This is a genomic window from Heyndrickxia coagulans 36D1 (assembly GCF_000169195.2).
Taxonomy (GTDB): Bacteria; Bacillota; Bacilli; order Bacillales; family Bacillaceae_C; genus Weizmannia; species Weizmannia faecalis.
Genome location: NC_016023.1, coordinates 3,453,412 through 3,511,082, shown reverse-complemented (window position 1 = coordinate 3,511,082; position 57,671 = coordinate 3,453,412). Strand labels below are relative to the sequence as shown.

The window sequence follows — 57,671 nt, the reverse complement described above, 5'->3', positions numbered from 1 at the left end:
GAAAGAATGATCGATCTGGAATACGAGCTGTTTACGGAAATCCGGGCACATGTAAAAGAATTTATTCCCAGGCTGCAGCGCCTCGCAAAAGCGGTCAGCACGATTGATGTGCTGCAAAGCTTTGCCGTCGTAAGCGAAAAACGCCACTACACAAAGCCGGTATTCCGGGAAGACGGCGTGCTGAAGATTACGGAAGGGCGCCATCCGGTCGTGGAAAAAGTACTCGATTCGCAAAGCTATGTGCCAAACGACTGCCTGATGGATGAAAACCGAGAGATTCTGCTGATTACCGGGCCGAACATGTCCGGGAAAAGCACGTATATGCGGCAAATTGCGCTGACGGTAATCCTTGCGCAAATTGGCTGCTTTGTGCCGGCGCGCGAGGCGGAGCTGCCGGTTTTTGACCGGATTTTTACACGGATTGGCGCAGCCGATGATCTCATTTCCGGCCAGAGTACGTTCATGGTCGAAATGCTTGAAGCGAAAAACGCGATTGCAAACGCAACGGAACGAAGCCTGATTTTATTTGATGAAATCGGGCGCGGAACGTCTACATATGACGGGATGGCACTCGCCCAGGCGATGATCGAATACATCCATGATGAAATCGGGGCCAAAACGCTTTTTTCTACCCATTATCACGAGCTGACGGCGCTTTCTACAGAACTGGGTAAGCTGCAAAACGTCCATGTCAGCGCCATGGAGCAAAACGGCAAAGTGGTTTTCCTCCATAAAATCAAAGAAGGCCCTGCAGATAAAAGTTACGGGATCCATGTGGCAAAGCTGGCCGGCCTGCCGGAACAAGTGATTTGCCGCGCCGAAAAAATTCTCCATGCGCTTGAAAACCAGGATAACGGCGAAACGCAGATGAACCCCCCGGAGGCGGCTGCTGCCACAGAGCCCGCGCAACTGTCCTTTTTTGAAGAGCCGGAAACGCCGCGTCAGAAAACGGTTGAAGCAAAGGAAAGAAAGGTGCTCAAGCAAATTAGGGAACTCGATTTGCTTGAGATGACGCCGCTTGCGGCCATGAATGCACTCTATGAGATTCAGAAAAAATTAAAAAAATAGGTGGTGTTGTCCGCGATGGGAAAAATTGCACAACTGGACGAGTTGCTTTCTAACAGGATTGCAGCCGGTGAAGTGGTCGAACGGCCGGCATCTGTCGTGAAGGAACTGGCTGAAAATGCCATCGACGCGGAAAGCACAGTTATCGAAATTGATGTCTGGGAAGCCGGTATGGAAAAAATCCGTATGATTGATAATGGAACCGGCATCGAGCCTGACGATGTTGAGCTTGCTTTCTCACGCCACGCCACAAGCAAAATCAAAAACGAACATGATCTGTTCCGGATTCGTTCGCTCGGTTTTCGCGGCGAAGCGCTCCCGAGCATTGCTGCTGTTTCCCGTGTTGAAATCGTCACCTCAACCGGAAACGGGCCCGGGACAAAAGCGGTCATTGAAGGCGGGAAATGGGTGGCCCGCGAACAGGCACCGAGCCGGAGAGGAACGGAAATTACGGTCACCGATTTATTTTTTAACACGCCTGCGCGGTTAAAATATATGAAGTCGATCCATACCGAGCTCGGCAATATTACCGATGTGGTGAACCGCCTCGCGCTCAGCCACCCCGAGGTGTCTTTCCGCCTCCGCCACGGCGGAAAGATGCTGCTTCAGACAAGCGGGAACGGCGATGTGCGTCAGGTGCTTGCCGCCATTTACGGCGTGAACATTGCCAAAAAAATGATTCCGGTACAAAGTCAAACACTTGATTTTGAAATCAACGGGTTTATCGCTTTGCCGGAAATTACGCGGGCTTCACGCAATTATATTTCCACGATGGTAAACGGCCGGTTTATCAAAAATTATGCGCTTGTAAAGGCCATATTAGAAGGTTATCATACACTGCTCCCGATCGGCCGCTACCCGATTGTGTTGATGTCGCTAAAAATGGATCCGGTTTTAGTCGATGCGAATGTTCACCCGGCCAAGCTTGAAGTGCGGTTCAGCAAAGAAAAGGAGCTGTGCCGGGCGATTACGGGCGCGATTAAAGCTGCTTTCAAAAAGCAGGAATTGATTCCGTCCGGCATGGTGCGGCAAGCAGAAAAACCAAAACAGGAACAGGTGTCGTTCCAGCTTGACCATTTGCCGGGAAAAACGGAACCGGAAACTCCGAAAGCTTTCTCCGCGCCTGTTGCGCCGCACCCATCGCCCCGGCCGGAGGAAACGGAAATGGGGCAGCACGATAAAAGCCCGGATGCAGAACCCCATCTCAGCGTGGAACAGCCGGCAGCAGATTTCCCGGCATTTTCAGGGGAAAATCTGGATTCTGTTTTTCCAGATGAAATCCATGAACCGGCGCGCGATGGATTTGATGTTGAAGAGGCAAGAGGGCAGGACGCGGCACAGCAGCCGGCATCCCGCATCCCGCCGATGTATCCGATCGGCCAGATGCACGGCACGTATATTTTTGCCCAAAATGAAAACGGCTTGTATATCATTGATCAGCACGCCGCCCAGGAGCGGGTCAAGTATGAATTTTTCCGCGAAAAAGTCGGCGAAGTGAAAAAAGAAGTGCAGGAAATGCTTGTGCCGCTGACTTTAGAATACGCAACGGACGAAGCCATTAAAATTCAGGAGAACCTCGATGCGCTGAAAGAGGTCGGCGTTTTCCTTGAACCATTCGGGCACAACAGCTTCATTGTCCGTTCCCATCCGACATGGTTTCCGAAAAATGAGGAAAAAGAGGTCATTGAGGAAATGATCGAGCATGTCCTTTCTATAAAAAAAGTCGATATTAAAAAATTGCGTGAAAAAGCGGCGATTATGATGAGCTGCAGAGGGTCCATCAAGGCGAACCGGCATTTGCGCAATGACGAAATCCAGGCACTGCTCGATGCGCTCCGAATGGCATCCGACCCGTTTACATGCCCGCACGGCCGTCCAATCATCATCCATTATTCGGTGTACGAACTCGAAAAAATGTTTAAACGGGTCATGTAACTCCCGGATCGCGAAACCCCTTGATGATCAAGGGGTTTCAATCTTTTTAACGGGTGTTTGACCACAATTTGACCACATTTCAAACATGTTTGAGATCGTTGTATTGTTCAACCTTTTACTAGCGTATCGATACCATCTTCCACTAAAGGCCCATCAGCCCGTTAACGATAAGTGCTTTGGATAATACGAGAGGGGGTGAAGTTTTTTGTTCTGATTCTTGACTTTTGTCATTCATTGTGATGACGCCTTGTTTAGAATCGCTGTTCACGCCATATAGGTTCCGTCTTTGATTCTAAGAAAAAGCCTAGAGGGCCTTTTCCTATCTTTCACAAGCGATACTATCATGGTCCCTGTCTTTTGTTTTATTTTTGTCATACAATGCTTTTGAAACGTATGGCTTATAGTGTGTCTTTCCACCTTTGTTTTTTGCGCTTTTACTTCTTGCAACGCCGCCTTTGTAATCTTTATTCAAGGCTTTACAGTTGGCATAAGTCTTTGCCTTTGCCGCATCAACATCATGAGAAGCAGCAAACGATACTCCGAAAATTAGGCCGGAAGCAACTGCGACTGAAATGATTTTTCTCACTATAATTCTCCTCCAAGTTCACTTAAATGATTTTATATAGTCACCAATGAAAAAGATGTTATAACTTCCATATATACCTAATTCTTGTAGTGGACGGAACAACTTCGGTATGAGCAATTGGATACCATCGTGTTAAAGAATATAGAATACATATCTATCAAATAGACTGAGGTTTCCATGCATTCATCCGATTTTCATCTGCAAATGACTTTACAGACGGGCAATTTCCTTGACCTATCCGATTTGGTCATTGATTTTTACTTTGCTTCATCATATTAATTTCGAGTTCTGCGTCTGCAACTTTTCTATTTACAAAAATGACACCATTCCGAAGATCTTTGATTTCCTCTTTGACGCCTGCAATCTCACCGTGGAGATGGTGGACATCCATTGATAGGGCATCAATTTTTGTTGCAGTTGTTTCTTCTGAACGGTCGCGTATGGCTCTGACAATTTGTCCCAGTTCTTTTTGGCCTGATCCCATAACTTCCAATCTTTGTTTCATTTCTTTTTGACCCGATTCTAGGACTTCAAACTTATTGTTCAGCTCTTTTTGGCCCGATTCCAAGACTTCAAACTTATTGTTCAGTTCTTTTTGGCCGGATTCTAAGGCTTCAAACTTTTGGTTCAGCTCTTTTTGACCCGATTCCAGTGAGCTTAGCTTCTTAAGGATAAGTTCCAGCTTCTGATCCATTATCAATCTCCTTTCAAATGGTTTTGATGAGCTTCTTCTTCGGGGTGAATTTCTATCACCATCCATTATATATTGCATTTTTAATCCAATCCATAGGAATTCATCTCTGTCCTGAAAATATGCGCCGGCTGATTCTCATCTTCCGCTGGCATTCAATACGGCATCGGCATCTTATTTGTTTTGCAAGGCGCAGATTGCTTTCAATCACGGGCCGTACAAGTCCTTTTGTTTCCTCGTCGATTGCAAGCGCCACGCCGGAGGCCACTTTTCCAGGATGCAACGGCTGACGGGCCACCATCACGACGACGTGCAGAAAAGCAGCGACTGGTCTTTGTTTTAAGGTATTGGGCGGATGGAAGGAATTAATCATGGAAAGAGCCGTCTTTGCTTTGTGCGAGCATTACCAGCTGGTATTCATAAATCAGTTTGTCCAATAATTGGCTTTGGCGGATTGTTTCCGGGTGGTTCATGCCGTTTTGTTTGGCACACTGCATCAATTGTTCGCGGAGGATGAAAATATTGCGGGACAGATGGGCAGAGGCAAGTATGAGATACTGATTCGTTTTTTCCATGCAAACATCCCTTTCGGAGAAAAATAAGAAGATTAGAAAAACAGTTTTGAAGAAAAGGCAGCATGAGCGTGTTTTGGAGGCGGTTGTGCTTAAGATGGTTTTTTTGCGGAGCTGGCAGGCATATCGTTTGAATCAGGGTCAATGGCATGCCTGAGCAAAACGATATCTTCATATATGCTTTTTTTCACAGCCTCATACGGGCATTTGTGGTATTCATCTAAAAGCCGCCCTAATTCAATGATGAAAATGATGCGTTCGTCATTTTTAACCATACGAAAAAACCTGCCTTACATAGATCATAATGATTATCCTTATTATATAGTATAAATGGACCGGATGTGAAGCAGGACTTTAGCCCTATACACACTTTTTTAAATATTTTTTCGTAAGTGAATTTTCAAGGATGAATAAAATCCCGAAAAAAGGGAAACTGTATAGATGTTCTGTTTGCTGTTTTATGGTACGATAGAGACGGAAAAATCCGGGGATTTAAAGAATGCTGCAATCTCCGGCATAAAAGGTAGGGTACGAATGGCAAAACAAAAACTGATCGTACTGATCGGCCCGACAGCATCAGGAAAAACGGCACTTAGCATCCGCCTCGCGAAAAAATTCAATGCTGAAATCATCAGCGGCGATTCGATGCAAGTATACAGAGGCATGGATATCGGCACAGCAAAAATTACGCAGGCTGAAATGGAAGGGATTCCCCATCACCTGATCGACATTAAAAATCCGGATGAGTCTTTTTCGGTTGCTGAATTCCAGCAACTGGTACGAGAAAAAATAAGCGATATTGCTTCCCGCGGCAAGTTGCCCATGATCGTCGGCGGCACAGGGCTTTACATACAATCTGTCTTATACGATTACCGTTTTTCGGACATTGCCGGAGATCCGGCATACCGCGCGGAACTTGAAAAGATTGCAAGGCGGGAAGGGCCCGGCCTGCTTTATAAATTACTGGAAAAAACCGATCCGGAAAGTGCCGCAAAGATTCATCCACATAATGTCAGAAGGGTGATCCGGGCGTTGGAAGTATGCCATTTTTCCGGTAGGACGATGCAAGACTACAAGAAACAGCAACAGGATGAACCGCTTTATTGTGCGGCGCTCATTGGGCTTGTGATGGAGAGGGAGAAGCTGTATCAACGCATTAACGAACGGGTCGATCAAATGATGGAACGCGGTTTAATCGAGGAAGTGAGAAAGTTGTATGACAAAAATTTGCGCGGTGTCCAGTCCATCCAGGCGATCGGCTACAAAGAGCTTTACGATTACTTTGACGGGCGCATGACCCTTGACGAGGCTGTTTCCCGCTTAAAACAAAATACAAGGCGTTTTGCCAAAAGACAGCTTACCTGGTTCCGCAATAAGATGGAAATTGAGTGGTTTGACATGACAAAAGAGGAAGAAAAGGAAAAAAAATTTGAAGAAATTTCCGCTTTCATAGCAGGAAAGCTACAATTAAAATCGAATAGTTTATAATATAGAGTATAGCCAGGAACACGCGTGACTTCAGTCATGAGATGCTCCGGGCACCGAACCGCAGAAACTGCGGGGGCTGCCTGCTAAAATCACCGGAGATCCACCGGCGTTTGCAGGAATCTCGCGGCTTTAGTCATGAGCAGGTTAAAATAGAGAGAAAGAGGAGGATTCGCAATGAACAAAGCCATCAATATTCAGGACCAGTACTTAAACCAATTGCGGAAAGACGGTACGGTTGTCACAGTCTTTTTGATGAACGGCTTTCAGCTTCGCGGCCAGGTAAAAGGCTTTGATAACTTCACCGTGCTGATTGAAACAGACGGCAAACAGCAACTCGTTTTCAAACATGCGATTTCAACGTTCCAGCCGCAAAAAAATGTTCAAATCAATTTCGAGGAAAATTAAAACAAAATGTCCGGCAGCTTGCCGGGCATTTTAAATATGTGTACTGTTATCCGCTTCTGAAACATAAACTGATACAGATCATTATTTCTCGGGAAAGCGCAAAAACCGACAATTTCCCCCGCCATTTTGGATGGTGCTGATTTTCGACCGGTGCGGATTTGAAAAACAACCGGTTTTCTTATGCCGGACAACAAGTTTTTGTACGTGGGCATTTGTCACACTCCCGGCCCAATCCGCGTATATTGTCTGTAGAATGCGAGGTGGCGGTGATGGATCAACCGATTCGTATGAAAAATAACGGCCAGATCAATATTGTCCTCCATGCGGGCCAAAGGGAGGCCGTTATTCCCCAGCCGAAAATAGAAACCGGCAAAAAAGATTTATCAGCAGAACATGAAATTTTAAAAGAAATTGAAGATGAACTTGGCACGCTCGTCGGAATGGAAGAAATCAAAAAAATGGTTAAAGAAGTTTATGCCTGGATCTATATTAACAAGAAAAGGGAAGCCGCCGGGTTAAAAACGGGAAAGCAGGCCCTTCATATGATGTTTAAAGGCAATCCCGGAACCGGCAAAACAACTGTCGCCCGATTGATCGGGAAATTGTTCCATAAAATGAATGTATTGTCAAAAGGCCACTTGATTGAGGCGGAAAGGGCCGATCTGGTTGGCGAATACATCGGCCATACGGCGCAAAAGACAAGAGATTTGATTAAAAAAGCGATCGGCGGCATTTTATTTATTGATGAAGCGTACTCTCTCGGCCGCGGCGGCGAGAAAGATTTCGGGAAAGAAGCAATCGATACGCTTGTAAAGCATATGGAAGACAAACAGCACGAATTTATTTTAATTTTGGCCGGCTATTCAAACGAAATGGATTATTTCCTGAGCCTGAATCCGGGACTGTATTCCCGGTTTCCGATCGTGTTCAACTTTCCTGATTACTCGGTAGAGGAACTCATGGATATCGGGAAAAGGATGCTGACGGAAAAAGAGTATACGCTCAGTTTGGATGCAGAACGGAAGCTTCGCGATCATCTGGCTTTTGTCAAAACAACGAGCACCCCTGCCAGTTTTTCAAACGGCCGGTATGTGCGGAATGTAATTGAAAAGTCAGTGCGCGCCCAGGCCATGCGGCTGTTAATGCAGGCTTGCTATGACCGCCATGAGCTGGTCACGCTGCGCAGCAGTGACCTTGTTTTTCCGGACTGACGCCTGCATCCTATGCAGTTTGCAGCAGGCGCTTATTTTCCGTAGGGAAGCTTAAATCGGCTTTTTCGGCCAGATGTTTCGCACGGAAAATAAGCAGCCCGGGAAGACATTTTTAAGAAAGGTAAGCCCGGGCATAACAGCGCCCGGGCTTTTTTAATGGGGGCGGTAAAAAAGCGATATCGCATGAAGCCATGCCCTGTTTCCCAAAAAAAGCGCCTCGACATGTTATACTTGGGCGTTTTTTGGTAAGATAACAGGTATACTGGACGGAACAGGTGATGAAATGGAAAATAAAAAAGAAAGAGCAATTCTTGTCGGATGCGAATGGAGCGGCATCAGCCACAGCCGTTTTGCCTATTCAATGGAGGAGCTGAAGCGGCTTGTCGAAACGGCGCAGGGGGAAGCGGTGCTTGAAGTCGTACAAAAACGGGACAGGGTAGATGCTGCTACGTATATCGGAAAAGGCAAGGTAGCGGAACTAAGGGCGCTTGTTTCAGAACTGCAAGCTGATCTGATTGTTTTTAACGCGGAACTTTCGCCGAGCCAGCTCCGCAATCTCCAGGCCGCGGTGGATTGCCGCGTGCTGGACAGGACACAGCTCATCCTTGATATTTTTGCGACGCGTGCCCGCTCAAAAGAAGGGAAGCTCCAGGTGGAACTGGCGCAACTTGAGTATTTGCTGCCGCGTCTTGGCGGGCGCGGGACGGAGCTGTCGCGGCTCGGGGGCGGAATCGGCACGAGGGGGCCGGGGGAAACCCAGCTTGAAACGGACCGCCGCCATATCCGCCGCCGCATTTCTGAAATCAAGGCGCAGCTTGAAACGGTTGTCCACCACCGGGAGCGGTACCGCGAAAGGCGGAAAAAGAACCATGTGTTTCAAATTGCGCTTGTCGGCTATACCAATGCCGGAAAATCGACATTGTTTAACCGCCTGTCTGCCGCAAATTCTTATGAAGAAAACCAGCTGTTTGCCACGCTTGATCCGATGACAAGAAAAGTTGTGTTGCCAAGCGGTTATACGGCTTTGTTGACGGATACGGTCGGATTTATCCAGGACTTGCCGACGACACTGATTGCGGCGTTCCGCTCGACCTTAGAAGAAGTGCGGGAAGCCGATTTGCTTTTGCATGTCATTGACAGTTCCAACCCGGATTATGACAACCATCAAAAAACGGTGCAGCGCCTGCTTTCCGAACTGGAAATGAACCATCTACCGCAGCTTGCCGTTTACAATAAAATGGATATAAAAGACAGCCATTTCGTGCCCAATGCACAAAACAGCATCATGATCAGCGCGAAAGACGAAAAAGACATCCACCGGCTGCTGTTGGAAATTGAAAAACAAGTGTTGGCCGAAATGGTGCCGTATCGCGCGCTTGTCCCGCAAACAGAAGGAAAGCTGCTTTCAGTTTTAAAAAGTGATACCATTTTAAGAGAACTAATTTTTAAAGAAGAAAATGAGGCATACCAGTGCAAGGGATATGCGCTTCCAGGCCATCCGGTTCTGGGCGCGATACAACAATATGCTGAATAAAAACCTTGCGCGCGGGTGCATGCAGCGGGTTGCCTTGCATGCACCCCATATTTTGAACGGAAAGGTGTAGAAGATGTACCAGTATTTGACTCATGGTGCCAAACTCAGGCAAATGGCAGAAGAGGCCGAGCGTCAAATTCGCCCGGTCCACAGCGCAATAGAAAAACGGGCGGAAGCGAACCAGTTCCGCGTTTTGCAAAGTTTTCAAAAGTATAAAGTGAGCGAGTCGCATTTTTATCCGTCGACCGGATACGGCTATGATGACGCCGGCAGGGAAACACTTGAGAACATATATGCCGATGTTTTCGGCGCGGAAGCCGGGCTCGTCCGCCCGCAAATCATTTCCGGGACACATGCGATTACGATTGCGCTTTTCGGCGTCCTCCGCCCGGGGGATGAATTGCTATACATAACCGGAAAGCCGTACGATACGCTTGATGAAATTACAGGGGTGCACGGTAGTGGCAACGGTTCGCTGCAGGAGTTTAACATAACCTATAATTATGTAAACTTGAAGGAAGACGGCACGGTCGATTTTGAAGCGGTAAGAAAAGCGATCCATCCCCATACAAAAATGGTTGCGATCCAGCGCTCAAAAGGATATGCGTCAAGACCTTCGTTTACAGTGGATGAGATCGGGGAAATGATCCGCTTTGTAAAAGAAATCAAGCCGGATGCAGTTGTGTTTGTCGACAACTGCTACGGCGAATTTGTAGAGGAGAAGGAGCCATGCCATGTTGGCGCGGATTTAATGGCCGGTTCGCTTATCAAAAATCCGGGCGGCGGGCTTGCGAAAACGGGCGGCTATATTGTCGGGAAGAAAAAATGGGTGGAAAGCTGCGCTTACAGGATGACATCTCCCGGAATTGGCGCGGAAGCAGGAGCATCGCTTTACAGCCTTCTTGAGATGTACCAGGGCTTCTTTCTGGCGCCGCATGTGGTGGCAGAGGCATTAAAAGGTGCGGTGTTTACATCGGCAATCTTGGAAAAATCCGGGATGAATACGTATCCGAAATGGGATGCGCCGAGGACGGACCTCATCCAGTCCGTTGAATTTGGCGACCCGGACAGCATGGTCGCCTTTTGCCAGGCGATCCAGTTTGCTTCACCGGTGAATTCATATGTGACGCCATACCCGAGTGATATGCCCGGTTATGCGGACGATGTCATCATGGCAGCTGGCACGTTTATCCAGGGGGCAAGCATCGAGCTTTCCGCCGACGGCCCGCTCCGCCCGCCATACACCGCCTATGTTCAGGGCGGCCTTACGTATGCGCATGTCAAAATGGCCGTCCTGCTCGCGCTCGACCGGTTGATGGAAGAAAATCTTGTAGATCCCAGTTGAATTTTTCCCTGCTTTGATCTACGGTCGGCTGGATTTCAACCGGGCACAATGGTTCGCCCGTTTAGAACCGCCTTTTTTCAATGCGGCCAGTTGCTGGTTGTGTTATAATAACAGGATGATATTTGATGAGGTGATCGCATGAATAAGAGGCCGCATTTGCTTTTAATTGACGGGATGGCGCTCCTTTTCCGGGCTTTTTATGCCACTGCCGTGACGGGGCAGTTTATGGTGAATTCTAAAGGGATGCCGACAAACGGCGTGCAGGGCTTTTTGCGCCATTTGCTTTTGGCGGCTGAGAACAAAAAACCGACGCATGTGGCCGTTTGCTGGGATATGGGGAGCAAAACGTTCCGCAACGACCTGTACGGTGAATATAAAGCAAACCGGGACGTCCCGCCGGTTGAGATGATTCCGCAATTTGACCTGGCGAAAGAAACAGTGGAAGCTTTTGAAATTCCAAATGTCGGAGTGGCCGGGTATGAAGCGGACGACTGTCTTGGCACCCTTAGCAGCCGGTTCAAAGACGAGGCGGATATTTCCATTTTGACCGGCGACCGCGACATCTTGCAGCTTTTGGATGACCATGTGGAAGTCCATCTCCTCCAAAAAGGGTTCGGAAATTATAAAACCTATACAAAGGCGGCGTTTATGGACGAATACGGGGTGACGCCGCGGCAGTTTATCGATGTAAAAGCGCTGATGGGCGATGCAAGCGACGGGTATCCGGGTGTGAAGGGGATCGGTGAAAAAACAGCGTTTAAGCTCGTCAGCCGGTTTGGAAACATCAGCGGCATTTTGGGGCATCTCGGGGAGCTCACCCCGTCGCAGCAGAAAAAAATCGAAGCGGGATTGGAGATGCTGCACCTGAGCAGAAAACTTGCTGAAATCCGTTGTGATGTGCCTGTGGCTTTTTCTTTGGAAGAAGCGCGGTTTGGCCAGATTCCTGAAACGTTTATGGAACTGATGGAGGAACTGGAATTAAAAATGGTAAAACGCCATTTGGTTACAGCGCGGATAAACGCAAGCTTCATTTCTTAACCACTTTGCCCGGTTTAATTGGGGACGGAAAGTGGAAAAACAGCATTCAGGACAAGAATGCTGTTTTTCTTCTCCGTTTTGCGATTGTCAGATTTTTGTATTGGACTTTTTCGCGCGGTTTTCAAGGGTTGTTTTTGGGTCCGGCGCGAATGCCGCATCCTGTGCGATTCCTTGCGGCGTAACGGAATTTGCCGCTTTACCGCGGTTTGTATTGTCTTTTTTAGCCATCCTGATCACCTCTTGTTATAGCATGCCCAAATTCGGGGAAATTTTGATAAAGGGATCCCCGGGAAAGTCAGGCGTGCCGCAATGGATAAATGCACGTGCAATGCGGATGGGAAAGCTGGCGGAAAGAAAGAAGGGATAAAGATGGAAAGAAAACAACTCATCCGGGAAGTGGATGAAATATTAAAGACGTATTGTGAAGGCTGTTTTTTAAAATCGCATTTCCGGAAAACACGTGGGAAAAAATATGCCCACCAGTTTTGCATCCGGCAATGCACGGTAGGCGAAAAGCTGAAAAAATACGGCGACCGGTTATCGTGACGGGTGTTACAAAATGCGGGAAACAGGCGGCACCCGAAAACGGTTGCCCGTCTTGCCGTATTAAATCGAACAAAGTCGGCTCAGACAACAGGCGTGGCGGAAGACATCGCAGACTGTAAACAGTATACTGATGCAACAACCGGAAAAATGCCACAATCCGGTATTGTGAGGACTTACACAAATGCAGAAAAATAAAAGGCTGGCATAAAAGCCAGCCTCGTTGCATTCTATGATTTATGAAAGTTTTGTTACATTCGCTGCCTGAGGTCCGCGGTTGCCTTCAACGATGTCGAAAGAAACAGCTTGGCCTTCTTCCAATGTTTTGAATCCTTCACCTTGAATAGCGGTGAAATGAACGAAAACATCGTCTCCACCTTCAACTTCAATGAACCCGTAGCCTTTTTCGTTATTGAACCATTTTACTTTACCGTTTTGCATTTCTTAATCCTCCTAAATCAAAAGCACGTTCGTGCCAAAAAATGTTGCATTAAACAGATGAAAAACCGCCATCAAGGTCTGGGAAATCACTTGTTTAATGTTATAATTAATATACTCCATCCGGTATGGATAGTCAAGACAAACGAATCAAAAATGAGGGAAAATTGTTGTGAATTCTTAAATTTGCAAGCGGTTTAAAACTGGCGCAGCTTTTTTCAGGAATTCTTGTACATCATCCGTGATTATAGTAAACTGATGGTATTGTTATTGTACCGGCAGACTCAATATTTGTTGTAAGAATGGGGGCCCGTGGATGCCGACACCTAGTATGGAAGACTACATTGAACAGATTTTTATTCTGATTGAAAGCAAAGGATATGCGCGTGTTTCTGATATTGCAGAAGCGCTTTCCGTTCATCCTTCATCCGTCACGAAAATGGTACAGAAGCTGGATAAGGATGATTATCTTGTTTATGAAAAATACCGCGGACTGGTCCTCACCCCTAAAGGCAAAAAAATTGGAAAACGGCTCGTCGACCGCCATCATTTGCTTGAACAGTTTTTAAGGATCATCGGGGTCGACGAAGAAAATATTTATAGAGATGTAGAAGGAATTGAACATCACCTGAGCTGGAATTCCATTGACCGGATCGGAGACCTTGTCCAATACTTTGAGGAAGATCCGGGCCGGGTGAACGACCTGAAGCGGCTTCAGGCACAAAACGAGGATTGAATTTTCCGGCCTCCCTGCCCTTGAAATGGGTGCTGGTTCCTTTTTATGCACCGGATGATGGGGCATGTTGCCTAAAAGGCTGTCTGCCGGCACGCATCAGGATTTAGAACCCTCCCTGCTTGATGCAAGCAGGGCTCTTTCCCGCCAGCCGGAAAACAAACTTCGCATGGCGCCTTTATGCAGAAAATTAGGGCTAGAGCCAAACGATTTTCCGGTATGGGTGAAAAAATCCTTTTTTCAGGTGCAATGGGCTACAGGGGTATGTAGAATAGAAGATGGAAGCAGATTTTTGATGAAGCGGAGGATTTGACATTGCCAAGCCATTCGATTGGAAAGACGGATATTGATATTGCACAGCATGCTTCGCTGAAACCGATCAAAGAAATTGCGGAAACCGTGCAGCTTGCAGAAGAAGACCTTGAATATTACGGGAAATACAAGGCGAAAATTACATATGAAAAAATCAAGCAGCTTAAAACCAAAAAAGACGGAAAATTATTTCTTGTCACTTCCATCAATCCGACGCCGGCTGGGGAAGGCAAGTCAACCGTCACAATCGGACTCGGCGATGCATTAAAACAGCTGGGCCATAAAACCGTGATTGCCTTAAGGGAGCCATCACTCGGACCGGTCATGGGGCTGAAAGGGGGCGCAACGGGCGGCGGTTATGCACAAGTCTTGCCGATGGAAGAGATCAATCTTCATTTCACAGGCGATTTTCATGCGATTACCGCTGCCAATAATGCCATTTCCGCTTTGCTGGACAATCATATCCACCAGGGAAATCGATTGCAGATTGACCAGCGCCGCATTGTCTGGAAGCGGGCGGTCGATTTAAATGACCGGGCGCTGCGCCATGTGGTCGTCGGTCTCGGCGGTCCCGGCCAGGGCGTGCCCCGTGAAGACGGATTTGACATTACGGTGGCTTCTGAACTGATGGCCGTTTTATGCCTGGCGGAAGATCTCGAAGATTTAAAAAGGCGGATTGCGAACATCGTTGTAGCCTACAATTACGAAAAGAAACCCGTGACCGTCGGTGACCTCGGAATCGAAGGCGCGATTGCCTTATTGCTGAAAGATGCTTTGAAACCGAATCTTGTCCAGACGATCGAACATACACCGGCGCTTGTCCACGGTGGCCCGTTTGCCAATATTGCGCACGGCTGCAACAGCGTGATGGCGACCAAAACCGCTTTGAAACTGGCCGATTATGTCGTCACGGAAGCCGGCTTTGGTGCCGATCTCGGTGCTGAAAAATTCCTCGACATTAAAGCGCGGGCAGCCGGCTTGAAACCGGACGGCGTTGTGATTGTCGCCACCATCCGCGCATTAAAAATGCACGGCGGGGTGTCAAAGGAAGATTTGGCGGCAGAAAATATTGCGGCTCTTGAAGCCGGGCTTTTAAACCTGCAAAAACATGTTGAAACGATCGCTTCATTCGGTCTGCCGTTTGTCGTTGCCATCAACCGGTTTATATCGGACAGTGATGCGGAAATTGCTGTCTTAGAAAATTGGTGCAGTGAACGTGGCATTCCTGTGTCGCTTACGGAAGTGTGGGAAAAAGGGGGCGCAGGTGGCATAGATCTTGCGGCCAAACTGCTGGAAGCCGCCAAACAGCCACATACATTCAGGCCGGTTTACCCGCTTGAATCAACCATTGAAGAGAAGATAGAGGCGATTGTGCGTCAGGTGTATGGCGGCCGCGGTGCCGAATTTTCCGCGAAGGCGCAAAAACAAATCCGCGAATTTGAACAATTCGGATGGGGACATCTTCCTGTTTGTATTGCAAAAACGCAGTATTCCTTATCCGATGACCCGCACAAAACGTGCCGTCCGTATGATTTTGCGATCCATGTCCGCGAACTTGTCCCGAAGCTTGGCGCCGGGTTTATCGTTGCCCTGACAGGAGACGTTCTGACCATGCCGGGTCTTCCGAAAGAACCGGCCGCTTACCGGATGGATGTTGATGCGGACGGTCGCGCATCCGGGCTCTTTTAAACGGGGGACAGGCGATGTTTGACCCAACTGCTTTTGAAAATATGAAGACTGTATTCGAAGGTGCTGCCTATGAGCTTGATTTACGAGGGGAAGCATCCATCACCGGAAGAAAAGACCTGGTCGACCTGGCGGAAATGTCCCGGGAATACCGCATTACGCTTCAGCTTCCGGAATGGCAGGAAGCAAGCGTAACGATCTGTCTTTCGGCTTCGCTCGGGCAGCTGGCGGCGGAAATACTGGATCTCGCGTCCGGCGCCAAAGCGGGTGCCAGTGCGGCCGTAACTTTTTCCTGGAAAAACAGAGACCGATCCGCTGATTATAAACAGATTATCCTTTCCGCATGGGGAAACGGCAACCGGCGCCGCATCGAGGAAAGGACTGTCCGCTCATCACGCTCGGGTGTAACCGAAGAAGTTGCCATCGATTTTGCCCGGCTGATAACGGAAGATTTAATGGATGATTTGCTTAAGATGCCCGCAGATGCCGTGAAGACTTTGCGCCGGATGAGGGTCTAACAAAAGCTGCATGCTCTGTCGTGCAGCTTTTGGCTTGCTTGCCCAAAAAACATGATAAAATGAAGGCAAAGAAAGGGGCATTTATGTATAAACATCCGGTTCTTTTACAGATTGAACAGTTCGCCCGCGCTTTCCACAGCGGAGATGCTTCCGGTCATGACTGGCACCACATTAGGCGTGTCCGCGGGCTTGCACTCTATATTGCGGAAAAAGAGGAAAAAGGTGATCGATTTATCATTGAAGCTAGCGCCCTTTTGCACGATATTCCGGACGTAAAGCTGAACGCGGACAACCAGAAAGGGGCGAAAAAACTGAAGGCCTTTTTAAACAGCCTGCCGCTAGCGGAATATCAAAAAGAGCAAATTCAAAATATCGTTGCAAGCATTTCTTTTAAAGGCGGCAATGAAACAGAACTGTTGCATTTTGAGGCAATGGCTGTCCGTGATGCCGACCGGTTGGATGCAATCGGGGCAATTGGGATCGCTCGCGCATTCGCATACGGCGGAAAAAAGGGTCAGCCGCTCTATGACCCGGAACTGCCAGTGAGAAAACAAATGACTGAAGAAGAATATCGAAACGGGAAAACTTCCTCGATCCATCATTTTTATGAAAAGCTATTACTTTTAAAAGATAGGCTGTACACTGAGACGGCGAAAAAACTTGCAGAAGAACGCCACTACTTTATGGAGCAGTTTTTACAGGAATTTTTCAAAGAATGGAATGTTGAACGATGAAAATATTTCAAGCTCAGGGACTGACAAAATCTTACGGGGAAAAAGTGCTGTTTGGTGATCTTTCTTTCCACATTGGGGAACAGGAACGGATCGGCCTTGTCGGCGTCAATGGCACCGGAAAATCGAGCCTGCTGAAAATCATTGCGGGACAGGATGAAGCGGATAGCGGGGAACTGAGCACGCCGAACGATTATACCATTGGTTATTTGCCGCAGGAGCCTGAACTGAATCCGGCCTTCACGGTCCTTGAACAGGTATATAAAAGCGAGTCTCCAATTATGGCGCTTTTACGTTCCTATGAAGAGGCGCTGCTTGAAGTCGGGAAGGATCCGGGAAATGCAGACAAACAGGATCGATTGTTCCGGCTGCAAAAAGAAATGGATGCCGGCGGTGCATGGGAAGCCGGCGCCAATGCACAGACGGTCCTTTCAAAACTTGGCATCCGCGATTTGGACAGAAAAATTTCGGGATTGTCAGGCGGACAGAAAAAGCGGGTCGCCCTTGCCCGGGTATTAATGGAAACACCCGATTTGTTGATTTTGGATGAGCCGACCAACCATCTCGACTATCCGGCTGTCAAGTGGCTGGAAGCATTTATTGCAAAATATCCCCGTTCTGTCCTGTTTGTGACACATGACCGCTATTTCCTCGACCGGGCGGCAAACCGGATTTTCGAGCTTAATGGTGGAAAACTGTACAGCTACAAAGGGAATTACCAGGATTTTATGGAAGCAAAAGCGCAGCGGGAAGAAGCGCAACTGCAGCAGGAAGAAAAACGGAAAAATTTGTACAGGCGGGAGCTTGCCTGGATGAAGCGCGGGGCAAAGGCGCGTTCGACAAAACAAAAAGCAAGGATCGGGCGTTTTGAAGAACTGGAATCCAGCCTCGGTAAAAGCCCCCGGCAGCAGGAAGCCGATATCGCTTTGTCCGGCAGCCGCCTCGGCAAACAGGTTTTTGAACTGCAGCATGCTAATAAAGCGTTCGGTTCAGAGACGATTCTAAAGGATTTCAACCTGCTCGTAAAGCCGGGTGACCGGATCGGCATCGTCGGGAAAAATGGAAGCGGAAAATCAACTTTGATGAACATTCTCGCTGGCAGGATTCCGCTCGATTCCGGGGAACGCCTCACCGGGCAGACCGTCAAAATCGCGTATTACCGTCAGGAAACGCCAGGCATGAATGAAGATAAGCGGATGATCGAGTATATACGGGAAGCGGGGGATACGGTGACAACAAAAGACGGGGAAACGATTTCCGCCGCGCAAATGCTGGAAAGATTTCTTTTTGACATGCACACGCACGGCACCCCGGTCAGAAAACTGTCGGGCGGCGAAAAGCGCAGGCTGTATTTGCTCAGGCTTCTGATGTCGCGGCCAAATGTGCTGCTTTTGGACGAACCGACGAATGATCTCGATACGGAGACGCTTACCGTGCTTGAAGATTATATCGGAGAGTTTCCGGGCGTCGTCATCTCGGTTTCACACGACCGCTATTTTCTTGATAAAACCGCGGAGCAGCTGCTTATTTTTGAAGGCGGCGGCAAAATCAGCCGCTTTTTCGGCCGTTACAGCGACTACCTCGAAATCGCGCATGAAACGCCGGCACAGGAGGAAAAAACGGATGTGCCAAAGCCTAAACGGGAACCGAAACGAAAAAAATGGTCTTATCATGAACAACGGGAATGGGAAGAGATAGACGAAAAGATTGAAGCATGCGAGCAAACCATTGCCGAACTGAACGAACAATTGGAACAAGCCGGCTCCGATTTTGTCAAAGCTCAGGAAATTTCAACAGCGCTCGAAGAAGAAAACGAACGGCTGGAAGGCCTTATTGAACGCTGGAGCTATCTTTCCGAACTGCAGGAAAAAAACGACAACTAATTCTGAGGAAGGCGACCCGTTTTTTGCCGGAAAAGCGTGACAGTTGGTCCGTCGCTTTCCGGGCTGGAGGAATAGGTGGTAGCCGGGAACATGCTTTTTGAAAGGAAAAAAGGGTGAGCCTACGAACGCGCAAAAGATGTTTTCCATTTTCAAGATACGCTTGATATTTCCGAAAAGAATCAACTCATTCGTGTATCCACTGTGATTATGTTAAAATGCAAGTAGACTTGAATGGGAAAGGCGGTGTGGAAATGAAAATTAAAGCGATTGAACCAACGCCGAGCCCGAATACGATGAAAGTCGTATTGACGGAAGCACTGCCGGACGGCGCCCGCAGCAATTATAAGAAAGGGCAGGAAGAAGGGGTGCCGCCTGTGATCCGCCGTATTCTTGATATCGAAGGCGTGAAAGGCGTATACCATGTTGCGGATTTTCTCGCGGTGGAGCGGCATGGTAAAACGGACTGGCAGGACATTTTGCCGAAAGTGCGTGAGGTGTTCGGGGAGGCGGAAACAGAAACCGGAAACAGCCCCCGTGCCAATGAGCATTTCGGGGAAGTCCAGGTGTTTGTCCAGATGTTTAAAGGCATTCCGCTCCAGGTCAAACTGGCGGACGGGGAACAGGAAAAACGTTTCGGGCTGCCGGCTTATTTTGCCGAGGCGCTTGCCGCTGCGCAATTGGAAGGCGACAATTATGTTTTCTTGCGAAAATGGAAAGACTTCGGCGTGCGGTACGGGGAGATGCAAGAAATCGGTGCGGAAGTCACAGAAGAAATCATTGCCGCTTATCCGAAAGAAAGGCTAAACCGGCTTGTCAATGAAGCGCAGCATCCGGAGCAGGTTCAAGCCGCCAAAAAAAGGCTGAAATTAACGCCCGGCATGCTGGAAACGGATGACTGGCGCAAAAGGTACCGGCTCCTTGAACAAATGGAAGACCCTGATCTTTCCGACCTGCCTGTCCTGGAGAAAGCCCTGGAAGATGAAAAACCATCGATCAGGCGGCTTGCCGTTGTTTATTTGGGCATGGTGAAAGACAAGCGGGTGCTGCCGCTATTATACCGCGGCCTGCACGATCCGAATGCAAGCGTGCGGCGGACGGCAGGCGACTGCCTTAGCGACTTCGGGTTCAAAGAGGCATGCGGGGAAATGGCAAAAGCGCTTAAAGATAAAAGCAAAATTGTCAGGTGGCGCGCCGCCATGTTTTTATACGAAGCGGGCGACGAGGCTTCTCTCCCGGCCTTAAGGGAAGCGGAAAACGACCCTGAATTTGAAGTCAGGCTCCAGGTCAGAATGGCGATTGAGCGGATTACAAAGGGTGAAGAAGCAAAAGGCTCGGTCTGGAAGCAGATGACAGAAGCAAGGCAAATCCAGCCATAATTAAAGGAGGACATCAACATGTCAATGGCATATGAAGAATACATGCGGGCGCTTATTACCCCGATGAGGGAAGAATTGACGGCAAACGGGTTTACGGAACTGCGCACACCGGAAGAAGTCGAGGCCTATATGGAAAAAGCGGAAGGCACCACGCTGGTTGTCGTGAATTCGGTTTGCGGCTGCGCAGCCGGGCTTGCGCGTCCGGCAATTGTCGAAGCGATCCGGACGGCTGAAAAGAAGCCAGACCATCTTGTCACGGTATTTGCCGGCCAGGACAAAGAAGCAACGACAAAAATGCGTGAATATTTTACCGGCATCGAACCATCCTCCCCTTCCGTAGCGCTTCTTCAAGGAAAAGAAGTAGCCCATTTTATCCCGAGGAGCGATATCGAAGGGCATGAAGTCGAAGAAATCATCGAAAATCTGCATGCCGCTTTTGACCAATACTGCGCGTAAAATAGCGGCCCCGTTTGCATCATTCCGGGTGCAAAATGGGGCCTGTTTTTTCTGTGTAAATATTATATAATAAATACATATTCGAACTGTCGGGATATGGAGGGGATCGCGTGAAAAACTGGCTGAAAAAATCAATGGTCATCCTTGTTTCTGTTTTAACATTCGGCCTTGTCCCCCCTTCCCATGTCATCTGGAATCATCTTTATAAAACAGGAAATGAAACGGCGGAAACGACTGCTGCTTATTCCAACCGGACAGCTGCCACAAGCCGCAAAATGGACCGTGCCGCGCTTGCCCGGTCGTTCGTTGAAGATGCAGAAAAACGGGCTTATCTGAAATTCGGGGAAAGGATCAGGCCTGTCATTGAAGACGAGTTCCGTACTGCCGTTTTGCCAAATATTCAAACCGCCATCGCGGAAACGCTGCAGGAATACCCGCAGGACAAACTGCCGCTGCTCGCTGTTTCAGACCAGCCGAGTGCGGGAACCGGTGAAAAAATGTTTCATATATACAATACGGAAACAAATAAAGACATTATCCGTTTCCATGTCCGGCGCGACCATCCGCCCGGCGACGGCTACTATTTTAATTTCCATTACCATGTGGCCTTTGACCATTTCCAAACGCACCGCCATCTTGGCACCATTTACTGGGGCAAAAACATGCCGCCGCAATGGATGAAAGGGTAAAGGCGGGATGAATGCCTGCCGCGGCAGCAGCTGGAAACAAACAACGCCTTAACGGATAAAAGGCTAAAGCAGGGTGGAGACGGGCAACCCCAACATCCACGCGGACATTCCATGCACTTTTTGCAAACGCAGTGAATGCAGCACCAGCAGAAGGATATAAAATGAGCGAAATATGGCTGCTTTGTTGCCGGCTGCAACAGGGAATAATCATGCAGATGGATGGCTTTGCCCCATTTTAAATACTGGAGTTCATTTTGTACAGCACAATTTTCCAGGGTAGAAACCCGGATATTTGAATGACAAAGGATGGAATCATGATGAAACAATATTTGGATCTTTGCCGCGAAGTGCTCGAAAACGGCGTCAAAAAAGATGATCGGACCGGTACCGGAACGATCAGCGTTTTCGGCCATCAAATGCGGTTTCATTTGCAGGACGGTTTCCCGCTTCTGACAACAAAGAAACTGCATTTGAAATCGATTATTTATGAACTGCTCTGGATGCTGAAAGGAGATACGAATGTAAAATACCTCCAGGAAAACGGCGTCCGCATTTGGAATGAGTGGGCAGATGAAAACGGCGACCTCGGCCCGGTTTACGGGCAACAATGGCGTTCATGGCAAACCCGGGACGGGCGGACAATTGACCAGATCACCCAGGTCATTGAACAAATTAAAACCAATCCGGATTCCAGGCGCCTGATCGTTAACGCTTGGAATGTCGGGGAGATTGACAGGATGGCCCTGCCGCCGTGCCATTGCTTTTTCCAGTTCTATGTGGCAAACGGCAAGCTGTCATGCCAGCTGTACCAGCGTTCGGCCGATATTTTCCTCGGCGTACCGTTTAACATTGCTTCTTACGCGCTGCTTACGATGATGATTGCGCAAGTCACGGGTCTGGAACCAGGGGATTTTGTCCATACGCTTGGCGATGCCCATATTTACTTGAACCATATCGAACAAGTGAAGCTGCAGCTGGAACGGGAGCCCCGCAAGCTGCCGAAAATGGTTTTGAATCCTGAAGTAAAAGACATTTTCTCCTTCCGGTACGAAGATTTTACATTAAAAGATTACAATCCGTATCCGCACATCCCGGGGAGGGTGAGTGTATGATTTCCTTTTTATGGGCGGAAGATGAAAAAGGCGTAATCGGAAAGAACAACGCGCTTCCGTGGCATCTTCCCGAAGACCTGAAGTATTTTAAAAATGTAACAATGGGCCATCCGGTCGTCATGGGGAGGCGGACGTTTGAATCGATCGGAAAGCCGCTTCCCGGCAGAACGAATATTGTGATGACGAGAGACCCGGATTTTCAGGCGGAAGACTGCGTCGTTGTCGCCGGCAAAACAGAATTGTTAAAATGGGCGGATGCACATGGCGGCGAGATTTTTGTCACCGGCGGCGCGGAGATTTTTGCCCTGCTGCTCGAGGAAGCGGAAAAATTGTACCGGACGAAAATACACGCTGACATGGAAGGCGATACCTATTTTCCGCCCGTTGACTGGGAGAAGTGGGAAATGGCTTCCAGCACAAAGGGGATAAAAAACGAAAAAAATCCTTATGACTACGAATTTCAAGTATTTGTACGGAAAAGGTAAAAAAAACCATGGAAACATTCCCATGGTTTTTCTCTGTGCCATCAGACATAAAATAAAATAGTGAAGTACATAAATGCGCTGCCGGCAATGACAAAAATATGCCAGATCGCATGGGAGTAAGGAAGGTTTTTCCATGTGTAGAACACGGCGCCTACCGAGTAGCAGATCCCGCCTGAAAAAAGGAGCCAGAATCCCGGAGCTGAAAGCCCTTTATACAAAGGCTCAATTGCAATGAGGATCAGCCAACCCATGACTAAGTAAAGCATCGTGGACAATAATTTAAAACGGTGAATGAGAAAACATTTTCCAGCAATGCCAATAGCAGACACTCCCCACACGACCGAAAACAGCACCCATCCCAAAGTGCCATGCAGCGTAATCAGCACAATCGGCGTATAGGTTCCTGCAATTAACAGGTAAATGGCAGAATGGTCCAGAATGGCGAGAAATGTTTTCACTTTCGTCCAGTAAAAGCTGTGCAGCAGTGTGGAAAACAAATACAGAAGCAGCATGGAAATCCCGAAAACGAGAAAACTTGCCAGGTAGAGCGGGTTATTCTTTTCTGCGGCGAAAACGACGAGCACGACCATCGCCGGAATGCTGAGCAGAAAACCGATGCCATGCGTAACGGCATTGGCCAGTTCCTGTTTCCAGGATGAAAGCAGTGTTGAAGTTGTCAAAAATTTAAACCACCTTTGTCTTTGGGCTTCTCTTTATTATAGTGTTTGGCGGGCCAATCTGCAATGGAAACATCTTGCGCTTTAAGCGGGTGCAATTTTATGCGTAAATCAGCAGAAGATCCCGTTTTTCATGTTATAATGGGTACATTGTAAATTCAGAAAGGCTTGAAAAGTGGTGTCAAAAATGAAAAAATGGTTCATTCCTCTTCTCATCTCCGTTGCGCTTGCCTTATCGGGCTGTTCACACGGCATAACCGGCCTGTTGTTTAAATCGGCAAGCAATGAAAAAAAGATGGTGCCCGTTCCGCTGCACATCGTCTCGATCGGGGACTCCCTGACTGAAGGCGTAGGCGACAGCAAGGGGCGCGGCGGCTACACCTATTATTTGAAAAATGAACTAGACGCCTTAAAGGGTGTGAAAAAAACCACCATTGCCAATTATGGCGTAAAAGGGAACAGGACCGACCAATTGCTTGCCCGGCTCCAGAATGAAAAAATCCGGAAGTCCATCAAGGATTCAGATGTTGTTATTATTACCATCGGCGGCAATGATATGATGAAAGTGTTCCGTGAAAATATTTCCAACTTAAACAAGCAGGAATTTGAGGCGGCCATTCCGGGGTACAAACAACGGCTCGATCAAATTTTCCGCCGCGTCCGCGCGGTCAATCCGGATGCAAAGATCGCGCTCGTCGGTCTCTATAACCCTTTTTCAAAGTGGCTGACCGATATAAAGGAAATGGACCAAATGCTTGCAGCCTGGAATAATGCCGGCAAAGCGGTGGCATCTCGCTATAAAAATACCGTTTTTATCCCGGTTGCGGATATTTTTGAGAATAACGAAGATGCATTGCTTTATGACGATCATTTCCATCCGAACGATGAAGGGTATAAACGGATGTCGAAACGGATTTACCGGTATCTCCTGAAAGGGAATTTTTTGGGGATTCCAAAATAGCAAAGTGGTAAAGGAATGATGCTTGCGTGAAAAGAAACCCATGGAAAATCGCTTTTTTTGCACTGGCTTCAGTGGTTGTGGCCTTTGTACTTGTGCTTTCCTTTTTTCTTTTTGTGCCGGATGGCCGCGTGCCGGAACCGGAAAAAACCGGAAAAACGGTTGATTTGCGGGTAGAGACAAACAAGGCGGATTTAACGGCGCTCATTAACCGCTATTTGCGGGAAGAAAAAATAAAGGGGAAAGTGTTTTTAAATGATGAAGTCGTCTACTATGGAACTGTCGGGGTCTTTTCCGAAAAAATGCAGTATAAGATGACGTTTAAGCCGAAAGCGTTAAAGAATGGGGATCTCGTTTTAAAGCAAAAATCTGTATCCCTCGGTTCCATCCATCTCCCGGTATCCTATATTTTACAATTCGTCAAAACGACTTACCACCTGCCGAAATGGGTGATCATCCAGCCGGGCGAAAAACTAGTGTATGTCCAGCTGCAAAATATGAAGCTGGAAAACGGCGCCAAAGTAAAAGTCAACGAATTTGATTTGCAGCATGATGACATCTCGTTTACACTTGGATTTCCAAAATAACGCAAAAAGCCGGCCTTTAAAAGCCGGCTTTTCAATATGCCACAGAAGGTTTCGCCGCCGCCTGTGCACATTATACGGGTTTTAAACGATCCTTAACCCTTTCGGATAAAAGTTTTTCAAAATGCCGCCCGCTTCTTTGCTCCAGCCGAGCGGAAAACCGTCCACCGTGATCAGGACCCAGCCGCGATTCTCGCTTGTTCCCGGCAGTGTCTCCCCTTTTAAATAGCGGATGCATTCACTGCTTCCGGCGCTAAGGTCCATCCGATGTTTGCATTGTCCGGCTTTCAGGGAAAGCGCGAGCGCGTGATTCGGTTCAAACCGGTTTTTTTTGAAAGCGCCGAGATGCAGGCCGCACCGGACAAGGCGGAGCCCCTTTAACTGCGGGCAGTTAAAGGGCAGCAGGAAAAGTTCGTCTTTATACAGAAAAAAGGAGCGCCTGCCTGGATCAAAATGCTGGAGGGTGTTTTCTGCAAAGGTTGTCCAGTCTTTTTCCTGTTGCTTTGAAAGCTTCACGGTCTTTTCAAACGGCACCGTTTGCCCCGTTTCCCCCGGGTGTTTGCGCATTTTTGCGGCAAAATGGCCTTCGCCTTTTAAGCGGTGCGGCCATAAACGCGCCGCATTGGACAAATCTTGCCGCTTTTCTGTTGCCCATTCCGGCTTTCCCGGTCCGACGCCGTGTTCATGGGGAATCGGCACCAGGGCCATGTCTTCATGCCGCGCCAAAAAAGCTTCAATCGTCTGTTCGTTTTCTTCCGGAGAAAAGGTGCAGGTCGAATAAACAAGGGTGCCGCCGGGTTTTAACATCTTCCAGGCGTGCTCCAAGATCGCGCGCTGTTTTTGAGCGCACGCTTCGACATGTTCCTGGCTCCAGAAACGTGCTGCTTCAGGATCTTTTCTAAACATGCCCTCCCCAGAACAGGGGGCGTCAACCAAAATTTTATCGAAATAGTTTTCGAAATGCCGGCTCAGTTTTTCAGGCGTTTCGTTTGTCACAACGGTATTGGAGAACCCAAGCCGTTCAATATTTTCAGAAAGCGCGCGCACCCGCTTCGGATGGATTTCATTTGCAAGCAGAAATCCGTTTTCGCCGATTCCAGATGCAATTTGCGTCGATTTGCCCCCCGGCGCGGCGCATAAATCAAGCACTTTATCGCCTTTTTCAAGTCCGAGCTGCCCTGCGATAAACATCGCGCTCGGCTCCTGGATATAATAGAGCCCGGCGGCATGGTACGGGTGTTTTCCAGGCTTGTCTTTTTCTTCATCAAAATAATAACCGGAGGCAAAAGGAATTTTTTCCAAATGGAAAGGGTTGTGCGCATGCCATTCCGTTTCGCTCACTTTTGCCGGATTCAGGCGCAATCCGGATGCCCGCGGTTTTTCATAGGAGCGGAAAAAATCATCGGCTTCCTTTCCAAGCAGCTGCCCCATCTTTTCCATAAAGGTTTCAGGTAATTCCAATCATGAGACCCCTTTCCGTTAAAATCGCCACTATGATCCATTATAATGAAATCGGGGCTTGCAGTCACGAAACTGGATGAAAACAACATCAACAGGTAAAATAAAAAATAATCTATTATAAAGGGGGGAGCCGCATGGCAGAGGAAACCGCGATTTTTGCCGGCGGATGCTTCTGGTGCATGGTCCATCCTTTTGACCAATTGCCCGGCATTCAAAAAGTCGTTTCCGGGTACACAGGCGGAACAAAGCCGAACCCGACATATGAGGAAGTGTGCTCCGGTGCGACCGGGCATACAGAAGCTGTTGAAATTACGTTTGATCCGGAAGTTTTTCCTTACGAAAAGCTGCTTGACATTTACTGGCGGCAAATTGACCCGACAGATGCAGGCGGGCAGTTTTACGACAGGGGGACCTCTTACCGGCCCGTTATTTTCTATCAAAACGAAGCCCAAAAGCAGGCGGCGGAAGCTTCAAAAAAACGGCTAGAAGAGAGCGGGCGGTTTAAAAAGCCGATTGCTGTCACAATTGAACCGGCTTCCGCCTTTTATCCGGCGGAAAGTTACCATCAGGATTATTACCGGAAAAATCCGACCCATTACGAGGCTTACCGGCAAGGTTCAGGCAGGGCCGCATTTATCCGCAACCATTGGAGGGATGAACATGAAGGATGAAAAACTGACGCCTTTGCAATATGAAGTGACGCGGAAAAACGGAACGGAACCGCCGTTTCAAAATGAATACTGGAACGAGTTTCGCGACGGGATTTATGTCGATGTTATTTCCGGAAAACCGCTGTTCAGTTCAAAAGATAAATATGATGCAGGCTGCGGCTGGCCGAGTTTTACAAAACCGATCGATGCCGGCGAACTTACCGAACGGCTTGATACGAGCCACGGCATGATTCGTACGGAAGTGAGAAGCAAGGCGTCTGACGCGCATTTGGGCCATGTGTTTCCGGATGGGCCAGGCCCTGCGCATCTTCGGTACTGCATGAATTCAGCCGCGATGCGTTTTATTCCGAAAGAAAAGCTTGAGGAAGAAGGATATGGGGAGTATCTTGCGCTCTTTGAAGAAAAAGAATAAGCCGGCTGGGCGGATGCACATACAAAACGGGCCCGTATCCCATACGATGCACTGTACAGAAAAACAGTTTTTTTGAGGAGTGAATGGGATGTATTACGGCCATGAAGGTGCTTACCCTGCATATGATCCCTGCTGCGGCTACGGATACGGTTATGGGTCCGGTTACGGCTGGGGCTTTGCAGGACACAGAAACGGCTTTGCTTTAATTGTTGTGCTGTTTATTTTGCTGATCATTATCGGCGCATGCTGGATCGGCCCCAATTAAAAAACTGAAAAGGCCCGGGGCTATGCCCTGGGCTTTTTCAGTGTGTCTTTTATATTTTAAAGTTTCCGATCAGCTTGCGCAGGTTTTCTGCCTGTTTTGACAACTCCGAGGCTGCGGCTGTGACTTCTTCCATCGATGCAGACCCTTCCTCGGTACTTGCTGCGGTCATTTCCGTATTTGCCGCGGTATTCATGGCAATCTTGCTGACGGCATCGAACGAATCGGCGACATCGACAGAAAGTTTTTGCGTTTTTTCAATTTGGGCGGCCATGTCAATAATGACATTTGTCGTTTCATTCGTTTGTTTTTGAATGACTTCGAGCGAGTGCATCGTTTCATTGGAAATTTGCACGCCGGAAGTAACCGCCTCTACCCCTTCCTGATTCTGGCCGATAATGGTGCTAATTTCTTTTTGGATCGAACGCACAATATTCGTGACTTCCTGGGCGGCAGACTGGGATTGTTCGGCCAGTTTTCTGACTTCATCTGCTACGACGGCAAAGCCGCGCCCGTGCTCCCCGGCCCTGGCTGCCTCGATTGCCGCATTCAATGCAAGCAAATTGGTTTGTTTGGCAATCCCGGTGATCGTCATAATGATCTTTGTAATATCATCCGACTTTTCACCGAGCGCCTCTACCGTTTTGCTCGTATTTGTCATGATCGCTTCAATGCTCTTCATTTTGCCGGACGTTTCCATAATGGACCGGCTGCCTTTTTCTGCCGATTCTTTCATATGGAGCGAAGCCTGTTTTACCGTTTCCGCCTGCCGGAAAAGCGTATCGACCACTTCTTCAAGCGACTTCATTTTCGATAAGGATGTATCCATCTTGGAAGAAGTTTGTTCGCTGTCTGCCGCGATTTCATTGGCTGTTTCCGCAATCGACTGGATCGTTTTCGATGTTTCTTCAGAAGAAGCGAGCAGTTCTTCGCTTGAGGCAGAGACACTTTCCGCCATCGCGGATACTTCTTTTACAAGCCGGGCAATGCCGTCTATCAGCTGGTTTGTATCTCTTGCCAGTTTTGCCAGTTCGTCATTGGACGTCACTTCAATCCGCCTTGTCAAATCCCCGCCGGCATCTGCGATTCCCAAAATCGACCGGCTGATTTTTCTCGTGCTCGATTTGATGTTTTTCGTTAGGCTGATGCTGAGCATGACAGCCAGCACGATGGCAAGCAAGGAAAGGGTGACGGTTACGATCCGCGCAATCAGGACGGAACGATGCAAGTCGCCGATCCGGCTTTCTGATGCCTGTGTGGTGCTTATCAGCAAATCATGGATGCTGCTTTTCAAATTTTTCATGTAGTCGGATGCCTGGGAATCCTTCACTTGTGCAACCGCTTCTTGTTCCGACCCGTACTGCCTTGCTTCGACAACCCGGTCAACTGTTCCTACCCAGAAATTATAGGCTTCCGAAATTTTTTCGAGTTTTTGGCTCTGCAACCGGTCATCTTTCAGCATTTTTTGCAAGCGGCTTAACGTGCTGCTGGCTTCCTGTTTCCCCTGGTCATACGGCCGTAACGCAGCTTCATTTCCGGAAATGGCGTAATTCAGGGCGCCCGTTTCAATTTCGCCGGTCTGATTGAGCAGGCTTTGGACACGATCGTGCACGGCGAGGTCATGCTGGACAACATGATTGATTTCATTCTCCAGCTCGCGCATGTTTATGTATGAAGTGACGGTTAATACAATGAGCAAGACGGTTAAAACCCCGAATGAAATCACAATTTTTCCCCTGATCGTCTGCAAATAATAAAGGGGAAGCCGATGCAGCTGGCGGTTCGGACGGGAATTTTTCCGTTTCTCGCTTTTTTGCTTTCTTATTGCAAAAATGTTCCTTTTATTCAATCAAAAGCCCCTCCTTTTTACCCTGTGAACCGCAAATCATCATCTATATTTTAAACATGTTTTCTATCTTTTTCTAGTTTTTTGTAAAAACTTCCTCTTCCCGTAATGCCACCCTTTCTACTTTACGCGGGGGAGACGATCCGCTATATTGGAGTAAAAATCATTTTGGGGGATACTTATGAAATCTTTTTACCAGTTTTTAATGAGATATAGGGATCCGCATCTCCGTGACGAGTTGACGGTTTTTGCCAATGGGGCATACAATGATCACAGTTTTCCGAAACATTCAACCAACTATCATGAAATCAGTTCCTATCTCGAATTAAACGGGCATTATATCCCGTCAATGTCGGTTTTTGATCGGGCATGGGAGATTTATAAAGGCGAAAGCAAATAACCGGCCGAAAATTGTGCTGTTCGCTTTTTCCGGAGCGCATGCATAGAATGAAGTAAAACGTGTTTCGTTTTCAAGGAGCATGAAAAATGGATGCAAAAGCGCCGAAGTTTCAAGTTGGAGATACAGTGGTCGTAAAAGTATACGGGACGGTGGGAAAAATTACGGCTGTGAGACAGCTGGAAGGAGGGTATTTCTATGTGGTCAATGACCGGGAAGGCCTCCTAGCCGAACAAAGCCTCGCCCGCCTGGAAGAATATGACGGGATTCTGTATAAGAAAGAGGAAGTCAATATAGAATTGAAATTTTTTATCGGGGATATTGTAAAAGTAAAAGGCTATGGCGGCGTTCTTTTTAAAATTGTTGGTTTCCGCACGGAGATTTGGCGGTATGCAGAGGATGCATGGGAAGATGTGATTTATGAAATGGTCAGCATTCCAAAGGGCGAATGGCTTGAAGCGGATGAAGAAGAACTTTTGTTAATCGCCGATGCCGGGCAGGCCGATTCGTTTGTCAGCCGTTATCAATTTTTTTACCCGATGAAAAGCAGCCCCCTGTATCAGCTTGTCACTTCCGACTTGAAAACGCAGGAAAAAATCGACCGCCTGCTCGATATGTATAATGATTATGCGCTACTGTTAAACCTGTTTGGTGATGAGGCATACAGGGCCATGCTTGAGGCGGTCAAAATGCAAATCCAGGTTCTTTCGGCGCACGGCGGCCCGGATTAGTTTAGCGGGTTTGGCATATCAGGCCGTACGGGGTCATATTTATATCAACAAACAGAACAAAACGCGGGGTGGCTGCGGGATGAAAAAAGGGGGCGTTTTTAATGGAGAATATGGATGTTTATATTGATACAGAGGAAATCGCCGCATTCTTTTTTAAAGAGCTCGTGAAAAGGGGATTTGCGCCCCGTGAAGAAGAACTGGACGAAATTGCCGATATCACTTTTGAATACTTGCTTGCAAAAAGCATCATAGACGAAGAATATGAAGACGATTCCATATGAGGCGATCTGTTTGCAGGCCGTACAGGGAAAGGTGCAGCATCGGTATCCGGGACAGCCTTTTTCGGTCCCGCACGAAATAGCACTTGATGTCCCGTTGAATTTGCCTTAAAATAAAAAGAGAAATCGCAGGGGGAGAAACCTGCGATTTTTTTTGGCAAAGGAGCGGGATGCGGACGGTTGTGCGCTTAACGGGAATGTGCTTGCTTTTTCCATCGCAGAAAGATCCGGATGGGGCATTCATGCCGCTTCTTTTGCAGTACCGGCTCAAAATGGGGGCGAGCATCCATTTTGGGACAGAAGCCCATGCCGCAGTGAACGCGGTACCGGTAGAAGGATCAAAAGCACAAATTTTTTAGGATAGAGAAAGGTGACAACATGAGAAAATATGTATATACCGGCCTTGCCGCGATTTTTTTGGCCGGCTGCAGTGTAACAAACGGAAACCAGCCGGAAACGGGCGCCCATAAAAGTACCGCGCCGGCGAAACCGGCCCACACGGATACCGCGAAAAAAACCGGTTCCGGTTTGGTGCTTGATGCAAAATATTTTAACAAAATCAAAACGGTTAACGGGAAAAAAGTGATCCAGAATCCGGACAATATTTTGGCGCTTGTCAATAAAAACTATATTCTCGGGGATTACAAACCGAAAGACCTCGTCCGGCCGAATGTCCGCTTTTCATTTGGCGACGAAAGAATCGAAAAAAGCTATATGCGGAAAGAAGCAGCCGCGGCGCTTGAAAAAATGTTTGCCGCCGCCGAGAAGGACGGCATTGAATTATATGCCGCTTCCGCATACCGGTCGTATAACCGCCAGAAAGCTGTGTATGCGGCAGAAGTGCAAAGTTCGGGGGAAGAACATGCAGAACAGGCGGTTGCCATCCCGGGGTCGAGCGAACATCAGACCGGTCTCGCCGTTGATATTACAAGCCAGACCGCCCATTTCCTTCTCTCACAGCAAATGGGGAAGCAGAAGGAAGGCATCTGGCTTGCAAAACATGCACATGAATACGGGTTTATTTTAAGGTATCCGAAAAACAAAGAAAACATTACGAAATATGAGTACGAGCCCTGGCATTTCCGGTATGTCGGAAAAGAGGCGGCAGCCGTCATTTACAAGCACGGCTGGACGCTTGAAGAGTATTTCGAACATGTACATAAGGCTGAATAAATCCGTATGTGTAAAATTTTACTCGAAGGGGCAAATGAGTGGAAAAAAATGGGAAGACGCTCTATCATCTAATTGTACACTTCAAGATGAACATCTAGAGAGAGAGGTCTTCCCATGGATATTATATCAATAATTGCTGGATTATTAAAGGATACAAAGAGTCTTATCGAATTTGAAGAACAGCTTAAACTTCTGATGCAGAAGGCTTTTACACAATGGGTTGGGGATGTATTTGAGGAGTTAGATAAAACAATTAAACAAAAGAAGTTGGAGGAAGGCTGGGAGTACTGCCGTAGTGATAACAGAAGCGTTCAGTTTCTATTTGGAAGTGTGACTTTTAAACGTTCATTAATGCGTGATAAGAGAGGGAACTCACATTATCCCTTGGATGAATGCTTGGGGCTGGTACCCCACCGGAGATATAGCCCGTTAGTGGAATTAAAGGTGGCAGAGTTGGCAAGTGAGAACACCTATCGGGAGGTGGCGAATATTTTAAAAGAATGGACAGCCGTGAGTCTTAGTCATACAACTGTAGGGGAAATGGTGAAACGCGTAGGAAAAACGCAGGTGGAAGCCGACAAGGCCCTTGTAGAAGAGATGGAAATAGCTGCTTCACTGCCTGATGGGAAGAAGGTAGACTACCTGTTTTCCGAAGCAGATGGCGTATTCATCCGGGGACTGGAAAAGAAACAGGGTATGGAAGTCCGCCATGCCATTCTCTATGAAGGTTGGGAAACCAATGGAAAAAGGGTCTCCCTGCGTCAGCCCACAGTCATCATGACGACGGAAGACATTCAGACATTTTGGGATGAAGTCCAAGCCACAGCTGCCAACACCTATTCCCTCGAAAAAGCGCAAGTCATTACAAACAGTGATGGAGGTGCTGGGTACACAGCTGAACGGTTTCAAACAGCATTCTCACAGTCGGAATTTCCGGTGCTCAACCAGCTGGATACCTACCACGTTGCACAAGCCATCATAAGGACATTTGGGGGCGGAAAGAGCGAGATCAAGGAGCAAATTAGAAAAGCGATTAGAACGCATAACCTGGACCAATTCACGTTATATTTGGATACGCACGAAAGCACCTTGACGGATAAAAAGGCTCTCAAGAAAATCAAGGAATTCCGTTCGTATATCTTGAAAAACTGGGACCGCATTTTTGACTGGAGGGACAGGGTGAAAAACGTGCCGGAAGGTGCGAGAGGCCTAGGAGCTATGGAATCGAACCAAAGGCATATCTCCTTCAGGATGAAAAAAAGGGGCATGCATTGGAGTGAACTTGGCGCAGAAGCCATGGTGAAAATCAAACAAGGCATGCTCAATGGGACATTGAGAGAAGCCTATCTGAAACACCGTTCAAGAAGCGAGAGAAAGCAACGGAACTTGAAACAATCCATCAGGATGTCTCAACTACTCAAGCAGCCTGTACGCCCGTCAGTGGGCGTAAAGCACGGATCAGTTGCCCTGCATTCAAGCAGTTCATCGGCAATGGGACATTTAAGCAAAATATTAGAGCTTTCGTTTTAAGCCTGGCTCAGTGGGGACTGATCGTTGAGGCGCGCGAAATTTACGAGACTCCTGCGGGAAAAGCGAGCCAGGAGAGACCCCGCAGCGAGGTACGAGCGAGGAGGCTCGCCGGCCGCCCGCGGAAAGCGAGTGAATTTCGCGCGCCTCAACATCCCCGTTATCCATCTTTATACGGAAATATTACATCTTTTCCGAAAATTACACCGAGCAAGTAAAGCACGGTAGCCGAAAGTGTACAAAAAGAGTGTCTTGGAATACCCGATATTTAAACCTTGTCGAGAAAAACTTGACACATACAATAAATCCTGGGCTCTTTTATTAAAAAGAAAAAGCTGGTAGAATAAAGAAGTTAGAAATCGGGAGCTATGACTTTTGGAAAACGGCATGAAAGTGGTGAAGCCTTTGGACGATGAGAAAAAACAGACGGAATCCGGCCAGGAAGAACAAACCGGTTATATCCGTATGAAAAAATTTAAATTTGTCATGCTTTTGTTTTTCGTGATTTTCATAACAGCCGGCATTACGACCGCTGCCTTTGCGTTCGGCGACCAAAAAGCCGTCAACGTGACGACTGTCAACCGGCCGGAGTTTGACAAACTATATAAAGCATATGACAGCATCCAGAAAAAATATTACACAAAAGTAAAACAGAAGACGCTTGTCGACGGGGCCATTAACGGAATGGTGGAATCGCTCAATGACCCGTATTCTGATTATATGTCAAAAACCGAAGCATCAGACTTCAATAACACCATTTCTTCTTCTTTTGAAGGAATCGGTGCGGAAGTGGAAGAAAAAGACGGCTATATTGTGATTGTTTCGCCGATTAAAGGTTCCCCGGCCGAAAAAGCCGGCCTGAAGCCGAACGATAAAATACTCGCGGTTGACGGCAAAAGCGTCCATGGCATGAGCGCCAATGAAGCGGTCATGTTGATCAGGGGCAAAAAAGGGACAAAGGTGACACTCACGATCCAGCATGTCGGATCGAAAGACGAAACGAAAGTGACCTTGACACGCGACACGATCCCGGTCAATACGGTTTATGCGAAGATGTTGAAAAACGGGGTTGCCCATATCCAGATTACGACATTCTCAGACGGCACATATAAAGAATTCAAGGCGGCCGTTGAGAACATGAAAAAGCAAGGCATGAAGTCGATGATTGTCGATGTGCGTCAGGACCCGGGCGGATTGCTTGACCAGGCTATTAAAATTGCGAATATGTTTGTGCCGGAAGGGCGTACGATCCTGCAAACGGAAGACCGGAACGGCTCCCGGGAGAAATATGTGGCAGAAAGTGGCACGAAAATAACGGTCCCGGCGGTTGTGATGATCGACGGCGGCAGCGCGAGCGCTTCTGAAATTTTGGCGGCCGCACTGAACGAATCGGCAGGCATTCCGCTTGTCGGCGAAAAATCATACGGCAAAGGCACCGTGCAGTCTGCTGAAAAATTCAACGACGGATCGATTTTAAAATTCACCGTCCAAAAATGGCTGACACCAAATGGCAGCTGGATCCATAAAAAAGGGATTGAGCCGGATGAGAAAGTGTCGCTTCCGGATTATGCCAAACTTCCGGTGATCGGAACAGATGCAGAATTGAAACTGTATTCGGTCTCGGAAGATGTAAAGACGGCGGAAAAAATGCTAAAAGCACTCGGTTACAATCCGGGCAGGGTTGACGGGTACTTCGACTGGAATACAAAAACGGCTGTCGAAGCTTTCCAAATGCATGAAAAAATGCAGCCGACAGGCATCATCAATGGCGATACGGCAACAAAACTGATGTCTGAAATCAGCAATCTTATTACGCGGCATGATACGCAGCTCAAAAAAGCCGAAGAAGTTGTCCAAAAAGAAAAATAGCAAAATAAGCCGGGAGCAAATCTCCCGGCTTATTTTATGCAATCCCATGCACGAAAAATGATATAATAAAGTCAGGAGATTCGCTGTCCCATATGAGAAAGGAAAGGAATGGGAGTGTTGGAGACAAAAGATACAGTTGATCTGGAATTCATCTTCCGTAGAATATACCGAAAAATTAAAGAAGAACTGCATAGCTTGTTAAAAGAGCATGTGACGCTTAACGAATTTATGGTGTTAAAACTTTTATCGGAATCCTCGATGCGTTCATCCGATTTGTCGAAAATACTGCAAGTTTCCGCCAGCCATATTACTTCTGTAACCGATTCGCTCGTGGAAAAAGGGCTGATTGAGCGGAGAAGATCCAATAAAGACAGGCGCGTGGTCGATTTAATTTTAACGGAAAAAGGAAAATCGTTAATCAGTCAGTTGAAAGAAACCAAATCCCGGTTTCTGAAAGACCAGTTGGACGTTTTTACGGAGGAAGAACGGGAAACATTGTACAGGCTATTCCGGAAGTTTGAAGATCACCTCAATCAAATGCACTGATATGAAAACGCGCCCATATACACAAAAAGCGCCCTGAAGCCGCAAGCCCGGCTTCGGGGCGCTTTTTTTAAATGAATGTGGCAGCATGCAACATTTAAGAAAAAAATGTAACAATACCCGTCCTTTTTCCGCCTTGTCAACCCCGAAATCCTTCCATCTTTTGGATATTTAAAAAGACGGTGCCAATGTGTGAAATGATAGGAAATTCGCACGATGCATGGGAACCTTTGATACAGCTGGCTTTTTCATTTTCAGTTTGCAAGCAGGCCCCTGCTTTGCTGCTTGTTCTATTTTCTCCCAGAAATATTACAAAAATCGTATGTTATGATTCTATTGTGTACGAGAGAGAAACCAACGAAAACGAGGGAGGACATTATTGATGAAAAAGGCTATGTTCACAACAGCAGCAGCACTTGCACTGATCCTTGCACCGGCAGTTTCCGGCAAGGCGGGGGCAGCCTCAAACGAAACAAACTGCAGCCCGAAAACGGTTGTTCAACATGAATACAAGTTTCATAGCATGCAGGAATTGGAGAACTGGTTAAAGCAGCATAACATCCGTTTTTCTTTTAAACCGGCAACCAATCAAACGGCTTCAAACAACGCGGGCAAAACGGACCAGACAACGGCAGCACCAAAGCAATCGGCACCGGAACAAACAGCAGCACCAAAGCAATCGGCATCAAAACAAACTTCAACGCAACCGGCAGGCAGCACGCAGTCCCAGGCTGCCAACACGTTAAACGCCTATGAAAAACAAGTGGTGACCCTTGTAAACGAAGAACGGGCGAAAAACGGCCTTGGCGCGCTGAAAATTGATACGGCTTTGAGCAAAATGGCACGCGTCAAATCGAATGATATGGCAACCCATAAATATTTTGACCATACAAGCCCGACTTACGGATCTCCGTTCGATATGATGAAGCAATTCGGGATCTCGTATCAATATGCCGGTGAAAACATCGCAATGGGCCAGCAAACACCGCAGGAAGTCATGAATGCATGGATGAACAGCGAAGGCCACAGGGCGAATATTTTAAATAAAAACTTTACCCATATCGGCGTGGGCTATGTTGAAAACGGCCATTACTGGACACAAGAATTTATTGGAAAATAAATTGCTTATCGCAGCCTCTTTTACGGGGCTGCTTTTTTGTGCGCACTTTTTGAAACGTCACTTACGGAAAACGGGTCCACTTTCCTGTACGCTGGTCCATCTGCCGGATAAGCCCCGCTTGTGCCAAACCTTATCCATTCTTTTTCAGCAAATCTCCGGCTTTTTGCTGGATATAATGCAAGCGTCCTAAAAGTGTTACCGCACCTACAGCAAGGCCTGTGATCAGTCCGATCCAGTAGGCAAACGGGCCGAGGGCGGTGACGGCATCCAGCAAATATCCGAGCGGAAGCCCAATAACCCAATATGAAACAAACGTCATAATGGTCGTAATCCGGACATCTTTATACCCTCGAAGCGCACCTTGCACCGGCGCCTGAACCGCATCTGACCATTGGAAAAAGATGGCATACAGCAAAAAATGTCCGGTTAACCGGATGACAGCCGGATCATCACTGTAAAACGCTGCCACTTGTTCATGGAATAAGTAGAGCAACAGCCCGGTCAAGGTGGCGATCACAACAGCGGTTATAAGTCCGATTGTGCTGTACAGGCGGGCGTCTTTAAATCTTCCGGCCCCTGCTTCAAAACTGACAAGAATCGTCATTGCAAGCGAAATGCTGAGCGGAAGCATGTACAAAAGCGATTCAAAATTCATGGCGGCCTGATGGGAAGCGATCGTGTCAGTGCCAAATTTGCTCATGAACAATGTCACAACCGAAAAAATGCTCGATTCAAAAAAAGTCGACAACCCCATCGGGATCCCAAGCGACAACAGCGCTTTCCAGCTGCGGAAAGAAACCGGGTAAAACGTGCGGAACAGCCGCATTTCAGCAAAACGCGGCAAACGCATAAGCACAAGGATTGCAATCAACAAGATAAGCCAGTAGGTGATGGCGCTCGCAACGCCGGCACCTGCCCCGCCAAGCTGCGGAAATCCGGCATGCCCGAAGATGAACAGAACATTCAATCCAATATTGATGGGCAGCGCCAACAGCGTGATCAACATCGATATTTTTGTCAGCCCGGTCGCATCAATCAGCGAGCGGCAAACCTGGTAACAGAACAACGGAATCAGCCCGAAGGACAGGGCAAATAAAAACCGATGCGCGACCCTCTCCACATGCGGTGCTAAATCCATCCGGCCAAGGACCGGCCCGATCGATAGCCCGCCTGCAAACAGCACCAGTACAACCATACAGACGGCGACGTAAAGGCTCTGGATAAATGTACGGGGGATTTCATCCGTGTTTTTGCTGCCGATCAAATGGGAAATGATCGGGGTAACCGCCTGTAAAACCGTTCCCAGCCCGGTTGAAACGGGGAACCAGAGGGATGCGCCGATCGCAACACCGGCCAGATCGGCTTTGGAAAAATGGCCGGACATCGTTGTATCGAAAAAATTCATGAGCAGCATCGCAAGCTGGGTGATGAGAATCGGCAGAAATAAATGCCAAAGCTGTGCGATTTTTTCTTTTAAGGTAAAGGTTTGTTTCATGTTCATTCCCCCAACTTTTCCACGGACTCCAAAAAATTATAACATATTCATTTTTCGGGCCGCCATGGATAGCCTGCCATGAAGATGGAAATGCCCGGCGAAAGATTTGCAAACCCGTAAAACCATCATGATTTATAAAAAGTCTCATATAATAGAGTGACCAGACAAAAACGGGAGAGTCTGTATGGAGCTGAAAAAAACCTATTCGACGTTGTCTCACATGTACCTGTGTCAAACCGTTATTCTTGCATGCGGCCTTTCCGCATTTTGTCTCACGCTGATGTATATCGGGCGCGGCGGCATGTTCAACTGGCTGATTTTGGCCGTCTGGCTGTTCATTCTCTACTTTGCTGCGCGCTATTTCTACTATCAAAAGATAGAAGAAAACATATCCGGAGAAAAAGGGGAGGAAGAAAGACAAGCGGACAGCGGGCAGTACTTGATCCAGTTTCCGCCCGGTGCAAAACTCTCGGTGCAGCTTTATGATGGAAGCGGCCGCTTAGGGTGGCTGCTTGAGGAAAAAGCTTTCAGACAACAAATCCGGTATTTCCGCCTTGAACGGGGAGCGGGCGCCACATTTAGCGCCACGGTCCGCAAACGGCAAAATTGGGAAATCAGCATCGGGTTTCCGGCATATGAACGGTTCTTTTCATTAAAAAGAGCAAAGGGAAAAGAAATGATATTTGAAAACGGCAGCCGGACTTGTGCGATCCGGAAAAATGGAAACCATGATTTGGAATTTTACCGGGACGAACAACTTTTAGCAGTGGTGTCACGCGGCGTGATGCCGGTGAGCTGGCAGCAGAAGTTTCCGCTTAATGCACCGGTACTTACTTTTATACGGGGGACGGAAGAAGACGAAGTACTCGTCATCGCACTGCTCGCCTTTTTTTACAGGCATAATAAATATTTCGTGTAAAAAAAAAGAAGAAATGATACAATTTTTGTAAGAATAAAGAAAGAAAAAGAGAGGAAATCCATCATGCATGTGAAACTGATTAAATGCCACGGCTCAGGCAACGATTTTTTGCTGATCGATGAAACGGAAATCTCTGCGCCATTAACGGACGACATCCGCAAAAAAATGGCTCTGTCATTTTGCCGGCGCGATGCCGGGCTCGGGGCGGACGGCCTGCTCTTTGTGTCGGAAAGCCAGCAGGCAGACGCAAAAATGCGGGTATTCAATGCGGACGGTTCCGAGGCGTCCATGTGCGGGAACGGCCTGCGCTGTGTTGCGCGGTACGTATCCGAAAAACGCGGGAAAGACGATCTGTTAATTGAAACGATGAAAGCAAATCTATATGCCCGCAAAGCAGAGCCCCTATTGGACGGCATCCCAACGTTCCGGGTCGAAATCTCGCCTGTCTCCTTTGACTTGAACAAACTGCCGATGCATATTGATAAAGAAGTGCTCATCAATGAACCGGTTAAGGCCTTGTCGGAAGATTTGTCGTTTACAGCAGTTGCGGTGCCGAATCCGCATCTGATCGCCTTTGTCGAAAATGAAGGATTCCGGTCTGATACGCAAAAAACATTGTCCGAGTATGTGAACGGACCAAATGATATCTTTCCGGACGGCGTGAATGTCAGCTTTGCCAAACCGATTGGTGAAAATGGCTTATACGTCCGCACGTTTGAACGCGGCGTCGGTTTTACAAATGCGTGCGGAACGGCGATGTCCGCTTCAAGCCTTGTGGCCTGCCTGTTAAGATTGCGCCCGTTCGGTGAAATGATCGACGTGTTCAATAATGGCGGTAAAGTACGGTGCTTTGTCCAAAAAATTGAAAAAGAAGGGGAACCGGCATACACGATTGACCTGATCGGTAATGCCACCTATTTATACGAAACCGCTGTTTCTTTTGACGATGGGCACCCGGAACAGTTCCGGATTGCAGAAAAAAAGGATTTCGGCGAACAGAAGCTGTATCAAAAGCTCGAAACCCATGCAAAAGAAACGGTAGAGAAAGCATTGGCTTAAAATTTTCGTCTCCTGTAAAAGGGAGGCGTATTTTTTTCGATTGGAAAGCTGCGCCAAACTATATGGGGCGCCCTTTGTTCTGCTTTAAAAATGCAAGTACCGGGGCAAAAGGCTGGCCGCTTTTGCAGGCAAAGAATCGCGCAAACGGGCAGCCGTACCGGTTCACACGCGAAAGGACCGTTTCAATGGTAAAGTCATACGGCGAAAGCGACGCGTTTACTTCTTCCCAGAAAAGCGGCGCCGCCACAAGCGCATCCTCATGCCCGCGCATCGAATAAGGTGCAATGATCGTTTTTCCTTCCGCATGCTGGACGAAATCAACATATAATTTTCCGCCCCGTTTTTTCTTCATCCGTTCGATTGTAAAATGTTCAGGCGATTTCGAAATGAAATAAGCAGCCATAAATTCCGTGAACAGCCTTGTATCTTCCCATGAGAATTGCCTGTCCGGCAATGGAATGTAGACTTGCAGCCCTTTATTTCCAGAAATTTTGACAAAGCTCTCCAAATGAAGGGCATCCGTCACCTGTTTTAACAGCAAAGCCGCTTCTACTGCAAGTTGAAACGCATCCCGGGAAGGGGGGTCAAAATCAAATACAATCTCACTGACGAAACGACTGTTTACGGTCTGAAACGGGATATGGTATTCCACCGCCAGCTGGTTTGCGAGCCACATCAGTGTTTTTAAATCGTTGCAGACAATATACCGGATGTCTTCATGCATAGCCGTATCCACAAAAGCGGGCGCATAATCGGGGCAGTTTTTCTGGTAAAATGCCTCGCCGAAGACGCCGTGCGGGTAACGGATGACGGTCAAAAGCCTGTCCGAAAGAAACGGCAGCATAAAAGGAGAAATTTCCCGCATATAGGCAAGAAAGTCGAGCTTTGTCACATGGCGCTTTTTCCATAGCGGTTTATCCGGATGCGTCACTTCCACTTCTTCCGGAATGGCGGCGTTACGGAGCCTGAAATCTTCAAACGTACAGGCATCCGGTGAAAGATCAAAGCGGAAGCGGTGGAAATGAGGTTCCCGCAGATTGGCGCCGTCCCATTCCAAATAAAATATCTCGACGCAAATCGAAGGATCGATCGTGTAGACGCCGTTTTCATTGTTTGCGGCATTTTTCCTGACCGCTTCTGTGAGGATTTGTTTTTCGTCCGGATTCATGCTGAAAAGAAACTGGCCGATTGGAAAAATGCCGCCATCTTTAAACACTGCGACATCGAAATACCCGTTTTTCTCGTCGTAAGCCGTAATAAAGCAGGCGGCTGTCTTCCAATTTTTCACTTTTATCCATGTTTCAACTCGTTTTCCCGCTTCCCACTTGCTGTCCGTTTGTTTTGCGACAATGCCTTCACTGTTAAAATTTTTCACCGTCTCTTTTAAGACGGATGCGTCACGGGTGAACGGGATTTGCTGAACCCGTGCCGTTTCGCCCGGGGCGGGGGAGAGCGGCAGCGCGAGCGTTTCACATAAGTTTTCCAATGCTTTTTTTCGCTGCAAATACGGTTTGCCGGCCATATCCTCTCCGCCAAGCATGAGCAAATCAAATACGAGATAATGGGCGGGGCGCATTTTCGCCTGCTCTGCAGCTGCTTCAGCTTTCATCCGCCCGCGGCGTTGCAGCTCCCTAAAGCCAGCTTTATACGGATTTTCAAGCAGCACAAGTTCGCCGTCAAGCCGTAACGGAAGCTGCCCTTTTACACGGCCTTCAAGCGTTTGCAAAAAGGTGCGGATTTCCGGAAACCGGGGCAGCAAATCTTTTCCGTTGCGGCTCCATAACCGCATGCCGTCTTCTGTCCAGTCGAGGATCGCGCGATAACCGTCATATTTAATTTCGTATACCCACTTTCCTGTATCTGGCAGAGACCATTTTAAAACCGGCAACATCGGTTTCATTTCGAGCACCCTTTCTTTTTCCAAAAGTTGAAGTACATAGCGGGGTGGATTCGTACATATATTATCTTCAAAAAGCGAGGCGTTTCATTCATGCATACGATGTGGAAAGGCACGATCAGTTTCGGACTCGTCAATATCCCGATTAAACTGCATGCCGCAACGGAAGATAAAGATATCAAATTGCGTTCCCTTCATAAAAAATGCCATTCCCCGATCCGGTATGAAAAGGTTTGTCCGGTGTGCGAGGAAGAATTGGACGCAAAAGAAATCGTAAAAGGATACGAAATCGCGAAAGGAAAGTTTGTCGTACTGGAAGAGGAAGAACTGGAAGAACTGCGCAAACAGACAGAAGAAAAAGCAGTGGAAATTATGGATTTTCTTGATATGCGGGAGATCGACCCGGTCTATTTTAACCGGAGTTATTACATGTCCCCGAATGAAGGGGGCGTAAAAGCTTACGGCTTGTTGCGGAAAGCGCTGACCGAATCAGAGAAAGTCGGACTTGCCCGGATTGTTATGCGTTCAAAGGAGCAGCTCGCCGTTATCCGCGTGTATGAAAACACGCTTTTGATGGAAACGATCCATTACCCGGATGAAGTCCGGAAAGCATCTGACGTTCCGAATGTGCCGCAAGATGATGAAGTCTCGAAAAAAGAAATTGAGACGGCAATTTTGCTGATTGATCAGTTAACGACATCGTTTGAGCCTGAAAAATATACGGATGCATACCGGTCAAACCTGATGGCTTTAATTGAATCGAAACGGACCGGAAAAAAACTCGTCACGGCAAAAGTAAAAGAACCGGAAAACAATGTGACCGACCTGATGGCGGCGCTCCAGGCTTCCATCGACAGGGCAAAGCCGGCAAAAAAACCGGCAAAAAAACCAAAAAAAGCGGCCAAAACAAAGGCAAAAGAAGCGTAAAAACCGGGCGGTACCGGATAGCACGGGGAATGCCGGAAAATTTGCCGGAAAGCCTCCAATATGGTAAATTATTTCATATTGGAGGTTGATGATGAAAAGGCAGACGATTGTGCAATGGGTGTTCGTTTTACTGGTGCTTTCCTTCTGCACCTGGATTTTTTTTGAAATCGCCGGTCACTTCAACCAGGCGGAGATCCGGCATTTTGACCTTCCGATTATCTCATTTGTCCAGGGGAATATTTCCGGCCGGCTAACGAGCGTGATGCTGGCTGTTACCTTTCTCGGATCTGTAAAAGGGGCGGCGGCGGTCACCCTCTTTCTTTCCCTTGTGCTCTGGATCAAAAAATACCGTACACTAAGCCTTTATCTCGCTGTATCTGTCGCGCTTGGAGCCGGGGTTTTTAACACCATATTAAAATACATATTCAAGCGCCAGCGTCCCGATATTATGCGTGTCGTCCAGGAAACGGGTTACAGCTTCCCAAGCGGGCATTCGATGGGATCCATGATTTTATACGGCTGCCTCGTATTGATCCTGTTCCGCATTGCGAACGCCGGTGGGTGAAGGTCGCGGGGACGCTGTTTGCCCTTTTATTGGTGCTTGCCATCGGCATTAGCCGCATCTATTTAGGGGTCCACTACCCGAGCGACGTTGCCGGAGGATATGCGGCCGGCCTTGTTTGGGTCATTTTATCTGCGCTTGCGTTGAACTTGTTTGAAAGAAAATTGAAATTGTAATAAAATATGGTGGAAATAAAAATATTTGGCGGTGGGTATGCGGAATTCCGGCGCGGACAGCCCCGCTTGGCCGGAAAGGGCTGCCCAGGGGCTGGAAAAGCCGTTGATGAGCGCTTGCTTTTTTTTAAAATTGTATTACAATATGTTGGTATGAATAAATGAAGCGTCCTGAAATTGTTGCCGGAGAGTTTGGCAATTGGGAGGGAATACTGAATGAAGATCTCGTTTAACCAGATTAAAAGTTTGCTAAATAAAAAATACGCCCTGTACTTTCTCATGGTTTTATTGTTCTGGGTAAAAACTTATATTGTCTATAAAGCGGAATTCAATCTGGATCTGCAAAACGGCATGCAGAAATTTTTGCTTGCCATCAATCCCATCAGCTCGGCACTGTTCTTCTTTGCGCTTGCGCTTTTCTTTAAGGGACGCGGCCGGATCATTGCAATGACTGTGATTGACGTGCTTTTGTCTGTTTTGCTGTACGCGAATGTATGCTATTACCGTTTCTTCAATGACTTCATTACGCTGCCGGTTTTGTCGCAGACGAAAAACTTCGGCGACCTCGGCGGGAGTGCAGCTGCATTAATGAAGCCTTATGATATTTTTTACTTTTTTGATACGATCATCCTCATTGCCTTGATTGCAACGAAAACCGTCAGGGCCAACGCAGGGAAAATCAACCGCCGCTCGCTTGCCGGGCTGATGATTGCCGCGATTGCATTTTTCATTTTTAATCTCGGGCTTGCCGAAGCGGACCGCCCGCAGCTTTTAACGCGGACTTTTGACCGTAGCTATATCGTGAAATATCTCGGTATGTACAATTACACGCTTTATGATGCGATCCAGACAACAAAATCGTCTGCACAGCGGGCGATGGCTGACAGCAGTGACGTGAGCGATGTGGAAAACTATGTGAAAGCGAACTATACCGAGCCGGACAGCAAATATTTCGGCGCGGCAAAGGGTATGAATGTCATTTACGTTTCACTTGAGTCGTTCCAGAACTTTTTGATCAATTACAAATTGGACGGCAAAGAAGTCACACCGTTTTTAAACTCGCTGACAAAGGATAAAAACACCTTTTATTTCGATAACTTTTTCCACCAGACAGGCCAGGGGAAAACGTCTGATGCCGAATTTATGATGGAAAACTCGCTGTTCCCGCTGCCGACGGGGTCTGTATTTACGACGAAAGCACAAAATACGTACCAGGCAGCACCTGCCATTCTTGGCCAGAAAGGCTATACATCGGCTGTTTTCCACGGAAACTATAAGACTTTCTGGAACCGTGACGAAATGTACAAATCGTTCGGCTATGACCGTTTCTTTGACGCCAAGTATTACGATATGAGCGACAAAAATACGTTAAACTACGGGATGAAGGACAAACCTTGGTTTAATGAATCGATGCAGTATTTGACCAAATTGCCGCAGCCTTTCTATACGAAGTTTATTACGCTTTCAAACCACTTCCCGTTTCCATTGGATGAAGAGGATGCTGACTTCCCGAAAGGCAATTTCGGTGATAAAACCGTTGATAACTATTTCCAAACCGCCCATTATCTGGATGAAGCGATGCAGCAGTTCTTTACCTATTTGAAGGAATCCGGGCTTTATGACCATACCGTGATTGTCATGTACGGCGACCATTACGGCATTTCGGAAAATCACAATGCGGCAATGGCGAAAGTGCTCGGTGTCCCTGAAATTACGCCATATTTGAACGCGCAGCTGCAAAGGGTGCCGCTGTTTATCCATGTTCCGGGCGTAAAAGGCGGGATCAAGCATACGTACGGCGGTGAAGTCGATGTAATGCCGACGGTGATGCATTTGCTTGGCGTTGATACAAAAGACTACATCCAGTTCGGGTCTGATCTTTTGTCCAGCCAGCATCGCCAAGTCGTTCCGTTCCGTAACGGCGATTTTGTCACCAATAAGTTCACGCAAGTATCCGGAACGCTTTACGACAATGCGACCGGTGAAAAAGTCAATCCAAAACTTGGCAAAAATGATGAAAAGATTGCAAAAGAGATGCTGAATCTGTCTGATAAAGTGGTGTACGACGACCTGCTCCGTTTCTACACACCAAAAGGTTTTACGCCGGTGAACCGGAACAAGTACGATTATTCCTTTGACCAGACGGATATGAGTGGGTTGCCTGAAACCTCCATTCCGGATTCAGCCAAAAAGAATAAATAAAACAAACAACCCCCGGTGAATCAACCGGGGGTTGTTTGTTGTGCCGTGCAAAAAGAATATTGTGAATGCATCATTCCGGATTTCTTATGGGTTTGCACAAGTATGTCCAGCTTTCCGTTTTCACACTTTATTCAAGCCCTTGTCTATTCTCACGATGTTGATGGATTAATTGTAATACCCACTTTTCGTCAAAACGGAGCTTTTCTAACCGGTGCCGGAAAAAGGTCAGGATATACTGCTGTTCTTCCTTGGGAATCCGTTTATCCCCTCCCGCATAAACCAACCGTTCTTCCTCATGGCGGATTTCATAACGCAAGTAATCTTTATATTGATGCAAAATTAAAAACTGCACTTCCTCACTGACCAGACCAAAATTTTTCAGCTTCATATAAAAATGCAGTTCATAATCCGGTGAGTATGGAATCGGTTCTTCCATCAGCCGGAAAAACCGGATTCTACCTTCATCTGTAAGTTTGTAAATCTTTTTCTTTTTTCCTTTTCCCCGCCGAGCGCCCTCCGGTTGTTCTTCGGGGACCTGCTCGATCAGACCGTCTGCAAGCATGCTGTGAATGAGTGGATAAAGCGCCCCCCAGCTGATTTTTCGTGTGGGGCCCACAATTGCGTTCAAAATTTGATGCAGCAAATAGCCGTGCATCGGGTTGTTCATCAATTCGCCAAGTATGAACAATTCGTTCAAGCGAACGTCTCCTTTCCGTCTAACTGCCTTTTTATGGAACAAGGGATGCTGAACCATGAATATCCAACAAACAGACTCTCGCCATATAATTGTGGGAAGATGGTGCAGCGGGAAGCGCCGGGATTCCGCTTAACCTGTCTGGCGGCTGCCAAGTTGGCATGGATGACATTTGAAAGCCGCCTCTTTTTTAATGATCAGATACTAAGTAAAGGGTATTGCCGTCAGGGTCATTGAAGTGTACGACCTGGGCTGCCTTCCCTTCAACATAATCATGGAATTTAACACCATGGGATTTCAATGTCTTGATGGCTGCCTCTAAATCCTGCACCACAAATCCAATCGACATGCTTTCTGATTTTGCCGATTGGGCATTCCGCTCTCCGGTAAGATGCAGGAGCCCAATCGTCAATCCCGGTGCTTCGATCTGTACAAAATGATCGTCCATTTCGCCCTGCAGCTTCAATCCAAGGGTTTCGGTGTAAAATTGAACGGTTTTTTTTAAATCCGCTACCGTAACTGTTACATTCGCACTCGTAAACATGATATTGCCTCCTTCATAGGTTTGGTCGCTTTTATTATATCAAAAATTTATAATGTGTAAACATGTTTTTTTGATATAAAAAATTGGAAGAAAGAAGATGAATGGAAAATGCAAGAAGATAGATTTAACGGCAATCAGAAAATGGTGCGTATTTCAAAAAGGGATTATCCTAGCAAAGCAAACAGAGCATCATCATAGTTCCGGGCAACTGTTCATTTTCTGCTCCCCGTATGTAATAAAAAAAGGAAGGCATCCACCTTCCATGCATAAATCATTTTTTAAAGAGCAAATCCATGGCAGTTTGAAAATCATTTGTCGGTTGATTGCAGCTGAAGTTTTCACAGACATAAATGGTTGGTTGTCCGTTTATCATGGCATAATCTTCAATAAAGGAAGCGATTTTGGAAAGTTTCGCCTGTTCACGCCTTTTTACCACCATGACGGAAATGCCAGGGTAGAAGTTCTTCTGTATATGGTTAATGAAATCAACAACTTCTTTTGTTTCATCATCCATCACGATCACGACTTCTTTTGTTGCCTGCTGTGCGTGCATCCCTGCCTGCAGCATCATGGCGTGGGCAGTGGGTTCATCATGGATATCCTTGCTGAAGACCTGAAACAATTGCTGGACTTTTTCTTCCAACGTAAAATCCCCAGTCAGTTTCGAAAGCCTTAACAACTGGCAGGCTGCAACACTGTTCCCGGAAGGTAGTGCCCCGTCATAAGACTCCTTTTGCCTGACGAGCAATGGTTCATCGTCGTTTCCGCTAAAGAAAAAGCCTCCTCCATGACCATCCCAAAATAAATCGATCATATTGCCGGCCAGTTTTTTTGCTTCCGCCAAATAAAAAGGGGCAAAAGTGGATTCGTACAGTTCCATATATCCCCACAGGAGAAAGGCATATTCGTCTATAAAACCTTTATTTTTTACTTCGCCATCGCGGTATCTCACCATTACACGGTCATTTTGAATCAAGTTGTCCCTGATAAAAGAAACCGCTTTTTCTGCAGCCTGCACATAGGATGGTTGATGAAAAACACGCCCTGCTTTTGCGAGCGCTGCAATCATTAAGCCGTTCCATGCCGTTAAAATTTTATCATCGCGGAACGGGCGTACCCGCTTTTCCCGGTGTTGAAACAAGCTTTGCCGTGCCGTTTCTAATTTTTCTGCGAGCGCCGCGGGAGAAATCCCTTCTTTTTTTGCAATTGATTCTAAATGCGTTGTAATCTGGTTCGGGATATTTTTTCCTTCGAAATTTCCCTGCCCGGTAATGCCGTATGCCTGGCAAAAGAGCGTGCCCAACTGTTCCCCCAGCACATCTTTTACTTCTGCAGGCGTCCACACATAAAACTTTCCTTCCTTACCTTCTGAGTCGGCATCTTCCGCGGAATAGAACCCGCCATCCGGATGGGCCATATCACGCAGCACATACGTGATGATTTCTTCCGTTATTTTTTTGTACTGGGCATTTTTCGTCATCCGGAAAGCATCGGTATAGGCCAGCACAAGCAGCGCATTGTCATAAAGCATTTTTTCAAAATGTGGCACCAAAAATTTTTCATCAACGGAATAGCGGGAAAAACCGTAACCAATATGGTCATAAATCCCCCCGCGCGCCAGCCCGTCCAATGTTTTGGTTGCCATCGCAAGCGCATCCCGGTTTTCATAAAATTTGGCATACATCAGTAAAAATACGAGTGAATGCGGCATTGGAAATTTCGGCGCCTTTCCAAAACCGCCGTAGCGGGGATCAAAACCTTGTTTGTAAGCTTGGAAAGCGCGCCCGATCGTTTCTTTTGTTAAAGCCGTTTGTTTCCCTTTTTCCCGGCTTGCCTCGAGCGCCTGTTTGACTTGTACCCCTACATCCTTGATACGGTCCGGATTTTCGGTATACTGCTGCGATAAATAAAGCAACACTTCTTTAAAACCGGGCATCCCATACCGGCTTTCCCGCGGAAAATAGGTGCCGGCATAAAAAGGGACCTTTTCAGGCGTCAAAAATACACTCAACGGCCAGCCGCCCTGTCCAGTCATCATTTGGCAAACAAGCATATAGATGGCATCAATATCCGGCCGCTCTTCCCTGTCAACCTTAATCGCCACGAATTTCTCATTCAAGATCCGGGCTACCTCTTCGTTTTCAAAAGACTCTCGTTCCATCACATGGCACCAGTGGCAAGTCGAATAGCCGATGGAAACAAAAACCGGTTTGTTTTCCTGCTTCGCTTTCGCAAAAGCGTCTTCACTCCACGGATACCAGTCAACCGGATTACGGGCGTGCTGCAGCAAATAAGGCGATTTTTCATGGATTAACCGATTGAATCGTCTGTTTTCAGCCAAAGCATTCCCTCCTTCTTTCTTTCAGTTTCTTCGTCATCAGTTTACCTGAAACGGTAAGGCGCTACAAATGATATCGCACAGCTCCAAAATTTAGGCAGGGGAAGAGGCTTCGGCGCGTGATTTGTCCGGTTTCACCGCCACAAATGTAAGTCCTGCCGCCACCAGGCAGAAACCGGCCATGATCACCATGCTGATCTCAACCCGCCCTTTCATAAAATTGGCCATAAATAACGGACCTGCCGCCACGCCGATGTAGCGCATAGAACTGTAAATGGCGCTGATCGTTCCGCGGACTTCTTTTTCAATCGACTGATTAATCAGCGCATCCAAAGGCGTAAGGGAGGCGCCGATTCCAATTCCGCAAATGAGAAAGGTCCCTATTAAATAGAAAAAACGGTCCGAAAAAGTGATCACGAGCACGGAGGCTCCGGTAATGAGCACGCTGGAGAAAATAATCCATTTCATCAGTACCATGTTTTCTTTAATGATTTTCCCGGTTATAAAGGAAGAAAGGCACAATGCCGCAAGCGGGACGGCCAAAATAAACCCTTTCTTCACGCCATGGTAGCCGTATTGGTCTTCCAGATTGGACGACAAATAAAACAGCACCGCAAACAAAATAAACATCACGATGGCCCCGATCGCAAATACGGCCGACAGCCAGCGCCAGTGCTTTCGGAACACCTTTTTCGTATTCCCTATAAATGCTTTGATTCCCGGCCCCTGTTTTTCGTGTGCCGGCCTTTTGACAAGAAACAAAACAGACAGGATAGAGATCAGGCAAAAGACAGGGATGGCCGCAAAAGGCAAAAACCAGATCAATCCTGCCAAGAAGGATCCGAGAATCGGGCTCAATACTTTTCCAAACGTATTGGCCGTTTCAATAATGCCGAGGGTGGTGCTCACATCCCGGTTGCGGTGTAACATATCACCGACAAGCGGCAAAACGATCGGTGCTGCGCCGGCCGTCCCAACGCCCTGCAAAGTCCGGCCGATCAAAATAAGGGAATACGGGTGATCAAGTTGCCAGGCCGCGTATGCCGAAATCGCCCCTCCTATAGCCGTAATCGCAAGTGACGGGATAATGACCATTTTTCGGCCGTATCTGTCCGATAAAAATCCGGCAACCGGAATAAGGAAAATGGCGACAATTGAATAAAAGGTGATAATATAGCTGGATTGGACTTTGCTGATGCTCAGTTTGTCCTCCATGAGGGGAAGGACCGGAATCAACATTGAATTCCCCAGTGTCATAATCAGGGGAATGGACGATAATGCAACAATCGCCCATCTTTTTTGATGGATTTCATTGTTTTTATCGGATAAAGGTGTGTTCGTTGTCAAATGATCCATTGTCTGTATTTTCCTTTCTTCTTCTCAATGTCAGCACTCTTCTTTACTACTATCTGCCCAACCGGAGACATTTATGAATGGAAAAAACGGGTTTTCTTTCTCATCATTTTTTAACAAACCATTCATATCTTTTTCCTTTCATTCGGTTAGCATATAAGAAAAAGCGGATTCTCCTTGATCATGCGCTGTCCGGAGCTATAATAAGGGCAGCGGAAAAGAAAGAGTTCCGGCAAAAGAACTTCGAGGGGGAATCATCATGAAACGTATATTACTGGTGGAAGATGAAAAAAATCTGGCCCGTTTTATTGAGCTGGAGTTAAGGCATGAAGGATACGAAGTGAAAGTGGCGTATGACGGACGGGAAGGGTTGCAGTCGGCTTTGGAGGAGGATTGGGATGTGATTCTCCTTGATTTAATGCTGCCGAAACTGAACGGCCTTGAAGTATGCCGCCGCTTACGACAGGAAAAAGAAACACCGGTCATCATGATTACCGCCCGGGACAGCATTATGGACCGGGTATCCGGGCTTGACCACGGGGCGGATGATTATATTGTCAAACCATTTGCGATTGAAGAATTGCTCGCAAGGCTAAGGGCCATTTTCAGAAGGATGGAGTACGCCGAGCCCAAAAAAGCAGCGCTAACAACGTACAAGTTCCGTGACCTTGTGCTGGAAAAAGAAAGCCGGCTTGTTAAAAAGGCAGGAAAAACCATTGAGTTGACAAAACGGGAATACGATTTGTTGCTTACGCTTTTGGAAAATAAAAATATTGTCATGACCCGGGAAGCACTCCTGAACAAAGTATGGGGATATGAAACCGAGGTCGAAACGAATGTTGTCGATGTGTACATCCGGTACTTGCGCAATAAAATTGATACAGAAGGCGAAGACAGCTATATTCAGACAGTGCGGGGGACAGGATATGTGATGCGCGAATGAGAGCGGTAAAACACTGGCTGTAAAAAAGTTCCTTGAAAGTAAAATGGTCCGTTGGCGCAAGTATTGCGATCTTTTTAACGTTTCTGATTTTCGGCTTTTTCCAGTATACGCTGATCAGCAGATGGCTTTTGCATGAAGAGGCGACTTCGGTATCCGAGGCGCTGGATGATTTGAACAACAAGGGGGAAAACATCGATGACATTTTATCGAACCGGACGCTCTTTCAGCAGGTGCTGGAAAAAGATCAGTCGATCCGGATTATCAATGCGGACGGAAAGGAAATGCTTGTCGTAAAAAGCATTCATTCCACCGATGCAAAAGTGCCGTTTGTGCCGGTGAACGAAAAACGGGTCAGCCTGATCCGCGCGGGCAATCATCAAATTTTAGTCGGAAGGAGCCCGTTCCGCTCCCAATCGTTCAACGGCTATATTGAAGTGATCTATCCTTTATACCGGTATGAAAATTTAATGCGGAATGTTCTGTTTGTCATGATGGTCGCCGGATGCGTGGGCTTGCTTTTGAGTGCTTTTCTCGGGTTTATGATGGCAAAAAATTTCCTCAAACCGCTGAAAAAGCTCTCTTCCACGATGCAAAGCATCCGCAAAAAAGGATTCCAAGAACGGATGGAGCCGAGCGCCTCTAAAGACGAAATGGGGGAATTGACCAATATTTTTAACGATATGATGGACCAAATTGAACAGTCGTTCCGGCAGCAGAAACGGTTTGTCGAGGATGCTTCCCATGAATTAAGGACCCCCGTCCAAGTGATGGAAGGGCACTTAAATTTGTTAAACCGGTGGGGGAAAAATGACCCTGCGATTCTTGAAGAGTCGCTCCAGGCTTCGCTGCAGGAATTAAGCAGAATGAAAAAACTGGTGGAGGAACTGCTCGATCTTTCGCGGGCGGAAGAAGCCAAAATACTGGCCAATGAGGAAAAAGCAGATCTTTTGGCAGTCACAGAAAGGGTGATCCGCAATTTTAAAATGATCCATCAGCAGTTCGACTTCAATTTTCAATATGATCCCAATCAGGCCTATGACATCCAAATGAGCGAGAACCATCTTGAGCAGGTGCTGATCATTGTATTTGATAATGCGATAAAATATTCCGACCGCATTTACAAAGTCGATATCCGACTCAAGCAGGAAAAGGGGAGGGCCATGTTAACAGTAAAAGATTACGGCATCGGGATCCCGAAAGAAGATTTGCCGCAAATTTTCCACCGCTTTTACCGGGTGGATAAAGCAAGGAGCCGCGCAAAAGGCGGGAACGGACTCGGGCTCGCCATTGCCAAACAACTGACTGAAGGATATTCCGGCACGATAGAAGCAGCGAGCGAGGTTGGTAAAGGGACCGAGATCCGGTTTACATTCCCCCTTGTCGCAAAACAAAAAACAGGTGGAAAAGAGGGCGTTTCGAAAAAATGAAACGTTCTTTTTTCTTTTTAAAGAAAAGGTGCAGGGCCGTGTCTGGCAAGGTGTCCGCCTTTCGCCCGTGATGGGTAAGTCTTTTGATACGCAAAAAAACGGGAACTGTCAGAACCAACTGTAAGTTTTATCGAGAAGGCAGAGTCGTTAAAAATCAATGCCGACTTCTGTCATTTCATGTTCGCTTTTTTTCAGGAGCCGGATTTCCAGGATGCCATCCCGGTATTTTGCGGTCGTCCCTTTCCTGCGTACCGGGGAAGGCAGCCGTATCACCTGTTCCGAGTCCGGTTTTGGAAATGATTTTAACATGACTTGAAGGGAAGTGTGGAAGATTTTTAAGCCTGTGAGCATGCTTTCCTCCTGGACAGGGACGCGGATAAAAATAAAATCCAGTGTTTCAAATATTTTTATAGACGGGGCGCCCGTATCCGGGGAAGAGGGAGCCGGATCATCGGCCCCGTCCCCCTTCTTGAACGCAGCGCCCCATTCGTCCCATTGAGAAAGGGCTTGGTTGATATGTTCCTGTACAGGCGGAAATGGCATATTCATCATCTTGAAGATCTCTTCGGTGAACGGAAACGTTTTCCATGGGAACATTTTTTTGCTCCTTTCTGCAACGGGGATATAATAAAATATGCGGTTTTGAACAATCAGGTGAGGCAAATGCAGCATCACTTTCCGGGAAAAAACAGAATGAATCACTATTCATGCAAATTTTTAAAAATAAGAGTTTTTAACTTTATCTATTACGCTTACAGTGCTAAAATTGAGTTTGTAAGCGTTACAGCTTTCAAAATTCTTTATCGTTACATAATTTCATGGTTCCGTTTTGGTATCCGCCAGACGAAATCATACGAAAGTGAATAAGGGACGAAGGGCTGGAGGTTTTTCAAAATGAATGCAACTACACCAAAGGGATTTTGGGAAAGTTTTTCCGGGCCTAATCTTGGGTATGTCATGGATTTATATGAACAATACCTGGAAGATCCGGAGAGCATCGACGAAGAGGCGAGAAAAGTATTTGACCAGTGGGGCGCGCCCGCTGTTTCCGAAGGCGGGAGCCCGACACAGGGGCAGGCGGATATTTCTTTCCAATTGCCGGCAAACCCGACGATTTTCAGCAAAATGGTCGCTGCCGTCAAATTGGCGGACAATATCCGGACTTTTGGCCATCTCGCAGCGGATATCAACCCGCTCCAAAAACCTGTTGGGGATGTCAGAAGAATTGAACTGGGAGAATTTGATTTAACCGAAGAAGATTTGAAAAAAGTGCCGGCATCCTTTATTTGCCCGGATGCACCTAAAAGGGTCAAAAACGGGCTTGATGCCATCAATTATTTAAAAGAAGTGTACACCCAAAAAGTTGCCTTTGAGTTTGACCATATTCACGACATGGAAGAAAAGCACTGGCTGCAACGGACTGTTGAATCGGGCAGCTTTTTCCGCGAACTCAGCCGGAAACAGAAAATCGGCATTTTAAAACGCCTTTCCGATGTGGAAGGATTTGAAAAATTTATCCACCGGACATTTGTCGGGCAAAAGCGTTTTTCCATTGAAGGGCTTGATGCGCTCGTTCCGCTGATGGAACAAATGATTATTGAAGCGGTAAAAACAGGTGTGAAAACCGTTAATATCGGCATGGCGCACAGAGGCCGCCTCAATGTGCTTGCCCATATTCTTGAAAAACCGTATGAGCTCATTTTTGCAGAATTCAAGCATGCTTCCAATAAAGATTTAATCCCTTCCGAAGGATCGATCGGCATTACGTACGGATGGACCGGCGACGTTAAATACCATCTCGGCGCGGACAGAAAAGGGCAAAACGGCGGACCGATCGGCGCGCGCATCGTACTTGCCAACAATCCAAGCCATTTGGAAGTTGCCGATCCTGTTGTCGAAGGGTATACACGCGCCGCGCAGGATAACCGGAACAAAACGGGCTATCCGGACCGCGATCCGGACCGCGCCTTTGCGATTCTTGTCCACGGGGATGCCGCATTTGCGGGGCAGGGCATTGTCGCAGAAACGCTGAACATGAGCAAGCTGAACGGATACGGGACAGGCGGGACGATCCATATCATCGCCAATAACAATATCGGGTTTACGACCGAAACGTATGACTCGCGGTCAACGAAATATGCTTCCGATCCGGCAAAAGGTTATGAAGTGCCGATCCTCCATGTGAATGCGGATGATCCGGAAGCATGCGTACAGGCGGCGCTGTTTGCGTATGCTTACCGCGAAAAATTCCATAAAGATTTTGTGATCGACCTAGTCGGCTACCGTCGCTATGGTCATAACGAAATGGATGAACCGATGGTAACCAACCCGGTAATGTACCATGCAGTGCACAATCATCCGACGGTCAGGGCCATTTACGGTGAACAGCTTGCAAAAGAAGGCGTCCTGACAGCCGAAGAGGTCAAAACCATCGATGAAGCCGTCCAGAAAAAACTGCAGGCGGCTTACGAAAAAGTGCCGGACGGCGAAGCGGAACCCGATACGGCCATGGAACCCCCTGAAAATGTGAAAAAAGGTTATTTGAGCATGGAAACAGGGGTGCCGGAACAGGAACTGCGGGCTTGGAACGCTGAATTGCTCGCCTGGCCTGAAAACTTCCATGTCTTTAAAAAACTGGCGCGGATTTTGAAACGCCGCGAACACGTCTTTGACGGCAAGGGAAAAATTGACTGGGCCCATGCGGAAGCGCTCGCGTTTGCAGCCATTTTAAAAGATGGCGTGCCGATCCGGTTTACCGGCCAGGATACACAGCGCGGCACGTTCGCTCAGCGCAATCTCGTCCTGCACGACGAACAGACGGGGGAAGAATACATTCCGCACCATCATCTGTCCGGCGTTCAAACTTCATTTGCCATTTATAACAGTCCGCTGACTGAAGCTGGCGTCGTTGGCTTTGAATACGGCTATAACGTCTTTTCGCCAGATACGCTCGTCATTTGGGAAGCCCAGTTCGGCGATTTTGCAAACATGGCGCAAGTGATGTTTGACCAGTTCATTTCATCTGGCAGGGCAAAATGGGGGCAAAAATCAGGGCTTGTCATGATGCTGCCGCACGGATACGAAGGACAGGGTCCGGAACATTCAAGCGGCAGGGTGGAACGCTTCCTGCAACTGGCAGCGGAAAACAACTGGACAGTGGCAAATGTTTCGACAGCCGGCCAATACTTCCATATTTTAAGAAGGCAGGCAAAATGGCTGGCAAAAGAAGAAATCCGCCCGCTCGTTCTCATGACGCCAAAAAGCCTGCTTCGCCACCCGCTGGCATCTGTAGAGCCGTCTGTACTGACGGACGGAAAATTCCACACTGTGCTGGAAGGCCCGGGTACGAAAAATACGGATGCAGTCGAAAGAATCCTGCTTTGCAGCGGGAAAGTGGCTGTAGACTTGGAAGAAAAGCTGAACAGTGCGGAAAATACCAGCTGGCTGCATACGGTAAGGGTTGAGCAAATTTATCCTTTCCCTGAACAGGAATTAAAGGAAATCTTCGCGCGCTTTAAAAACGCGAAAGAAATTGTATGGATGCAAGAGGAGCCGAAAAATATGGGTTCCTGGTCTTTCGTTGAACCGTATTTAAGAAAGCTGGCGCCTCAGGGAGCGGAAATCCGGTACATCGGCCGGCCGAGAAGATCAAGCCCGTCGGAAGGCGACCCGGTCGTCCATAAAAAGGAACAAAACAGAATTCTGACTGAAGCCATTACCCGCCCTTAAACGGCGGCCCGCTCCTTCCAAAGGGGCGGGGGCTTCAATATGCGCAAAATAACCGCTGCTTTGCCCGC

General features: G+C 47.5%; 56 protein-coding genes and 1 pseudogene (1 of these 57 running past the window's edge). 41 read left to right on the top strand and 16 right to left on the bottom strand.

The genetic code is table 11. The annotated features are described in order from the left end of the window. Both mutS and mutL read left to right on the top strand, forming a co-directional pair. On the top strand, positions 1–1,068 hold the final stretch of the coding sequence (mutS, locus tag BCOA_RS34175) for a DNA mismatch repair protein MutS (RefSeq protein ID WP_014098489.1). It extends 1,560 nt beyond the left edge of the window; 1,068 of the gene's 2,628 nt are visible here — the last part of the coding sequence; its start codon lies off the left edge, out of view; it ends in the stop codon at positions 1,066–1,068. A gap of 15 nt (positions 1,069–1,083) precedes the next feature. Beyond that, positions 1,084–3,000, top strand: coding sequence for a DNA mismatch repair endonuclease MutL (gene mutL / locus BCOA_RS34170; protein WP_014098488.1), 1,917 nt, complete (start codon positions 1,084–1,086; stop codon positions 2,998–3,000). Between the two features lie 319 nt (positions 3,001–3,319). Here the strand turns inward: mutL and BCOA_RS34165 are convergent, their stop codons facing one another. The 4 genes from BCOA_RS34165 to BCOA_RS34145 all read right to left on the bottom strand — a co-directional run bounded on the left by BCOA_RS34165 (position 3,320) and on the right by BCOA_RS34145 (position 5,124). Continuing rightward, positions 3,320–3,586 carry an excalibur calcium-binding domain-containing protein gene (locus BCOA_RS34165; RefSeq protein WP_014098487.1) on the bottom strand — a complete coding sequence of 89 codons (267 nt, stop codon included), beginning with the start codon at positions 3,584–3,586 and terminating at the stop codon, positions 3,320–3,322. Positions 3,587–3,833: 247 nt separating this feature from the next. Beyond that, positions 3,834–4,280, bottom strand: a complete 447-nt coding sequence (locus BCOA_RS34160; protein ID WP_014098485.1) for a hypothetical protein — start codon at positions 4,278–4,280, stop codon at positions 3,834–3,836. A gap of 362 nt (positions 4,281–4,642) precedes the next feature. After that, positions 4,643–4,852 (bottom strand): aspartyl-phosphate phosphatase Spo0E family protein, encoded by a 210-nt coding sequence (locus BCOA_RS34150; protein WP_014098484.1) that lies wholly within the window; start codon positions 4,850–4,852, stop codon positions 4,643–4,645. Between the two features lie 89 nt (positions 4,853–4,941). Continuing rightward, entirely contained in the window at positions 4,942–5,124 is a 183-nt protein-coding gene (locus BCOA_RS34145; protein WP_014098483.1) for a hypothetical protein, read from the bottom strand. 259 nt (positions 5,125–5,383) lie between these two features. Here BCOA_RS34145 and miaA point away from each other — a divergent pair, with 259 nt between their 5' ends. From miaA to BCOA_RS34110, 6 genes are all read left to right on the top strand, one after another. Continuing rightward, on the top strand, positions 5,384–6,337 hold the full coding sequence (gene miaA, locus BCOA_RS34140) for a tRNA (adenosine(37)-N6)-dimethylallyltransferase MiaA (RefSeq protein ID WP_026104631.1): 954 nt from the start codon (positions 5,384–5,386) through the stop codon (positions 6,335–6,337). A 174-nt stretch (positions 6,338–6,511) separates the two neighbouring features. Then, positions 6,512–6,742 carry an RNA chaperone Hfq gene (gene hfq, locus BCOA_RS34135; RefSeq protein ID WP_013859183.1) on the top strand — a complete coding sequence of 77 codons (231 nt, stop codon included), beginning with the start codon at positions 6,512–6,514 and terminating at the stop codon, positions 6,740–6,742. Positions 6,743–7,011: 269 nt separating this feature from the next. Next, entirely contained in the window at positions 7,012–7,953 is a 942-nt protein-coding gene (spoVK, locus tag BCOA_RS34125; protein ID WP_014098480.1) for a stage V sporulation protein K, read from the top strand. Between the two features lie 283 nt (positions 7,954–8,236). Continuing rightward, positions 8,237–9,487, top strand: coding sequence for a GTPase HflX (hflX, locus tag BCOA_RS34120; protein WP_014098479.1), 1,251 nt, complete (start codon positions 8,237–8,239; stop codon positions 9,485–9,487). Between the two features lie 73 nt (positions 9,488–9,560). After that, positions 9,561–10,832 carry a methionine gamma-lyase family protein gene (locus BCOA_RS34115; protein WP_014098478.1) on the top strand — a complete coding sequence of 424 codons (1,272 nt, stop codon included), beginning with the start codon at positions 9,561–9,563 and terminating at the stop codon, positions 10,830–10,832. Positions 10,833–10,970: 138 nt separating this feature from the next. After that, a complete protein-coding gene (locus BCOA_RS34110) occupies positions 10,971–11,870 on the top strand; it encodes a 5'-3' exonuclease (protein WP_014098477.1) in 900 nt (299 codons plus the stop codon). An 87-nt stretch (positions 11,871–11,957) separates the two neighbouring features. On the opposite strand, the gene sspL is transcribed toward BCOA_RS34110, so the two are convergent. Then, a complete protein-coding gene (gene sspL, locus BCOA_RS34105; protein WP_013859188.1) occupies positions 11,958–12,098 on the bottom strand; it encodes a small, acid-soluble spore protein L in 141 nt (46 codons plus the stop codon). A gap of 141 nt (positions 12,099–12,239) precedes the next feature. Between sspL and BCOA_RS34100 the strand changes: the two genes are divergently transcribed. Continuing rightward, positions 12,240–12,416 (top strand): zinc-finger domain-containing protein, encoded by a 177-nt coding sequence (locus tag BCOA_RS34100; protein WP_014098476.1) that lies wholly within the window; start codon positions 12,240–12,242, stop codon positions 12,414–12,416. A gap of 234 nt (positions 12,417–12,650) precedes the next feature. Here BCOA_RS34100 and cspD read toward each other — a convergent pair whose 3' ends face one another. Then, on the bottom strand, positions 12,651–12,854 hold the full coding sequence (cspD, locus tag BCOA_RS34095) for a cold-shock protein CspD (protein ID WP_013859190.1): 204 nt from the start codon (positions 12,852–12,854) through the stop codon (positions 12,651–12,653). A gap of 313 nt (positions 12,855–13,167) precedes the next feature. Between cspD and mntR the strand changes: the two genes are divergently transcribed. The 10 genes from mntR (at position 13,168) to BCOA_RS34040 (ending at position 22,832) form a co-directional block, all read left to right on the top strand. After that, complete coding sequence (mntR, locus tag BCOA_RS34090; protein WP_014098475.1) at positions 13,168–13,587, top strand: transcriptional regulator MntR; 420 nt, start codon at positions 13,168–13,170, stop codon at positions 13,585–13,587. Positions 13,588–13,899: 312 nt separating this feature from the next. Then, a complete protein-coding gene (locus BCOA_RS34080) occupies positions 13,900–15,585 on the top strand; it encodes a formate--tetrahydrofolate ligase (protein ID WP_014098473.1) in 1,686 nt (561 codons plus the stop codon). 14 nt (positions 15,586–15,599) lie between these two features. Then, the gene (locus tag BCOA_RS34075) at positions 15,600–16,100 is read left to right on the top strand and encodes a hypothetical protein (protein ID WP_014098472.1); all 501 of its coding nucleotides are present in this window, start codon (positions 15,600–15,602) and stop codon (positions 16,098–16,100) included. An 83-nt stretch (positions 16,101–16,183) separates the two neighbouring features. Further along, on the top strand, positions 16,184–16,834 hold the full coding sequence (locus BCOA_RS34070; RefSeq protein ID WP_014098471.1) for an HD domain-containing protein: 651 nt from the start codon (positions 16,184–16,186) through the stop codon (positions 16,832–16,834). Then, positions 16,831–18,714, top strand: a complete 1,884-nt coding sequence (locus BCOA_RS34065; protein WP_014098470.1) for an ABC-F family ATP-binding cassette domain-containing protein — start codon at positions 16,831–16,833, stop codon at positions 18,712–18,714. The genes BCOA_RS34070 and BCOA_RS34065 overlap by 4 nt, the downstream gene beginning before the upstream one ends. 251 nt (positions 18,715–18,965) lie before the next feature. After that, on the top strand, positions 18,966–20,090 hold the full coding sequence (locus BCOA_RS34060; protein WP_014098469.1) for a conserved virulence factor C family protein: 1,125 nt from the start codon (positions 18,966–18,968) through the stop codon (positions 20,088–20,090). An 18-nt stretch (positions 20,091–20,108) separates the two neighbouring features. Beyond that, positions 20,109–20,546 (top strand): BrxA/BrxB family bacilliredoxin, encoded by a 438-nt coding sequence (locus tag BCOA_RS34055; RefSeq protein WP_013859198.1) that lies wholly within the window; start codon positions 20,109–20,111, stop codon positions 20,544–20,546. Positions 20,547–20,656: 110 nt separating this feature from the next. Next, a complete protein-coding gene (locus BCOA_RS34050) occupies positions 20,657–21,235 on the top strand; it encodes a YpjP family protein (RefSeq protein WP_014098468.1) in 579 nt (192 codons plus the stop codon). A 317-nt stretch (positions 21,236–21,552) separates the two neighbouring features. Next, positions 21,553–22,347 (top strand): thymidylate synthase, encoded by a 795-nt coding sequence (locus BCOA_RS34045; protein WP_029142277.1) that lies wholly within the window; start codon positions 21,553–21,555, stop codon positions 22,345–22,347. Beyond that, complete coding sequence (locus tag BCOA_RS34040) at positions 22,344–22,832, top strand: dihydrofolate reductase (protein ID WP_014098466.1); 489 nt, start codon at positions 22,344–22,346, stop codon at positions 22,830–22,832. Before BCOA_RS34045 ends, BCOA_RS34040 begins: the two co-directional genes overlap by 4 nt. Positions 22,833–22,873: 41 nt before the next feature. Here the strand turns inward: BCOA_RS34040 and trhA are convergent, their stop codons facing one another. Then, a complete protein-coding gene (gene trhA / locus BCOA_RS34035) occupies positions 22,874–23,512 on the bottom strand; it encodes a PAQR family membrane homeostasis protein TrhA (protein WP_014098465.1) in 639 nt (212 codons plus the stop codon). Between the two features lie 184 nt (positions 23,513–23,696). Between trhA and BCOA_RS34030 the strand changes: the two genes are divergently transcribed. Further along, the gene (locus BCOA_RS34030) at positions 23,697–24,470 is read left to right on the top strand and encodes an SGNH/GDSL hydrolase family protein (protein WP_019721148.1); all 774 of its coding nucleotides are present in this window, start codon (positions 23,697–23,699) and stop codon (positions 24,468–24,470) included. 26 nt (positions 24,471–24,496) lie between these two features. Next, the gene (locus BCOA_RS34025) at positions 24,497–25,054 is read left to right on the top strand and encodes a YpmS family protein (RefSeq protein WP_014098463.1); all 558 of its coding nucleotides are present in this window, start codon (positions 24,497–24,499) and stop codon (positions 25,052–25,054) included. Positions 25,055–25,135: 81 nt separating this feature from the next. Here the strand turns inward: BCOA_RS34025 and BCOA_RS34020 are convergent, their stop codons facing one another. Continuing rightward, a complete protein-coding gene (locus BCOA_RS34020; RefSeq protein WP_014098462.1) occupies positions 25,136–26,512 on the bottom strand; it encodes an RsmF rRNA methyltransferase first C-terminal domain-containing protein in 1,377 nt (458 codons plus the stop codon). 134 nt (positions 26,513–26,646) lie between these two features. Between BCOA_RS34020 and msrA the strand changes: the two genes are divergently transcribed. The 3 genes and pseudogenes from msrA to BCOA_RS35735 all read left to right on the top strand — a co-directional run. Continuing rightward, positions 26,647–27,183 carry a peptide-methionine (S)-S-oxide reductase MsrA gene (msrA, locus tag BCOA_RS34015; RefSeq protein ID WP_014098461.1) on the top strand — a complete coding sequence of 179 codons (537 nt, stop codon included), beginning with the start codon at positions 26,647–26,649 and terminating at the stop codon, positions 27,181–27,183. Then, positions 27,173–27,595: a peptide-methionine (R)-S-oxide reductase MsrB gene (gene msrB, locus BCOA_RS34010; protein WP_014098460.1), complete on the top strand. Its 423-nt coding sequence runs from the start codon at positions 27,173–27,175 to the stop codon at positions 27,593–27,595. Before msrA ends, msrB begins: the two co-directional genes overlap by 11 nt. A 175-nt stretch (positions 27,596–27,770) precedes the next feature. Then, positions 27,771–27,860 (top strand): annotated as a pseudogene (locus tag BCOA_RS35735) (YjcZ family sporulation protein); the annotation flags it as partial. A 49-nt stretch (positions 27,861–27,909) separates the two neighbouring features. Here BCOA_RS35735 and BCOA_RS34005 read toward each other — a convergent pair. Continuing rightward, positions 27,910–29,706, bottom strand: a complete 1,797-nt coding sequence (locus tag BCOA_RS34005; RefSeq protein WP_014098458.1) for a methyl-accepting chemotaxis protein — start codon at positions 29,704–29,706, stop codon at positions 27,910–27,912. A 178-nt stretch (positions 29,707–29,884) separates the two neighbouring features. On the opposite strand from BCOA_RS34005, the gene BCOA_RS34000 reads away from it, so the two are divergent. From BCOA_RS34000 to BCOA_RS33955, 8 genes are all read left to right on the top strand, one after another. Beyond that, positions 29,885–30,103 (top strand): YozE family protein, encoded by a 219-nt coding sequence (locus BCOA_RS34000; RefSeq protein ID WP_014098457.1) that lies wholly within the window; start codon positions 29,885–29,887, stop codon positions 30,101–30,103. A gap of 86 nt (positions 30,104–30,189) precedes the next feature. Continuing rightward, on the top strand, positions 30,190–30,831 hold the full coding sequence (locus tag BCOA_RS33995; protein ID WP_014098456.1) for a hypothetical protein: 642 nt from the start codon (positions 30,190–30,192) through the stop codon (positions 30,829–30,831). 101 nt (positions 30,832–30,932) lie between these two features. After that, positions 30,933–31,112, top strand: coding sequence for a YozD family protein (locus BCOA_RS33990; protein WP_014098455.1), 180 nt, complete (start codon positions 30,933–30,935; stop codon positions 31,110–31,112). A gap of 375 nt (positions 31,113–31,487) precedes the next feature. Continuing rightward, a complete protein-coding gene (locus BCOA_RS33980; protein ID WP_014098453.1) occupies positions 31,488–32,282 on the top strand; it encodes a M15 family metallopeptidase in 795 nt (264 codons plus the stop codon). Positions 32,283–32,396: 114 nt separating this feature from the next. Then, positions 32,397–33,812, top strand: a complete 1,416-nt coding sequence (locus BCOA_RS33975) for an ISLre2 family transposase (RefSeq protein ID WP_014095747.1) — start codon at positions 32,397–32,399, stop codon at positions 33,810–33,812. Positions 33,813–34,184: 372 nt separating this feature from the next. Further along, on the top strand, positions 34,185–35,678 hold the full coding sequence (locus BCOA_RS33970) for a S41 family peptidase (protein WP_014098452.1): 1,494 nt from the start codon (positions 34,185–34,187) through the stop codon (positions 35,676–35,678). Between the two features lie 108 nt (positions 35,679–35,786). Further along, a complete protein-coding gene (locus BCOA_RS33965; protein ID WP_014098451.1) occupies positions 35,787–36,224 on the top strand; it encodes a MarR family winged helix-turn-helix transcriptional regulator in 438 nt (145 codons plus the stop codon). Between the two features lie 379 nt (positions 36,225–36,603). Beyond that, positions 36,604–37,341: a CAP domain-containing protein gene (locus tag BCOA_RS33955; protein ID WP_014098450.1), complete on the top strand. Its 738-nt coding sequence runs from the start codon at positions 36,604–36,606 to the stop codon at positions 37,339–37,341. Between the two features lie 130 nt (positions 37,342–37,471). On the opposite strand, the gene BCOA_RS33950 is transcribed toward BCOA_RS33955, so the two are convergent. Further along, a complete protein-coding gene (locus BCOA_RS33950) occupies positions 37,472–38,836 on the bottom strand; it encodes an MATE family efflux transporter (protein WP_014098449.1) in 1,365 nt (454 codons plus the stop codon). Positions 38,837–39,020: 184 nt separating this feature from the next. Between BCOA_RS33950 and BCOA_RS33945 the strand changes: the two genes are divergently transcribed. Next, entirely contained in the window at positions 39,021–39,755 is a 735-nt protein-coding gene (locus BCOA_RS33945) for a hypothetical protein (protein ID WP_014098448.1), read from the top strand. Between the two features lie 63 nt (positions 39,756–39,818). Next, the gene (dapF, locus tag BCOA_RS33940; protein ID WP_014098447.1) at positions 39,819–40,814 is read left to right on the top strand and encodes a diaminopimelate epimerase; all 996 of its coding nucleotides are present in this window, start codon (positions 39,819–39,821) and stop codon (positions 40,812–40,814) included. A 58-nt stretch (positions 40,815–40,872) separates the two neighbouring features. Here dapF and BCOA_RS33935 read toward each other — a convergent pair whose 3' ends face one another. After that, complete coding sequence (locus tag BCOA_RS33935; RefSeq protein ID WP_014098446.1) at positions 40,873–42,714, bottom strand: DNA ligase D; 1,842 nt, start codon at positions 42,712–42,714, stop codon at positions 40,873–40,875. 90 nt (positions 42,715–42,804) lie between these two features. On the opposite strand from BCOA_RS33935, the gene ku reads away from it, so the two are divergent. The 4 genes from ku (at position 42,805) to BCOA_RS33920 (ending at position 46,575) form a co-directional block, all read left to right on the top strand. Beyond that, positions 42,805–43,638 (top strand): non-homologous end joining protein Ku, encoded by an 834-nt coding sequence (gene ku / locus BCOA_RS33930; protein WP_014098445.1) that lies wholly within the window; start codon positions 42,805–42,807, stop codon positions 43,636–43,638. Positions 43,639–43,729: 91 nt separating this feature from the next. Continuing rightward, positions 43,730–44,203: a phosphatase PAP2 family protein gene (locus BCOA_RS33925; RefSeq protein ID WP_014098444.1), complete on the top strand. Its 474-nt coding sequence runs from the start codon at positions 43,730–43,732 to the stop codon at positions 44,201–44,203. Beyond that, on the top strand, positions 44,200–44,376 hold the full coding sequence (locus BCOA_RS35730) for a phosphatase PAP2 family protein (protein WP_014098443.1): 177 nt from the start codon (positions 44,200–44,202) through the stop codon (positions 44,374–44,376). Before BCOA_RS33925 ends, BCOA_RS35730 begins: the two co-directional genes overlap by 4 nt. A 213-nt stretch (positions 44,377–44,589) precedes the next feature. Beyond that, the gene (locus tag BCOA_RS33920) at positions 44,590–46,575 is read left to right on the top strand and encodes an LTA synthase family protein (RefSeq protein ID WP_014098441.1); all 1,986 of its coding nucleotides are present in this window, start codon (positions 44,590–44,592) and stop codon (positions 46,573–46,575) included. A 127-nt stretch (positions 46,576–46,702) separates the two neighbouring features. Here BCOA_RS33920 and BCOA_RS33915 read toward each other — a convergent pair whose 3' ends face one another. The 4 genes from BCOA_RS33915 to BCOA_RS33900 all read right to left on the bottom strand — a co-directional run bounded on the left by BCOA_RS33915 (position 46,703) and on the right by BCOA_RS33900 (position 51,507). Continuing rightward, the gene (locus BCOA_RS33915) at positions 46,703–47,272 is read right to left on the bottom strand and encodes a PadR family transcriptional regulator (RefSeq protein ID WP_014098440.1); all 570 of its coding nucleotides are present in this window, start codon (positions 47,270–47,272) and stop codon (positions 46,703–46,705) included. A 187-nt stretch (positions 47,273–47,459) separates the two neighbouring features. After that, positions 47,460–47,813: a VOC family protein gene (locus BCOA_RS33910; protein ID WP_014098439.1), complete on the bottom strand. Its 354-nt coding sequence runs from the start codon at positions 47,811–47,813 to the stop codon at positions 47,460–47,462. Between the two features lie 271 nt (positions 47,814–48,084). Beyond that, positions 48,085–50,154 carry a thioredoxin domain-containing protein gene (locus BCOA_RS33905; protein ID WP_014098438.1) on the bottom strand — a complete coding sequence of 690 codons (2,070 nt, stop codon included), beginning with the start codon at positions 50,152–50,154 and terminating at the stop codon, positions 48,085–48,087. Between the two features lie 90 nt (positions 50,155–50,244). Beyond that, entirely contained in the window at positions 50,245–51,507 is a 1,263-nt protein-coding gene (locus tag BCOA_RS33900) for an MFS transporter (protein ID WP_014098437.1), read from the bottom strand. Positions 51,508–51,763: 256 nt separating this feature from the next. Between BCOA_RS33900 and BCOA_RS33890 the strand changes: the two genes are divergently transcribed. Both BCOA_RS33890 and BCOA_RS33885 read left to right on the top strand, forming a co-directional pair. Next, a complete protein-coding gene (locus BCOA_RS33890; RefSeq protein ID WP_014098436.1) occupies positions 51,764–52,447 on the top strand; it encodes a response regulator transcription factor in 684 nt (227 codons plus the stop codon). 32 nt (positions 52,448–52,479) lie between these two features. Then, the gene (locus BCOA_RS33885) at positions 52,480–53,874 is read left to right on the top strand and encodes a HAMP domain-containing histidine kinase (RefSeq protein ID WP_014098435.1); all 1,395 of its coding nucleotides are present in this window, start codon (positions 52,480–52,482) and stop codon (positions 53,872–53,874) included. Between the two features lie 147 nt (positions 53,875–54,021). On the opposite strand, the gene BCOA_RS33880 is transcribed toward BCOA_RS33885, so the two are convergent. Further along, a complete protein-coding gene (locus BCOA_RS33880; RefSeq protein ID WP_258435029.1) occupies positions 54,022–54,426 on the bottom strand; it encodes an HSP20-like chaperone in 405 nt (134 codons plus the stop codon). 342 nt (positions 54,427–54,768) lie between these two features. Here BCOA_RS33880 and BCOA_RS33875 point away from each other — a divergent pair, with 342 nt between their 5' ends. Continuing rightward, the gene (locus BCOA_RS33875) at positions 54,769–57,603 is read left to right on the top strand and encodes a 2-oxoglutarate dehydrogenase E1 component (protein ID WP_014098433.1); all 2,835 of its coding nucleotides are present in this window, start codon (positions 54,769–54,771) and stop codon (positions 57,601–57,603) included. The last annotated feature ends 68 nt before the right edge of the window (positions 57,604–57,671 follow it).

Coding starts and splice junctions, on each gene's coding strand:
- mutL (WP_014098488.1), top strand. CDS start 1,084: ATGGGAAAAATTGCACAACTGGACGAGTTGCTTTCTAACAGGATTGCA.
- BCOA_RS34160 (WP_014098485.1), bottom strand. CDS start 4,280: ATGGATCAGAAGCTGGAACTTATCCTTAAGAAGCTAAGCTCACTGGAA.
- BCOA_RS34150 (WP_014098484.1), bottom strand. CDS start 4,852: ATGGAAAAAACGAATCAGTATCTCATACTTGCCTCTGCCCATCTGTCC.
- BCOA_RS34145 (WP_014098483.1), bottom strand. CDS start 5,124: ATGGTTAAAAATGACGAACGCATCATTTTCATCATTGAATTAGGGCGG.
- miaA (WP_026104631.1), top strand. CDS start 5,384: ATGGCAAAACAAAAACTGATCGTACTGATCGGCCCGACAGCATCAGGA.
- hfq (WP_013859183.1), top strand. CDS start 6,512: ATGAACAAAGCCATCAATATTCAGGACCAGTACTTAAACCAATTGCGG.
- spoVK (WP_014098480.1), top strand. CDS start 7,012: ATGGATCAACCGATTCGTATGAAAAATAACGGCCAGATCAATATTGTC.
- hflX (WP_014098479.1), top strand. CDS start 8,237: ATGGAAAATAAAAAAGAAAGAGCAATTCTTGTCGGATGCGAATGGAGC.
- BCOA_RS34115 (WP_014098478.1), top strand. CDS start 9,561: ATGTACCAGTATTTGACTCATGGTGCCAAACTCAGGCAAATGGCAGAA.
- BCOA_RS34110 (WP_014098477.1), top strand. CDS start 10,971: ATGAATAAGAGGCCGCATTTGCTTTTAATTGACGGGATGGCGCTCCTT.
- sspL (WP_013859188.1), bottom strand. CDS start 12,098: ATGGCTAAAAAAGACAATACAAACCGCGGTAAAGCGGCAAATTCCGTT.
- BCOA_RS34100 (WP_014098476.1), top strand. CDS start 12,240: ATGGAAAGAAAACAACTCATCCGGGAAGTGGATGAAATATTAAAGACG.
- cspD (WP_013859190.1), bottom strand. CDS start 12,854: ATGCAAAACGGTAAAGTAAAATGGTTCAATAACGAAAAAGGCTACGGG.
- mntR (WP_014098475.1), top strand. CDS start 13,168: ATGCCGACACCTAGTATGGAAGACTACATTGAACAGATTTTTATTCTG.
- BCOA_RS34075 (WP_014098472.1), top strand. CDS start 15,600: ATGTTTGACCCAACTGCTTTTGAAAATATGAAGACTGTATTCGAAGGT.
- BCOA_RS34070 (WP_014098471.1), top strand. CDS start 16,184: ATGTATAAACATCCGGTTCTTTTACAGATTGAACAGTTCGCCCGCGCT.
- BCOA_RS34065 (WP_014098470.1), top strand. CDS start 16,831: ATGAAAATATTTCAAGCTCAGGGACTGACAAAATCTTACGGGGAAAAA.
- BCOA_RS34060 (WP_014098469.1), top strand. CDS start 18,966: ATGAAAATTAAAGCGATTGAACCAACGCCGAGCCCGAATACGATGAAA.
- BCOA_RS34055 (WP_013859198.1), top strand. CDS start 20,109: ATGTCAATGGCATATGAAGAATACATGCGGGCGCTTATTACCCCGATG.
- BCOA_RS34045 (WP_029142277.1), top strand. CDS start 21,553: ATGAAACAATATTTGGATCTTTGCCGCGAAGTGCTCGAAAACGGCGTC.
- BCOA_RS34040 (WP_014098466.1), top strand. CDS start 22,344: ATGATTTCCTTTTTATGGGCGGAAGATGAAAAAGGCGTAATCGGAAAG.
- BCOA_RS34030 (WP_019721148.1), top strand. CDS start 23,697: ATGAAAAAATGGTTCATTCCTCTTCTCATCTCCGTTGCGCTTGCCTTA.
- msrA (WP_014098461.1), top strand. CDS start 26,647: ATGGCAGAGGAAACCGCGATTTTTGCCGGCGGATGCTTCTGGTGCATG.
- msrB (WP_014098460.1), top strand. CDS start 27,173: ATGAAGGATGAAAAACTGACGCCTTTGCAATATGAAGTGACGCGGAAA.
- BCOA_RS34000 (WP_014098457.1), top strand. CDS start 29,885: ATGAAATCTTTTTACCAGTTTTTAATGAGATATAGGGATCCGCATCTC.
- BCOA_RS33995 (WP_014098456.1), top strand. CDS start 30,190: ATGGATGCAAAAGCGCCGAAGTTTCAAGTTGGAGATACAGTGGTCGTA.
- BCOA_RS33990 (WP_014098455.1), top strand. CDS start 30,933: ATGGAGAATATGGATGTTTATATTGATACAGAGGAAATCGCCGCATTC.
- BCOA_RS33980 (WP_014098453.1), top strand. CDS start 31,488: ATGAGAAAATATGTATATACCGGCCTTGCCGCGATTTTTTTGGCCGGC.
- BCOA_RS33975 (WP_014095747.1), top strand. CDS start 32,397: ATGGATATTATATCAATAATTGCTGGATTATTAAAGGATACAAAGAGT.
- BCOA_RS33965 (WP_014098451.1), top strand. CDS start 35,787: ATGGGAGTGTTGGAGACAAAAGATACAGTTGATCTGGAATTCATCTTC.
- BCOA_RS33955 (WP_014098450.1), top strand. CDS start 36,604: ATGAAAAAGGCTATGTTCACAACAGCAGCAGCACTTGCACTGATCCTT.
- BCOA_RS33950 (WP_014098449.1), bottom strand. CDS start 38,836: ATGAAACAAACCTTTACCTTAAAAGAAAAAATCGCACAGCTTTGGCAT.
- BCOA_RS33945 (WP_014098448.1), top strand. CDS start 39,021: ATGGAGCTGAAAAAAACCTATTCGACGTTGTCTCACATGTACCTGTGT.
- dapF (WP_014098447.1), top strand. CDS start 39,819: ATGCATGTGAAACTGATTAAATGCCACGGCTCAGGCAACGATTTTTTG.
- BCOA_RS33935 (WP_014098446.1), bottom strand. CDS start 42,714: ATGAAACCGATGTTGCCGGTTTTAAAATGGTCTCTGCCAGATACAGGA.
- ku (WP_014098445.1), top strand. CDS start 42,805: ATGCATACGATGTGGAAAGGCACGATCAGTTTCGGACTCGTCAATATC.
- BCOA_RS33925 (WP_014098444.1), top strand. CDS start 43,730: ATGAAAAGGCAGACGATTGTGCAATGGGTGTTCGTTTTACTGGTGCTT.
- BCOA_RS33920 (WP_014098441.1), top strand. CDS start 44,590: ATGAAGATCTCGTTTAACCAGATTAAAAGTTTGCTAAATAAAAAATAC.
- BCOA_RS33910 (WP_014098439.1), bottom strand. CDS start 47,813: ATGTTTACGAGTGCGAATGTAACAGTTACGGTAGCGGATTTAAAAAAA.
- BCOA_RS33900 (WP_014098437.1), bottom strand. CDS start 51,507: ATGGATCATTTGACAACGAACACACCTTTATCCGATAAAAACAATGAA.
- BCOA_RS33890 (WP_014098436.1), top strand. CDS start 51,764: ATGAAACGTATATTACTGGTGGAAGATGAAAAAAATCTGGCCCGTTTT.
- BCOA_RS33880 (WP_258435029.1), bottom strand. CDS start 54,426: ATGATGAATATGCCATTTCCGCCTGTACAGGAACATATCAACCAAGCC.
- BCOA_RS33875 (WP_014098433.1), top strand. CDS start 54,769: ATGAATGCAACTACACCAAAGGGATTTTGGGAAAGTTTTTCCGGGCCT.